Below are 57,324 nucleotides of genomic sequence, written 5' to 3' on the forward strand. Positions count from 1 at the left end.
GTATAAGAGACCGAACCCCCATCGCCCGCAGCCCCCAACACCGCCGCTCGACCTGCAGCACCGCTATCCACCACTCGCTCGCCAATCACCGCGGCCACGCCCGCAGCCGCCGCTGCTGCGGCACGGCGGTTCTCCGGCGCGACCCATCGACAGAACGAGCGAATCGGCTGTTCATTCAGGTTGAACGTCTTGAGAACGGCGCCATACAGCCCGTGCAGCCGCGAGTCCAGGCAGTAGCCTGGCGCGAGCAATGCCCACCCGCAGCCAAAGGGCGCCGGTACATCGTTGAACGGGCGGGAGCGCGGCAACGCCATCGCGCCTTCGACTACGGTTAACGGGGTGGTGGCCATCGCTCTTTTCCAGCGCCTCGGCATGAGACGCCGCCTGGCATTCGTGGGTCGGCGACGAAGGCCTCGGAGTGCAACGCAAAAAACGCTTCTCACATGCGCGCGAGCGCTACGGCGCAGGAGCAACAGAGCCCGCGCGCATGTGCGCGAGCGGACGCGTCAGCGCCCAGGCCGCAAAGCCGTCGTCGGGAAAAGCAGATGATGCGACGGGACCAAAGATGAAAGGCCCTGACACTTCCCAAAGTGCATGACGAAATGTCCGAGATGGGAGCGGCCGAGACCCAGATCAAGCGCCCGACGGGTCCAGCCGATAAACATAGCGCAACGCAGTGATATCCACGCCGCCCATCCGGTCCGGCTCCGCGCCGACGAACCGCCAGCCTTGCCGTTCGTAGAAGCCCATTGCGGGGACGTTGCCTTCGAGCACGTACAGATACATCTGCGTTTCGCCTTGCGCGCGAGCCCAGTCTATGGCGGCGCGCATCAGCAGTTTGCCGGCGCCGATGCCCTGATACCCCGGCAACGCGTGCAGGTTGTCGAGCAGCGCGCCCCACGCGGAGTCGGGCTGGCGCTCCACGCATACGAAGCCGATCGGCTCGTCGCCCAACAACGCGATCTGCACCATGCGGCGCTCGCCGCCGGGCGCTGCCATGCGCGCCTTCCAGTAGGCGTCGCGTTCGCCGGCGGCCTCGCCGTCCAGAAAGGCATCGGGCAACAGGCCGCGGTAAGTGGCGCGCCAGCTCGTGCTGTGAATGGAAGCAATCAGCGCGGCATCGCCGACGGTGGCGGGGCGCAGCGAGAGGGCGGGGATGGTCTGCATCGGGAAAGTAAGGAACTGATATCGCGTCGCCGCCATTCTAGCGGTCGCGCGCGCAGGCGTCGGCTGTAATGAAAATGTAGGGAATGCGCAACACTCCCATCGACGGTAACATGGCTGGGCACGGCTTTCAGGAGTGTCAACGTTTACCCTGATACCGCGTAAATCTGTTCGCTTGCAGAATGCAGCGCCCCCGGCGCGGCCTCGTCTGCAGACTTCCGCTCACCTGTGGCACCCGCCAGTTCGACCAGGCGGACCGTTTCATCGCCAGATCGCCGCGGACCGCGCGGCGTTGGGCTCATCAGGAAATGTCAATGTCAACAGCGTCACACGCCATTTCTTCGTCGGAAGAATCCAAGGTCAAGACAGTGTTCCGCGTGGTCAGCGGCAACTTTCTTGAAATGTACGACTTCATGGTCTACGGCTATTACGCCTCGGCGATCGCCAAGACCTACTTCCCCAGCGGCAGCGAATTTGCGTCGCTAATGCTCTCGCTCTCCGTGTTCGGCGCGGGCTTCCTGATGCGGCCGCTGGGCGCCATCGTGCTGGGCGCCTACATCGACCATTACGGCCGACGCAAGGGCCTCATCCTCACGCTCGGCCTGATGGCACTTGGCACGCTCACAGTGGCGTCCATTCCAGGCTACGCGACCATCGGCCTGCTCGCGCCGGTGCTGGTGCTGTTCGGTCGCCTGCTGCAAGGTTTCTCGGCAGGGGTGGAGTTGGGCGGCGTGTCGGTGTATCTGTCCGAGATTGCCACCAAGGGGCACAAGGGCTTTTATTGCGCGTGGCAGTCGGGCAGCCAGCAGGTCGCCGTGGTGTTCGCGGCACTGCTCGGCGTGATGCTCAACAAGACGCTGCCCGCGGACCAGATGAGCGCATGGGGCTGGCGCGTGCCGTTCCTGATCGGCTGCCTGATCGTGCCGTTCCTGTTCCTGATTCGCCGTTCGTTGAAGGAAACCGAGGAATTCTCCGCGCGCAAGCATCGTCCGGGCATGGGCGAGATCATGAAGAGCATGGCCGCGAACTGGGTCACAGTGCTGGGCGGCATGGGCATGGTCATCATGACGACGGTGTCGTTCTACATGATCACCGCCTACACGCCGACCTTCGGCAAGGAAGTGCTGAAGCTCTCGGCGATCGACACGCTTGTCGTCACCGTCTGCATCGGCTTGTCGAACCTGATCTGGCTGCCGCTCGCGGGCGCGCTGTCGGACCGCGTCGGCCGTCGTCCGGTGCTGCTGGCCTTCACCGCGCTCACCTTGGTCAGCGCCTATCCGGCGCTGCAATGGCTGGTCGCGGAGCCGTCGTTCGCGCGTCTGCTCACCGTCGAGCTGTGGCTGTCGTTCCTGTATGGCAGCTATAACGGCGCGATGGTCGTCGCACTCACCGAAGTGATGCCGGTGGAGGTGCGCACCGCGGGTTTCTCGCTCGCCTACAGCCTCGCGACAACGATCGGCGGCTTCACGCCGGCCATCTCCACGTTGCTGATCCATTCGACCGGCAACAAGGCCGCGCCTGGCCTGTTCCTCGGCGTGGCGGCGCTCTGCGGACTGGTCGCTACGCTCGTGCTGTACCGCACGCGCGAATCGCGCGATCAATACAAGAGCGCGTGAAGCGCGGTATTGGCTGACTGCGCCTATCCAGCGCGCAGCTCTTGCGCCACCGCTTCCACCACCTCGCGCCACGCACCGGGCCGCGGCTGGCGCAGCAGCCTCGCGCTGGCGTACCAGGCGCTGCGCGTGTCGTCGGGACACCAGCGCCAGTCGGGTGCGAACGGCAGCATGAGCCACAGCGGCTTGCCTAGCGCGCCGGCGAGGTGGGCGATCGACGTATCGATCGAAACGACCGCATCGAGCCGCTCGACGATCGCCGCCGTATCCGCGAAATCGTTGATCCGGCCGTCGAAGCGGTGAATCCACCTGGCGCGCGGATGCGCGTCCAGCGCCGCGCGTTCGTCGTCGCGCAGATCGGGCTGCAGCACGATCCAGTCTATGCCCTCAAGCGCGAGAAGCGGTTCGAGCGCCGCAAGCGGCATTGAGCGCGTTTCGTTCTGCTGGATGCGCCCGGACCACGCGAGCCCGATCTTGCGCCTCGCCTGACCACCCAGCGAGCCGCGCCATTTGCGCCGCCATGCGGGCGGCGCGCTCAGGTAGGAAGTGCGTCCCGGAATCGTAGCGGGCGTCGTGCCGAGCGCGAGCGGCAAGCTCAGCAACGGGCATTGCAGGTCGGCAGCAGGGCGAGGCGCGCCGCGGGCCACCAGCGTTACGCGCCACGCCTTTGCAACCGGTTCGAGGAGCGGCAGCAGCGGCGGCTGAACCTCGAGCACCACGCGCGCCGCCCGTTGCGCGGCAAGCGGCACGAAGCGCACGAACTGCAAGGTATCGCCGAAACCCTGTTCGGCGTGGACCAGCAGCGTGCGCTGCGCGATTTGCTCGCCGTGCCAGCGCGGCAACGTTTCGATAGCCGGTTCGGCGACAGTTTGCAGACGCCACTCGTACTCCGGCAGTCCGCGCGCGAAATCTCCCAGCGCGAGCCACGCCAGTGCGCGGTTCATATGCGCGGCCGCGAGATCGGGCTGCAGGCGCAACGCCTGGTCGAAGGCGCGCACGGCGGTAGCGTGTGCGCCTAGCGCCTGGTGCGCGGTGCCGAGGCTCAGCCAGGCGAGCGCGAATTGCGGATCGAGACCGACCGAGCGTTCCAGGTACGGAATTGCCTGCGCATGACGCCCGAGCGCGGCAAGCGCATTGCCTATGCCGAAGATGGCGGGCGGCAGATTCGGCTGCAAGGCAAGCGTGGCCTCGAACGACGCGACCGCTTGCTCGTGACGGCCGGTGGCGTCGAACGTATTGGCAAGATTGAAGTGCGCGGCGACGAAGCGCGGCTCCGCGGCCAGAGCGGCCTTGAAGCAGGGGATGGCTTCGTCCGCACGGCCGAGCGCGTTGAGCGACATGCCCATGTTGTTGAGCGCGCCGGCGTGGCCGGGGCGCAGCTCCAGCGTGCGGCGGAACGACGCGATGGCTTCCTCGTGACGCCCGAGCGCATGCAGCGCGTTGCCGAGGTTGTTGTGCGACGAAGCGTCTTCCGGTTGCAGGCGCAGCGAACGGCGGAACGCGTCGGCGGCGTCCTCGTGACGGCCCGCCGCCGCATACGCATTGCCGAGGTTGTAGTGCGCCATGGGGAACGACGGCGCGAGCGTCAGCGCGTTGCGGAACTGCTCGATGGCCTCGTCGATCTGGCCGAGCGCCTTCAGCGCATTGCCGAGGTTCAACTGCAGCGCGGCGTCTTGCGGACGCAGGTTGACCGCGCGCCGCACCAGTTCGGCGGCTTCCGCGTGCTGGCCCTGCTGGTGGCGCAGCACGCCAAGCAGGTGCAGTGCGTCGACGTGCGTGGGATTGCCGTCGAGCGTCGCGCGGTAGCCGCGTTCGGCGTCGTCGAGGCGGCCGTCACGATGCGCCGCAAAAGCGCGGTCAAAAACAGGTTGCATGACGGGGAAGGTAGGGGGTGAGGCAAAGGCCGCATTTTCCCACACTCGCGACAGGCGCCCCGATTTGACCAGGTTCCGCGTCTCGCCTAACATGTGAACACCTATTCACATGTAGGCCGCCATGATTCCCGTCACCACTTCCGGCCAACCGCCGGCGGGCTTCGACCCGCCTTCGGCGGATACCATCGTGCCGCTGGCCGACCTGTTCCGGCTGCTTGGCGATCCAACGCGCTTGCGCATCGTGCTTGCCTGCGTCGACGCACGTCGTCCGGTGGGGGCGATTGCGGAAGAGCTGGGGCTGTCGCCGTCGCTCGTCAGCCATCATTTGCGGCTGCTGCGCGCGGCGCGAATCGTGCGGGCGCAGCGGCAGGGCAAGCAGGTGTTCTATCTCGCCGCCGACCGCCATATCAGCACGATGCTGGCCGGCATGCTCGAGCACGTCGCCGAGCCTACCCGCGACGACGCATTGGATCTGCCATGAAGGAAATCGAAACCAGAAAAGACGAGCACGCGTCGGCGCGGCTCGCGACATCGGATGCCGGTGGGCAATGCCATGGGCACGATCACGGCGATGGTGCGGGGCACGGGCACGACCATCACGGCGATAGCCATAGTCACGGTCATAGCCACAGCCACGGTCACAGCCACAGCCACGGCCACCACCATGCCCATGCCCCCGTCGCCGGCCACGGTTTGGCGTTTGCGATTGCAGTCGCGCTGAACGTCGCGATCGTCGTCATGCAGGCCGTGTACGGCGTGCTCGCGCATTCCACCGCGCTGCTCGCCGACGCGGGTCACAATCTGTCCGACGTGCTCGGCCTGCTGCTTGCCTGGGGCGCCGCCTGGCTGGCCACGCGCCGTCCCTCCGCGCGCTATACGTTCGGCTACGGCAGCTCGTCGATTCTCGCGTCGCTCGCCAACGCGGCGCTGCTGCTGTTCGCGTGCGGCGTGATCGTCGCCGAGGCAATCGGCCGCCTGATCGACCCGGCGCCTGTCGGCGGGCTGGCGGTGTTCGTCGTCGCGGCCGTGGGGATGGTCGTCAACGGAATCTCCGCGTGTCTCTTCATGCGTGGCCAGAAGGAAGACCTGAACATTCGCGGCGCTTTTCTGCATATGGCCGCCGATGCCGGCGTGTCCGCGGCGGTGGCAGTGAGCGGCCTCGCGATTCTCTACACCGGCTGGACGTGGCTCGACCCGCTGATGAGTCTGCTGGTGGTCGCGGTGGTCGTCTACGGCACGTGGGGGCTGTTGCGCGACTCGGTGCGCCTCGCGCTCAACGCCGTGCCGCCAGGCGTCGACGTGCAACGCATTCGCGACTATCTCGCCAGCCAGCCCGGCGTCGAGGACGTGCACGATCTGCACGTGTGGGCACTTTCGACCACCGGCAATGCGCTCAGCGCGCATCTGGTGATGCCGGCGGGGCATCCCGGCGACGAGCGGCTCGACGGCATTGTGCTCGCATTGCGCGAACGCTTTTCGATGCAGCATGCCACGCTGCAAGTGGACCTCGGCACGACCCATCATCGCTGTGCGATGGACAGGCCGCCCGTTGCGCATTGAAGCCGCGGGCGCCGGGCGTACACTAGAGCGCACTGTGGTCTGCGGAGTTTTGCATGCACGCTGCTGCTGACAATGCGTCACCGGTGCTGATCGTCGGGGCGGGGCCAACCGGGCTCGCCGCCGCCATGAGTCTCGCGCGCGCGCACGTTCCCGTGCGGCTCATCGACCGCGCGATGCAGCCCAATCCCTATTCGCGCGCCATCGGCATTCAGGCGCGTACGCTGGAACTGCTGGAGCAGCATCGGCTTGCCGAACGCTTTCTCGAACTCGGCCATCGCGCGCGCGTGGCCAATCTGTTTTCGAACGGCATGCGGCTCGCGCAACTGGACTTCGACCCGCTGCACACGCGCTATCCGTATCTGCTGTTTCTCGATCAGTCGGTGACCGAGCGTCTTTTCACCGAACATCTGGCGACGCTCGGCGTGACGATCGAGCGGGGCGTCGAACTCACCATGTTCTCGCAAGGCTCGGCCGGCGTTCAGGCGACGCTGCGGCGCGCCGACGGTCACACGGAAACGCTGCGCCCGTCCTGGATAATCGCCGCTGACGGCGCGCACAGCATGATCCGCCATGGCCTCGGTCTCAACTTCGAGGGCAGGACGCTCGAGCAGACATTCCTGCTGGCCGATGTTCATGCCGAAACCGACTGGCCCGACGACGAATTTCACATCTTCGCATCCGGCGAAGGCCTCGTCGCGCTGTTCCCGATGGGGCACGGCCGGCATCGGCTGATTGCCGATCACGCGGTGGAGCCGGCGCCTGCCGCTGCCGCGCCGCCGTCGCCGGTGGTGCTTGGCGAGCCGCCGCTCAATCGTGTCCCGGCGCCGTCGCTCGAGGCGTGCAAGGCGCTGCTGGCGAGGCGCGTGCATGAACGCGTCGACGTGTCGGAGCTCGCATGGTCCTCGTATTTCCATGTGAACAGCCGGATGGTGGAGCGCCTGCGCGTTGGCCGCGTGTTCCTCGCGGGCGACGCGGCTCATGTGCACAGCCCGGCCGGTGCGCAGGGCATGAACACGGGCATTCAGGAAACGTTCAACCTCGGCTGGAAACTCGCGCGCGTGGTGAAAGGCAGCGCGCCCGAGCGCCTGCTCGACACCTACCATCTCGAACGGCATCCCATCGAGCGCGACGTGTTGCGGCAAACCGGCTTTATCACGCAGATGGCGGAAGCCGACCACGGGCCGCTCAAGCTGTTGCGCGAGCGCGTCATGCCTGTTCTCGCCGCGCTCGGTCCGCTGCGCGACGCCGCGCGGCTCACTATCAGCGAGCTGTCGATCCAGTATCGGCGCAGTCCGCTCACGCTCGAGCGGGTGCTCGACGGCGGGCCGCGAGCGGGTGAGCGTGCGCCGGATGCGGTCGTGCATGTCGTCGACGGTCCGCTCGGATGTGCGCCGGGCATCGGCTGCCTGTACGACCTGCACGACCCGGCGTTCTTCTCGCTGTTCGTACTGGTGCCGCCGTTGCCCGTCGACGGCAAGCCGCTCGACCCGGATGCGAAGCACGAGCCGCCCCCCGACCCGGAACTCGAGCGTCTTGCCGTGGAAATGGAGCGTTTGTTGCCGGGCGCCGTGCGGATCTGGCGTGTGACGGATACCACCGGCGACGGCGGGCCGTCGCTAGCCGAGTCTTATGGGCGTACGCGGCCGTCGTTCTATTTAGTCAGGCCAGACGGCTACATCAGCGCGCGCGGGCGCACCGGCTCGGACCTGAACGGGCTGCTGCGGCACTGCGAAACGTGGTTTACCGTGGGGGGAGAGAGCGCGGAGCAGACGGCGCTGTGAGACGGGAGGGGCGCCGCGCGGCGGCGTGACGGTGCTTGCCGTCGAGCGCCGACCGCCGCCGGGGCACCCCCCGCGCCGTCCTCGACTCCCGCGCCCCAACCCTCAGGCGACATGAGCCTCCGCAGGCGTGAGACGCTCGCGGTTTTTCACCAGCGCCTCCCTGACGATGGCGGACATTTCGATGCCGCCCGTCTGCGGCGCATCGAGTGACGCAATCAACGCGCGCCGCATGCGCGGCTCCCAGAAGCGGCGGATATGATCCGCCACACCCGCGACCGCTTCGTCGTGATCCGGCATGGAAGCGAAGAAATCGCCGATACGGTTCGCCATGTCGATCAGATTCCGAATGTCCATGGCTCGCCTCACTTACCGGACGTTGCGTTGGCCAGTTCGCGCTGCCTGAGCAACTCGAGTTGCTCGGCATTGAAGCGCGAATACTGCTGCTGCCACTCGGAGGGCTGTTCGACCGGCGTGACCTGCACCGCGGTCACCTTGTACTCCGGACAGTTGGTTGCCCAGTCCGAACTGTCGGTGGTGATCACGTTCGCGCCCGATTCGGGGAAGTGGAACGTCGTGTAGACCACGCCCGGCTGCATCCGCTCGGTGACCTTCGCGCGCAACACGGTTTGTCCCGCGCGCGACTCGATGCCCACCCAGTCGCCCGTCTTGATGCCGCGTTCTTCCGCATCGTGCGGATGCAGTTCGAGCCGGTCTTCGTCGTGCCAGCGCGAGTTCTCCGTGCGGCGCGTCTGCGCGCCGACGTTGTACTGCGACAGAATGCGCCCGGTCGTGAGCAACAGCGGGAATTTACGCGTCACCTTCTCCGGCGACGCGATGAACTTCGTAATCACGAACTTGCCTTTGCCGCGCACGAACGCATCGACGTGCATGGTCGGCGTACCGTCCGGCGCCGCTTCGTTGCAAGGCCACTGGATGCTGCCAAGCTCGTCGAGCTTGCGGTACGAGACACCGTGGAAGGTCGGCGTGAGACGCGCGATCTCGTCCATGATTTCGGACGGATGCGAGTAGTTCATTTCGTAGCCGAGCGCGTGGGACAGCATCAGCGTGACTTCCCAGTCGGCGTAGCCCGGCACCGGCGGCATGACCTTGCGCACGCGCGAAATGCGGCGCTCAGCGTTCGTGAAGGTGCCGTCCTTTTCGAGGAAGGTCGAGCCCGGCAGCAGCACGTGCGCGTATTTCGCCGTCTCGTTCAGGAAAATGTCCTGCACGACGATGCATTCCATTGCCGACAACGCCGCGGCCACGTGGTGCGTGTTCGGGTCGGACTGCACAATGTCCTCGCCCTGGCAGTAGAGGCCCATGAAGCTGCCGTCGAGCGCTGCCTCGAACATGTTCGGAATGCGCAGGCCAGGTTCGGTCTGCAGCGTGACGTTCCATGCGTCCTCGAACTGCGAGCGCACGATCGTGTCGCTGATATGGCGATAGCCCGGCAGTTCGTGCGGGAACGAGCCCATGTCGCACGAACCCTGCACGTTGTTCTGTCCGCGCAGCGGATTCACGCCGACGCCCTCGCGGCCGATGTTGCCGGTGGCCATTGCGAGATTCGCAATGCCCATCACCATGGTCGAGCCTTGCGCGTGTTCCGTGACCCCGAGGCCGTAGTAGATCGCCGCGTTGCCGCCGGTCGCGTAGATGCGCGCGGCTTCGCGCACGTCTTTTGCCGGCACGCCGGTGATCGCTTCGGTGGCTTCGGGCGCGTTTTCCGGCAACGCGACGAAATCCCGCCATTGCTCGAATGCGCGCCCTTCGCAACGCTCGGCAATGAAGGCCTCGTTCAGCAGACCCTCGGTGACGATCACATGAGCGAGCGCATTTACAATGGCGACATTGGTGCCCGGGCGCAATTGCAGGTGATACGACGCCTTCACGTGCGGCGTGTCGACAATGTCGATGCGGCGCGGGTCGACGACGATCAGCTTCGCGCCTTCACGCACGCGGCGCTTCAGACGGGAGCCGAACACCGGGTGGCCGTCGGTCGGATTCGCGCCGATCACCACGATGACGTCGGCCTTATCGACGGAGGCGAAGGTCTGCGTGCCGGCCGATTCGCCGAGCGTCGTCTTCAGGCCATAGCCGGTCGGCGAATGGCACACGCGCGCGCACGTGTCGACGTTGTTGTTGCCGAAGGCCGCGCGCACGAGCTTCTGCACGAGGTAGGTTTCTTCGTTCGTGCAGCGCGACGACGTAATGCCGCCGATCGAATCTCGCCCATGCTTGGCCTGAATGCGGCGGAATTCGGACGCCGCGTAGTTGATTGCTTCTTCCCAGCTCACTTCGCGCCACGGATCGGTGATCTTTGCGCGGATCATCGGCTTCGTGATGCGGTCCTTGTGCGTGGCATAGCCCCATGCGAAGCGGCCCTTCACGCACGCGTGGCCCTCGTTCGCATGGCCGTTCTTGTACGGCACCATGCGCACGACCTGGTTGCCCTTCATCTCGGCCTTGAACGAGCAGCCGACTCCGCAATACGCGCAGGTGGTGACGACCGAGTGCTCGGCCTGGCCGAGCATCACCACGGTCTTTTCCTGCAACGTCGCGGTCGGGCACGCGGCCACGCACGCGCCGCACGACACGCACTCCGACTCCATGAACGGCTGGTTTTCGCTTGCGGCCACGCGCGATTCGAAACCGCGCCCGGCGATGGTCAGCGCGAACGTGCCCTGGGTTTCCTCGCACGCGCGCACGCAGCGATTGCAGACGATGCATTTCGCCGGATCGTAGGTGAAGTACGGATTCGATTCGTCTTTCTGATCCTTCAGGTGATTCGCGCCATCGAAGCCGTAGCGCACTTCGCGCAAGCCCGTGACGCCTGCCATGTCCTGCAGTTCGCAATCGCCGTTCGCGGGGCAGGTCAGGCAATCGAGCGGGTGATCGGAGATGTACAGCTCCATCACGTTACGGCGCAGCGACTGCAAACGGTCGGTCTGCGTGCGCACTTTCATGCCGGCTTCCACCGGCGTCGTGCACGAGGCCGGATAGCCGCGCTTGCCTTCGATCTCGACGAGACACAGGCGGCACGAACCGAACGGTTCCAGCGAATCGGTCGCGCACAGCTTCGGTACGTTGACGCCGGCTTCGATCGCGGCACGCATGACCGACGTGCCGGCCGGCACCGTGACCGACTGGCCGTCGATTTCCAGCGTGACGTCCACGTCCGCATGACGCGCGGGCGTGCCGTAGTCGGTGTCGTCGAAATAGCGGTTGGTAGACCGCGCTTGCGCCTGCGACTTGCACGCGCAGTTGCCGGAGCCGCAGCCGCCGGTCGGAGTGTTGAGCATGTCTGACATGGTTGGGCTCCTCGTTCAGGCCGCAGCTTTCGGGGCATCGGCGCCGGCGCCGGCGAGGCCGAAGTCTTCAGGGAAATGGTCGAGCGCGGACAGCACCGGGTACGGCGTCATGCCGCCCATCGCGCACAGAGAGCCGGACACCATGGTGTCGCACAGATCGCGCAGCAACTGCACTTGACGCGTGGAGCTATCGCCGTTGCGGATTCGCGCGATCACTTCGACGCCGCGTGTCGAACCGATGCGGCACGGCGTGCACTTGCCGCACGACTCGAGCGCGCAAAAGTGCATCGCGTATTGCGCGAGGTCGGCGAGGTTCGAGGTGTCGTCGTGCACGACGAGACCGCCGTGGCCGACCACCGCGCCGACGGCGGCGTACGCTTCGTAATCCATCGGGATATCCCACTGGCTTTCCGGCAGATAGGTGCCGAGCGGGCCGCCCACCTGGACCGCGCGCGCCGGCCGGCCGCTCGCCGTGCCGCCGCCATAGTCGTAGAGCAGCTCGCGCAGCGTCACGCCGAACGCAAGCTCGACGAGGCCGCCCTGCTTCACGTTGCCCGCGAGCTGAAACGGCAGCGTGCCGCGCGAGCGGCCCATGCCGAAATCCTTGTAGTAGGCGGCGCCGCGCGCAAAGATGATCGGCACCGTTGCCAGCGTGATGACGTTGTTGATCACCGTCGGCTGACCGTACAGGCCGACGAGCGCGGGCACCGGCGGCTTTGCGCGGACAACGCCGCGCTTGCCTTCGAGCGATTCGAGCAGCGCCGTTTCCTCGCCGCATACGTAGGAGCCCGCGCCCTTGGCGACGAACAGCTCGAAGCGATGCGCCGAGCCGAGCACGCTGTCGCCGAGCCAGCCGGCCGCGCGCGCCTTCGCGATCGCGGCTTCGAGCGTCGCGATGGAATGCGGATATTCGCTGCGCACGTAGATATAGCCGGCCGTGGCGCCCGTCACGACGCCTGCGATGATCATCCCTTCGATCAGCACGTATGGATCGCTTTCCATCACGAGGCGATCGGAGAACGTACCGGAGTCGCCTTCGTCGGCATTGCAGACGACATACTTCTGCGGGGCCTTGGCGGCGCGCACCGTGCGCCATTTGATACCGGCCGGGAACGCGGCGCCGCCGCGACCGCGCAGGCCCGATTCGATGAGCGCTTCGCAGGCGGCGTCGCCGTCGGTCTGCAACGCGTTGCGCAGACCTTCGAGACCGCCATGGGCGACGTAGTCGTCGATGGAAAGCGGATCGGTTATGCCGATGCGTGCGAACGTCAGCCGCTGCTGCTTCTTCAGATACGGAATTTCGTCGACCACGCCGACGCGCCGCGCATGCTCGCCGCCGTCGATGAAGCCTGCGTCGAAGAGCGCTGCCACATCGCCTTCTTCGACGTTCGCGTAGCCGATGCGGCCTTCGGCCGTTTGCACTTCGACGAGCGGTTCGAGCCACAGCAAGCCGCGCGAGCCGTTGCGCACCAGCTCGATTGCGATGCCCCGGCGGGCGGCTTCGGCCTTGATCGCGTCGGCGAGCGCGTCCGCACCCAGGGCGAGCGCCGATGAATCGCGGGGAACATAGATGCGCGTCATGCCGTCACCTCCACGCATTTGCTGGCGGCCGCGAAAATCGCGTCGAATTTTTGCGGCGTGACCCGCGCGTGCAGCGTGCCGTTCACCATCATCGCGGGCGAGAGCGCGCACTGACCGAGGCAATACACCGACTCCAGTTCCACCGCGGCGCCGGCCTCGTGCTCCGCGTCGAAGCGGCAACCGGTATGCGACTCGATATGCCGTGCGAGCGCTTCGGTGCCCATGCTGCGGCAGGCTTCCGCGCGGCATAGCTGCACCGTGACCGGCGCGGCCGGCTGTGTACGGAAGTGGTGGTAGTAGGTGATGACGCCGTGCACTTCCGCGCGCGACAGGTTCATCACGCGCGCAAGCGGCGCGACCGTGTCGGGCGGCACGTAACCGAGTTCGTCCTGAATTGCGTGCAGCACGGCCAGCAGCGACCTGCCGGGCTGCGCGTGACGCGCTACCAGTTCTTCCGGCGCGACGGCGATGAGATCGTCCAAGTGGGGGCTCCTCCAAAGTCATATATGCACTTGTTATTCATAAAGCGTGCACTTATGCTTCGTTTATTCGATATGGGATAGCCGAACGATAGGCGGGCGAAACGGCCGGCGCAATAGGAAAAACCAGCACATATATGATCCGAATCGAGTGCCATGCTCAATTGATATTGAAGGGCCCGGATGGCCGCGAGGCAAGCCTGTCGGACGTCGTGCCGCTGCTCGCGCTCGTCAACGAATCCGGCAGCATCGCGCAGGCGGCGACGCTTAAGGGTTTGTCCTACCGTCATGCGTGGGGTTTGCTGCGGTCCATCGAGGAGCGCCTGGGCGGTCCGCTGATCGCGAAGGAGCGCGGCCGTGGCTCGGTGCTCTCCGAACTCGGCCAGGCCGTGCTGCGCGCGCAGCGTCTGTGCGGCGAGCGGCTCGACGGCAACATGCAGGCCCTGGCGAGCGAAGTGGCAAGCGATCTGAACCGCTGGCTCGCGCCGCCAGTCGACCATGTGCGCATTCATGCGTCGCACGGCTATGCGGTGGCCGCGCTCGTCACTGCGCTGGTGGCGCGCGAACTGCCTGTGGACATCAAGTATCGCGACGGCGTGGACGCAGTGAGCGCACTCGCACGCGGCGAATGCGACCTGGCCGGTTTCCACCTGCCGCTCGGCGAATTTCGCGCGGCCTGCGCCGACACCTACCGGCGCTGGCTCGATCCGCAGCGTCACGTGCTGGTGCATCTGACGCGGCGCAAGCAGGGGCTCTTTCTCGGCAAGGGCAATCCGAAGCAGATCGCAGGGCTTGCCGATCTGTCGCGCGACGACATCCGCTTCGTCAATCGTCAGCATGGCTCGGGCACGCGCATGCTGCTGGATCTCGCGCTGCGCAAACTGGGCATCGACCCGGATCGGGTGAACGGTTATGCGTCGGCGGAACTCACGCACTCCGCGATCGCGGCGTTCGTGGCAAGCGGCATGGCGGACGTGGGCTTCGGCGTGGAGCCCGCGGCGCATCATTTCGGGCTCGACTTCCTTCCCGCTGTCGACGAAGACTATTACTTCGCGTGTGACCGCTCGCGTCTGGAGAGGGCGCCGTTGTCGGAGGTGATCGAACTGCTGCGCGGCAGCGCATTCCACGCGAGCGTGGATCGGCTGCAAGGTTATGATCCGCGCCACTGCGGCAAGATAGTGGATCTCGAAGCGGGATTGAGCGGAGCGGTGGGTGAGCCGTGAGGTAAGCGGTCGTAAACAGCGCAGCGCGCAGCCCGTTACGCTCGCCGCTGCGGCTGGCTTTCGTTTCGGATACTCTCTAAGCTTTCCGCCTTTTGTCCAACTGCGCGCGTCGCTGCGCTTCGAACCGATATGAAAGTTCTTCTACACACATGTGCCGCGGCCGCGTCGGCCGGATTGTTCCTCGCGAGCGCCTGCGTCGCTTTCGCGCAGAACTCGCCGGGCGTGCCGGGCGGCATTCTTCAGGAGCAGTTCCGGCTTGCCGAACATCCGCAAATGCCGTTTGCTGCGTCGGCGCCGTCGGACAAATATCAGTCCGACAAGAAATCGGCGATGCGCAAGCGCGGCGACCTCGGCGATCCGAACGGTTGCAACCTGCGCTGTCCCAAGGACGAGTAGGACGTGTAGGACGAGTGGGACGAGTTGCTGGCGCCGCATGAGCAGTCGGCAGCGCCTGAACCGGGCGCGTCGCCCCAGCCAGATTGATGTGAAAACGCCGGCACTGCGCCGGCGTTTTGCATTGGTTTGCAAAGCGCGCGGGTTACGGCTTCGCGGTGTGCCAGACGTCCTTGAAGCCGTCGCCTTTCACGTCTCCCGCCTGCTTGTCCGCCGCAAAGCGATAGAGCGGGCGTCCCTTGTACGCCCATTGCTGCTTGCCGTCCGCCGACGGTATCAGCGTCCAGTCTCCCGACGGCTTGTCCGACGGGCTCGCCAAAGCAGCGGGCCAATTGCTCGCGCAGCCGCCGGTGCAGGCGCTGACACCCGGCGAGGTGTCCTTGTCGAACGTGTAAAGCGTCATGCCGTCCGACGTGACGAAGCGGCCGTCGACCACTTTCGGGGGCTCGGCGAAAGCGCCTAGCTGCAGCGCGAGCAAGGCAACGCACAAGAGAGTCTTACGCATGATGTGGCTCCTGGTTGTTCGAGTGAATTGGCTTTGCGACGTGGGCATGCGAGGCCGTATGCAAGGCCGCATGCGTGCACGCGTCACGCATCAACGGGCTGGCCGGCCGGTTTATTCCATCTGATTGCGGGTTTGAAGGCCGAAGACGGCGCGACGCCCGGATTTTTTCGGCTCGCCTGACTTGCTGCCTTGCGGCACTTTGTCGGAGGCGAAGTGGCCGTTTTGCTGGTTTCGCGTAATTGCGCGATTATTTCTGATAGGAAATGCGTAGTTTTTTGCTTTTTGCGTGTTGGCGCTGTGGAATTAATGGCTGGAAATTTCTGATTTATTTTATGGCGACTTCCGTTCTGGCTTCAGGCGGATTTGGAGCGGCTGTCGTTTAAACCTTACGCCCGCTGGTTTAGCTCTGCGCAGAGCGACTGTCGACGCTCTGGCGATAGCCGGTGTGCCGGGCGGATGGCCGGCGGCGTGTGCGCGAACGGGCGATCTGTGAATACGCTCGGACCCGGAAATTTCTTTGGGTAACTCGGAATTGACTTGCGGATAAGCCGGAGGCAAAAAATTCGTCAGATTCATTTTTGATAAACATCCGGTGATAAACTCAATAGCGCTCCATCGGGTGATTGGTTCAATACTAATCGCTCATGGGTAACCTCATTAATCCGATCACTGGTAGGTAAAATGCAAAAGATCAATCGCAATGAACTGGCCAAATCCGCTGTTGCTGGTGGTTGCTGCAAGAGCAGCTGCAGAACCCGCACGCAAGCCACGCTGAAGACTTCCGCACCTGTGGCGCGCGTCTAATGTTTGAAGCCGGGGCTGTGCTCCAGGCGCCGTCCCGGCAAGCAAGTCCACATGAAGTTCAAGCTTGCGGCCGCGGGGCTACGCTTGCTTGCGTCGCTGCCTGATTGGCTTGCTCATGGCAGAGGCCGTGCTCGCCGGGCGTTGATCGCCCATTTGCCGCGTACCGCAATCGAACCGCTTGCCGTCGTCTCGTGGCGAATCCGCGCGCTTACCGACGCACGTGTCCGCTGGGAAGGCACTTGCCGTTCCGATATTGGCCGCAACGTCCTGAAGCTGACGTTGCCCGACTCGAGTCGCGTGGCATCGGGCCGTTTTCGCGAGCATCTGATCGACCAGCGCATCTATTACGGGCGGCTCGCCAGAGGCAGCGAAGCATGGCCGGATTTGCAGGAGGTCGCCCGCGCGCTGGCCACAGAAATCACGCAGTTGCGTGTAGTAGAACCTGGGCGCCCCGTCATCGTGTCGCCGTTTCACTATGTGTCGCAGTACGCGAACATCTATGTGATCGACGAATTGCGGGAACTGCTCGGGCTGGAATCGCTCGCCGTCGTATCGGGCGTGCCGCGCGACCTGTATGGCGACGACCATGCGCTAATCCCCGGCGTGACCGTGCTGTACACCTATGGCGATGACGACCGCAATGGCCTCGGCCTGCGTCTCGCGCGAGCGTTAAAGCGCAGCGGCGTCGCCGTGCTGTTCGCCGACGTGCCGCCCTTCACGCTGCACCGTTATCCGATGGAAACGGTGAGCGTCTCGCTGTTCGGGCGCAACGCACGCATTCACAACGGTGTGTTCCGTCTTGGTGGCCAGTTCGACGCGATCTTGCTGCCGTTCTATCTGCGTTACGAGCGGGGCCGCTTCAGTGCGCAGATCTTCGATCCGCTGCCGCTCGCCGCGGCCGGCGCGCCTCAACAGTTGGCGCGCTATATCGAAGCAGCAGTGACCGACAACTATGCAGACTGGCTCGTGGCAGGACACCCATCGATGTATTCGTTTGCACCCGCTCGCTAAAACCTTCCGCGTCCGCTGCGAAGGCCGGCGCGCCGCGTTTTCCGCTAGCGCTCACGCTCAAGCGCGGCTCGCTTGTCCGACCGCAACGACTTATGCAACCTACTCATCTCCCGCAATTCAGGGACGTTTCCTGGCGCTGGCTCGCGTACGCGGCGTCCACGCTCGTTGTATGCGCGGTGGCCTTTGCGTTTGTCCACCAGGTCGAACTGAAGCAGGACGTGCGCGCGGAGATCGTCTCACCGTCCGAAATCAAAGTTCAGGGGCTCAGCGGGCTCGTCTCCGACATTTACGTGAATAGCGCGGCGCGGGTCGAGCAGGGCACGCCGCTGTTCCGGCTCGAACGCGATCTGTCGCTCGCGAGCGACGGGCGGCAGCGGCCTGCGTTCGACGAACACGCGCGCGACGAGCAACTCCGCACCACTGAAGCACAGTACCTGCAGCGCAAGTCTGACCTGCTGGCGCAACTCGACGCCGCGCGGCTCGCGGCGCAGAGCCGTCGCGCGGAAATGGCGGCGCTGGACGAGCAGTCGAGCCAGAACCAGCAACTCGCCGCGGAGGCGCAACGCGCGCTCGCTCGCCTCGAGTCGGTATCGGACTACGTCACTGCCGAGCGCATCGAGCAGGCAAGGGCGCTCGTGCATCAGGCGAAGGTGTCGGTCGCGCAGGGCAGCGCACGTCGTCAGCAATTGAATGCCGAACTCGGCGCCGCAATCGGCACGCAAACCAGCCTGGACGCGCAACTTGCCGAACTCGCCGCGCGTTACGCGCGGGACGTGCAAGACATCCACATGCGCTTCGAGCAGATTCGTCAGGACGCCGTCATTTCCGCGCCGAAGGCGGGGGTCGTGACGTTCTCGGGCCTCGTCCCCGGCCGCACGCTGAGTCCGGATGACGTCGCGCTCGTCATCTCCACCGGCGAGCAGGGTCCGCTGCGTGCCGCGTTGCGCATTCCGTCGCGTCGGCGCGGCTTCGTGCGCGAAGGGCAGGTGGTGCGGCTCAAGCTCGACGCTTTTCCTTACGCGAAGTTCGGCAGCTATGCCGCCCGCATCGATTCCATTTCGCGTACCACCGTGCGCTCGGCCATGTCGCCGGCCGGCGCCTCTGAGGCGCGCGGCGCCGAAGGCGATTACATGGCCTGGGCCACGCTCGGCGACGGCCAGTTCAAATTCGAGCGCCAACGTTTCGACATTCTGCCGGGCATGACGGCCACCGCGAGCATCGTGATCGAGCGCCGCACCATTGCCGAATGGGTGCTCGCGCCGCTTTTCCGCATGCTGCGAGGTTGACGATGCGCGTGATCTACCAGAACGAAGTCGCCGAGTGCGGCTATGCATGCCTCGCGATGGTCCTGACGCACCTGGGCCGCGCTATCGAGATTCGCGAATTGCAGGCGTTCAGGCCGATTTCAGCGAACGGCCTCACGTTGATGGATCTGTACGATGTTGCCGCAGAATTCGGTCTGGCAGTAGAGGCTTACCGTTTCGACGCGGGCGACGTGCAGGACATCAAGCGCGGTTCGATCCTGCACTTCGGCGGCGCGCATTTCGTCGTGTTCGAAAAATGCGCGCGCGGCTACGTGCAGGTGATCGACCCGGCGAGCGGCCGGCGGCGCATTTCCATGGACACGTTCGTCGCGAATGTGTCCGGCTATCTGCTCGAGTGCGCGGCCACGCCCGACATGCCGCGCGTGCGCAGCAAGTCACGTGTGCCGCAGGCGCTCGCTCGCGTGCGCGCGCTCAATCCGCAACTCGCCGCGCAGATCGCCAAGGTCATGTTCGTCGCGCTCGGCAGTCAGTTTGCGATTCTCGCCATGCCCTACCTTGGCAACCTGTTGCTCGACGACGTGGTCGCCGCCGACAACCTCAATTTGCTGAACGTTCTCATGCTGACATTCGCCGGTATTTTCGTGACCGGCGCGTTGAGCCAATACGTGCAGAGTTACCTCGTCGAACTTCTGCATGGTCTGGTTCAGATCAGCATGACTCAAGGCATCGTCGCAAAGTTGCTGAGCAACCCGATTCCGTACTTCGAGAAGCGCCACGTCGGCGATCTGTTCGCGCGAGTGAAGGCGCAAGACGAAATCAGCGTCTTCTCGACACGCACGGCGATCTCGGCGGGCATTGACATCGTGGTCGGCACACTCGCGCTGGCACTGATGCTCGTGCAAAGCCGGCAACTCACGCTGATCGCGTTGCTGATTTTCGTGGTCTATGTCGCCGTGGCCTTTGCGCTGTTTGCACGCATGCGCGATACGCATGCGCTGGTGCTCGAAGAATCGGCGCGTTGCGACGACACGCTGATCGAAACGATTCGCGCCGCGTCGCTAATCAAGCTGTCGCAGGGCGAAACGCGGCGCACCGCGATCTTCATGACGAGATATCGCGCTTACATTGCGGCGCTCGTGCGCAGCAGTCGCCTCACCAGCGCGCGTGATGCGATTCTCAAGCTGATCGATTACGCCGACATGATCGCGGTGAGCTGGTTCGCCGCACGCCTGATGCTGGGCGGTCAGATCTCGGTTGGCGTGTTCTATTCGTTTCTGATCTACAAATCGTTGCTGTCCGAGCGTTTCGCTCGCGCCGTCAACGGGGCGTTCGAGTATTTCATGCTGAGCGTGCCGGTCGCGCGGGTGAGCGATATCGTCGATTGCGAAGCGGAGCGCTATACGCCGCTCGCCCATCTACATCAGGCCGTCGAGGTGCGCACGTTCGAGCAGATCGAGATGCGCGGTGTCACCTTCCGCTATGGCGTCTCGGATCAGCCAGTGCTGGCCAACGCGAACCTCGTCATCCGCAGGGGCGACAAGATTGTGATCACCGGCGCGTCCGGCAGCGGCAAGTCGACGCTCTTCAAACTGCTCGCGGCAGCAGAGCCGCTGCAGGAAGGCGAGATTAAGTTAAACGGTGTCGCGTGGCCCAATCTCAGCGTCGACGAAATCCGGCGGCACGCCGTTCATATGCGGCAAGGCGACCTGATACTGCATGGCTCGATCGCTGACAACGTGTCGCTCTTCTCGGGCAATGCCGACGAAGCGCGAATTCACGCATTGCTCGAGGACGTCGGCCTGTTATCCGACGTGATGCGCCTGCCGATGCGCACGCGCACCGTGATTAGCGACACGATTGCCAATATCTCCGCGGGCCAGCGGCAACGTCTGCTGCTCGCGCGCTTGTTGTATCAGCAGCGCGAACTGCTGCTGCTGGACGAGCCGACTTCGAATCTCGATTCCGCTTCGGTGCGGCAGATTGTCGAGTTGCTGTTGCGTCTCGAGCGCACGGTGGTGGTGATTACGCATGACATGTCGCTCGCAGCGAAGTTCGACACGCGCTATCGCCTGGTCGACGGCCAACTGCTATGCGAGGCTCGGGAAGGAGTGGCGGTGGATGAGTAAGCGTGCATGGGCGGGCGCAATCGTCGCGCTCGCGGGCGTGGGTTATGCGGGGGCCGCGGCCGCAGTCGATTTGCTCGCCGTCGTCGAACAGAGCATCGACCATGACGCCGATCTCGCTGCGTTCGGTGCGAGCGCGCGAGCGGTGCGCGAAGCTGTGCCGAAGGCGCGCGCGGCGCTTCTGCCGCAGGTGGTGGGCGGCTGGGGGCGCGCGTACAACAATGTCGTTACCGAGAGCCTTCCGAACACCCATTACTGGCAAAGCGGATGGACCGTTCAGTTGACGCAGCCGGTGTTCGACTGGAGCCGATGGACTGCATACAAGCAGGCCGACTTTGTTCAGGCCCGAGGCGCCGTGGACTTGGCACGCGCGCGGCAAGCGGTCATTCTGCGATCCGTGCAGGCCTATTTCGACGAACTCGCAGCCGAAGACGAGCTGACGCGTGCCAACGACTATGCGGCCACGCTCGATCTGCACCTGGACGCGCTGCGCCGCAAGCGGGAGGCAGGCGAGGCGACGGTAATCGACGTGCGCGAAGCCGATGCGGCACGCCAACAGGCGCAAGCGCAACAACAGGACGCACGCGATGATTTGCAACTGAAACGGTTGGCGCTCGAGCATCTAACGGGGCAGCCTTTTGCGGGGCTCTCGCGGGTGTCGGATATGGCCCGCATGCCGACGCTCGATCCGCAGGACGTGGAAAGCTGGGCTTCACAAGCGCAGGCCCATGACTACGACGTGCAATTGAAGCAGGTGGATAAGCGCATCGCCGAACTGGAGGTCGATAAGGCTCGCGCAGCGCGGCTGCCGGTCGTCAATCTGACGGCAAGCCATACGCCGGCGGGCGCTGCGTCGGGGTATCTGCGGCCGACTACCACGACCACGGCGATGCTGTCGGTCACCATTCCTATCTTCGAAGGCGGCGGGGCTGCCGCGACTATCGACGAAAAGCTCGCATTGCAGGATAAAGCGCAGGACGAACTGATCGCGGCAACGCGCGCCGCGGGCGCAAGCGCGCGCGATTACTGGTCGCGGTTTCGGGCCGCCGTCGCGCGGGTCGAAACGCTGTCGCGCCTCGTACGGGGTTCGCGCGCGGCACTGGATGCGACGAGGATCGGCTACCGCGTGGGCAGTCGCACGAGCACGGACGTGCTGCGGGCATCGGACACATTTTTCGCGAATCGGCGCGATCAGATCCGCGCGCGCTATGCGACCGTGGTCGCACTGCTTCAACTGAAGGCGGTTGTGGCCAGTCTGGACATTGACGAGGTGGCGCGCGTGAACGAGCTATTGCTGAATGCGGATGGCGGCGGGGTGCTGGCTAATGCCAGGGTGGACCGTGGTGCGGTGAGTGGCGCGCAAGTGCGCCCTGCAGCGGCGGATGTTGGGGGAGCGGTAGCCGCGGCGGGCACCATGACGCTGCTGCCCTCAGTGAGTGGCGCAAATCGGGAGCTGCCGGTTGCCGCAGGGAATGCGCAAATGCCGGCGGTGGTTTCCGGCGCGCAGGCGCCAAAGATCGACGCTGATATTTTGCGGGCGCTGATGGCGATTCGGCGGTGAGCGGTGGCCCATGATTCGAGCGAACTTTTCATCAGGCGCTTGGCTTGCAAATCGACGCGCGTGCGCTGCGCCAGTCTGCACCCTGCGCGCTGCGCCGGCAGTCCAAAATGGAAAAACCCCGCTCGGCCTGTACGCCGTCGGGGTTTTGTCTTGGCGCTGCCGGGGCAACGCCGTTTGCTGCAAGCTGTCTGGTGGAGGCGGCGGGAATCGAACCCGCGTCCAGAAGCACTCTACGACCAGTTCTACATGTTTAGTTCTGTCTTTTGATTTAACCGTAGCGACGCGGACGAACACGCTGCACTACGGCGATTCACTAGATTTTCGACCCGGACGTCGTGACTCCGTCAAGGCTTAACTGACGTATATGACCTCTGTCGGTATTGCTACCGGTCTTGCGACACTAGCCCGTCAGTGAACTAGGCAGAGGACGGCGGCCCTTAGGCTGCCAGTGCGAACGTATCGTCGTTTGCAGTTACGTTTTTCCCATTGATTAACGAGGTGACGGGTCCTCGACATGCCCTAGCCGCTTCGCAACCCCTGTCGAAACCAGGTCGCCCCCGCGGTTCGTTGCTTGATAACTTCAAGCCAAAGTACATTTTACAATAATTTGACGGCCCTGTGTCGGCTCCCCGCCGGTCCCTGTGCGCCGGGTCTCGCGGCGAAAGAGTCCAAGTGAGCCCAAGGGAGCCCAAGGCGTCGAAATGGCTTAGCCGATGTCGCGCAACAGCCGCTGCAGTTCGGCGGGCGAGTTCACGACATGCTCCGCGTGCCATTGCGTTGGCGGAATATCATCGCCGCAGTAGCCGTAAGCAGCGGCCACCGTCTTCATGCCGGCGGCGAAGCCGGCCTGCACGTCGCGCAAATCGTCGCCGACGTAGACGATACGCTCGGGCGCCGTGTCGAGTGCGCGCGCCGCGTGCAACAACGGCGCGGGGTGAGGCTTCGAGTGAGGAGTCGTGTCGCCGCTGACCACGCAGCCCGCACGCTCTTCCAGACCGAGTTGCGCGATCAGCGGTTCCGTCAGCCGCGTGACCTTGTTGGTCACGATGCCCCAGCGCACACCGCGAGCGTCGAGTTCGTCGAGCAACTCGGGGATGCCCGGAAAGAGCGTAGTCTCGATGCAAAGGTCGGCTTCGTAATTGGCGAGGAACTCCTCGCGCATCGACGCAAATTCGTGGTCCTCGGGTCCGATGCCGAAGCCGCCGCCGATCAGCCCGCGGGCGCCGGCGGACGCCAGCGGGCGGAGCTTTTCGAGCGGCACCATCTCGAGTCCGCGATCGTGACGCATCTTGTTGACGGCGGCTGCCAGATCGGGCGCGGTGTCGGCAAGCGTGCCGTCCAAATCGAACAGCACGGCTTGGCAAAGACCGAGCGAATCTTCGTTGTCTTCGCGCTGGGGCAGGGGCGTGGGATCGCTCATTGATTCATTCTTGGCGGCGTTGGGCAGATTATGCGTCGCGACGGCACGCGAGCATGTAATTCACGCTCGTGTCGTCGGAAAGCGCGAAGTGCTTGGAGAGCGGGTTATAAACGATACCCTTGATGTCCGCCGTACGCAGGCCCGCGGCGCGCGCGAAGCCGGCCAGTTCGGAGGGGCGGATGAAACGCGCGTAGTCGTGCGTGCCCTTGGGCAGCATCCGCGCAATATATTCGGCGCCGATTACCGCGAACAGATAAGACTTGACGTTGCGGTTGAGCGTGGAAAAGAACACCCAGCCGCCCGGCTTGACGAGCGTCCTGCACGCCTCGACGATCGCCGACGGTTGCGGCACGTGCTCCAGCATTTCCATGCACGTGACGACGTCGTAGGTGCCGGGTTCCCGCGCGGCGAGCGCCTCCGCGGCGATCTCCTCGTAACTAACCGTTACACCACTTTCAAGGCTGTGAAGATCTGCGACGCCCAGCGCTTCGCTCGACAGGTCAATTCCTTTGACGTCCGCCCCGAGACCCGCCATCGATTCCGACAAGATGCCGCCGCCGCAGCCGATATCCAGCACTCGTTTGCCGGCCAGATGGGCGTGCGCGTCGATCCAGTTCAGGCGCACCGGGTTCAGTTCGTGCAGCGGTTTGAATTCGGCGTTGGGGTCCCACCAGCGATGCGCGAGGTCGCTGAATTTCTGCAGTTCGTGGGGATCGGCGTTGGTCATGGCGAAGCTGCCTCGATGAGAGCGGTGAGCGGGCGCTCGAGGATAAACCCGGAGTATATAGGCGAGGGGCCGGGGCGGCAAAATGCCGCCGCCAGAATGGCCACGGCTGGGCGGGACTGGCAGCGCGGCCTGCGGAAAAGCGAAAGTGGCGCGGCAATAAAAAAGCCCCGCCGAAGCGGGGCTTTCATACCACGTGTTTTGTGGCTTACTGCTTCGAAGTACCGACAACTTCGACTTCCACGCGACGATCCGGTGCGAGGCAGGCGATGAGTTGCTTGCGGTTCTTCTGGTTGCAGCCGGTCGTGACCGGGTTGCGCTTGCCCTTGCCTTCCGTGTAGATACGGTTGGATTCGATGCCCTTGCTGACCAGATAAGCCTTCACAGCTTGAGCGCGACGCAGCGACAGACGGTCGTTGTACTTGTCCGAACCGATGCGGTCCGTGTAACCCGTTGCCACGACGACTTCGAGGTTCAGGCCTTGAATCTTCGATGCCAGATCGTCCAGCTTTTCCTTGCCGGCCGGCTTCAGGATAGCCTTGTCGAAGTCGAACAGTGCGTCAGCCTGGTAGGTGATCTTCTGGCTGGTGATGGCCGGTGCCGGTGCGACCGGAGCCGGCGGCGTCGGAGCCTGGGCGACCAGTGCGCCGTCGCACTTGGCGTTAGCCGTTGCCGGCGTCCAGAATGCATCGCGCCAGCAAAGCTCGTTCGTGCCGTTCATCCACACGTATTCGCCAGTACCATTCACCCAGTTGTCATTGGTAGCTTGTCGCGACGCCGGCACCGACTGTGCCATGGCGGATGCAGCCATAACCGCGGTAGCTGCAATGAACGCGAGCTTTGAAAGTTTATTCATATTTCTCCTCTCGAAATTGAGATTACCGCAGGTTTACTGCGAGCCTGTTGACGAAGACAAGTCATACATTGCTCGAAGTATAACATTGGTGCGGAACAAAAAACGCTGTGTCTAGACTTCGAGCAGTGTCTGACTCTTTGTGCGTTGGCATTTTGCCATATCGTTCCCTTCCGACGATAAAAAAATCCGCCCCCGATCAAATCGCCTTCCAATTGTGGTGCATGCGCAACACAACAATCGCCCGGAGTGTCCCGCCAGACATGGCTGAGCGGCGATTTGCCCTACGCACGAATCGAGCCTGACCCGCCCCAAAATCATGCTTCGCGGAACTTTTTCGCGGGGCGCTGCTGATAGGTATACGTCCTGCCGCCGGGGAGGGATTGGCGGCATGTTAGAATCGCGTGATGCGTTGCGCCTGCAATGCTTACGCGAAGGTGCCGGGTTCTCGCCGCCTTCGCACGTAAAAGATACGGATAATGGATCAATTCGCCAAAGAGACTCTGCCAATCTCCCTCGAGGAGGAAATGCGCCGTTCGTATCTCGATTACGCGATGAGCGTGATCGTAGGGCGTGCGCTTCCCGATGTTCGCGATGGCCTGAAGCCGGTGCACCGGCGCGTGCTGTATGCGATGCACGAGCTGAACAACGACTGGAACCGCGCGTACAAGAAGTCGGCGCGTATCGTCGGCGACGTCATCGGTAAGTACCACCCGCACGGCGACACGGCTGTATACGACACCATCGTCCGGATGGCGCAGGACTTTTCGCTGCGCTACATGCTCGTGGACGGCCAGGGCAATTTCGGTTCGGTCGACGGCGATAACGCCGCGGCCATGCGTTACACCGAAATCCGCATGGCGAAGATCGGCCATGAACTGCTCGCCGACATCGACAAGGAAACGGTCGACTTCACGCCGAATTACGACGGCAGCGAGAACGAGCCGGCCATTCTGCCGGCGCGCATTCCGAATCTGCTGATCAATGGCTCGTCCGGCATTGCGGTCGGTATGGCGACGAACATTCCGCCGCATAACCTGAACGAGGTGGTCGACGCCTGTCAGCACCTGCTCAAGAATCCGGATGCGTCGATCGACGAACTGATCGAGATCGTCCCGGCGCCCGATTTCCCGACCGCCGGCATCATCTACGGCGTGGCCGGCGTGCGCGACGGTTACCGCACGGGCCGCGGCCGCGTGGTGATGCGCGCGCTCACGCACTTCGAAGAGATCGACCGCGGTCAGCGCATGGCGATCATCGTCGACGAACTGCCGTACCAGGTGAACAAGCGCTCGCTGCTCGAGCGCATTGCAGAACTGGTCAACGAGAAAAAGCTCGAAGGCATTTCCGACATTCGCGACGAGTCCGACAAGAGCGGCATGCGCGTCGTGATCGAGCTCAAGCGCGGCGAAGTGCCGGAGGTCGTGCTTAATAACCTGTACAAGGCGACGCAGCTCCAGGACACCTTCGGCATGAACATGGTCGCGCTGGTCGACGGCCAGCCGAAGCTGCTGAACCTGAAAGAGATGTTGTCGTGCTTCCTGTCGCACCGGCGGGAAGTGCTGACGCGGCGCACTGTATACGAACTGCGCAAGGCGCGTGAACGTGGCCACGTGCTCGAAGGTCTGGCCGTTGCGCTCGCCAATATCGACGAGTTCATCGCCATCATCAAGGCGGCGCCGACTCCGCCCATTGCCAAGCAGGAATTGATGGCGCGTCCGTGGGATTCTTCGCTGGTGCGCGAAATGTTGTCGCGCGCCGAGACGGAGAATGCGTCGGCCGGCGGTCGTGAGGCTTACCGCCCTGACGGATTGAATCCGTCCTTCGGTATGCAGGCCGACGGCCTTTACCGCTTGTCCGACACTCAGGCTCAAGAAATTCTGCAGATGCGTCTGCAACGCCTGACCGGCCTCGAGCAGGACAAGATCATCGGCGAGTACCGCGACGTGATGGCGCAGATTGCCGACCTGCTGGACATTCTGGCTCGTCCGGAGCGCATTACGGCGATCATCGTCGACGAACTCACGTCGATCAAGGCCGAATTTGGCGACGCGCGCCGCTCGAAGATCGAGTTGAACGCCACCGAGCTGAACACCGAAGACCTGATCACGCCGCAGGAGATGGTCGTGACCATGTCGCATGCGGGTTACGTGAAATCGCAGCCGTTGTCGGAATATCGCGCGCAAAAGCGGGGCGGTCGCGGCAAACAGGCGACTTCCATGAAGGAAGACGACTGGATCGACACGCTCTTCATCGCCAATACGCACGACCACATTCTGTGCTTCTCCAACCGTGGCCGCGTCTATTGGGTGAAGGTCTACGAGGTGCCGCAGGGCTCGCGCAACTCGCGCGGCCGTCCGATCGTCAACATGTTCCCGCTGCAGGAAGGCGAAAAGATCACGGTGGTGCTGCCGGTCAAGGAATTTTCCGCAGACAAGTTCGTGTTCATGGCCACCGCGTTAGGAACGGTAAAGAAGACGCCGCTGGAAGCCTTCAGCCGGCCGTTGCGCAAGGGTATCATTGCGGTCGGTCTGGATGACGGCGATTACCTGATCGGCGCCGCCATTACAGACGGTCAACATGACGTGATGCTGTTCTCCGACTCGGGCAAGGCGGTCCGCTTTGACGAAAACGACGTGCGGCCGATGGGCCGCGAGGCGCGCGGCGTACGCGGCATGCAGCTCGAAGACGGCCAGAACGTGATTGCGCTGCTGGTGGCGGGCGACGAGCAACAGTCGGTGCTCACCGCCACGGAAAACGGCTTCGGCAAGCGCACGCCGATCACCGAGTACACCCGTCACGGCCGCGGCACGAAGGGCATGATCGCAATCCAGACGTCCGAGCGTAACGGCAAGGTCGTCGCCGCGACGCTGGTCGACCCCGAAGCGCAGATCATGCTGATCACGACCACGGGCGTGCTGATCCGTACGCGCGTGTCGGAAATTCGAGAAATGGGCCGTGCAACTCAAGGTGTTACACTCATCAGCCTTGATGAAGGGACCAAGCTTTCAGGTCTGCAACAGGTTGCCGAAGCAGAAGCGGAAGGCGATCTCGAAGGCGACGCCGAGGGTCCCGCCGAAAGTGGTAACGGCGGTGAAGACGGTGGCGCGGCATGACCGGCGGCGGTGCTTCGCATAGGGTGACTGATTGAAAGCTCCGCGGGAAATAATGGCGTGTCGGGCCGACACGCTTCTCGTGCGGCGCGCAGTTCAAGTTAATTTCTATTAGGGAGTAATGATGCAGAAACGATTCAAACAACTGGCATTGCTGGCTGCCCTCGTGCCGACGTTTGCCATGGCTCAAGCGCTTCAGAGCCAGGCTTCGTCCGCTCCGGCGACTGCCGCAGCGCCGGTTGATCCGGCCAAGCAGGCTGCAATCAAGGACCTGCTGGACGCAATCGACGCACAGAAGCTCGTCGGTGCAATCGGCAACAGCGCACAAATGCAAGCGAAGCAACTGGTTCCGGCTATCCTTTCGGACGCGCTGAGTGAGAACAAGACGATGACGGACAAGCAGAAGCAGGCTTCCGTCCCGACGCTGCAAAAAAACGCAGTGCCGAAGCTGGTTGACGGCGCAGGCCAGGTCTTCGCGACGGACGGCTTCCGCCAGGACGCAATGCAAGCTCAGTACGATGCTTATGCAAAGTACTACAGCACGTCGGAAATCAAAGATCTGACCGCGTTCTACAAGAGCCCGACGGGCCGTAAGTTCATCCAGGTTCAAGACCAGGTTGGCCGCGACGTCGTGAACGGCCTGATGCAAAAGTACATGCCGCAATCGATCAAGGCGACGCGCGATCAGGCTGACAAGGAAGTTGCTTCGGTCAAGCCGGCTGCCAAGTAAGTCTTAGGCGAAAGCCGCGCAGAACCGCGCTGGCGCGCCTCGCGGCTGTCCGGTATCAGGGCGGCCGGGTTTGGCGGGTTAGCGGGGACAATGCGATAATGGCCGTTTGCGCGTATGCGCGAACGGCCATTGTTTTTTCGGCGCCAAATGGTCGATGGGTCCATGAGGTCCAGGAAGTCCAAGCGGTCCATGGTTAATGCCGTTGTCGCCGGGTTGGTCAACTGCCGTGGGCGGGCGTTCGTATCCGTTCAGGCGTAGCCACTTTCCGGTAGTCTGTTTCACGGCGGCCCGTCCACGGATTCACCATCCATCGATTCACCTATTCGCCGACTCATGCGCGATCTTTCGGGTTCGCGCCGCTTTCAGGATCTCACGATGCGCGTCTTTAATTTCTCCGCCGGCCCCGCGGCCATGCCCGAAGAAGTGCTGCGTCAGGCAGCCGCCGAGATGCTCGACTGGCAAGGCAGCGGCATGAGCGTGATGGAAATGAGCCATCGCGGAAAAGAATTCATGTCGATCCACGAGGAAGCGCTCGTCGATCTGCGCGAATTGCTGGCGGTGCCGGCGAGCCACCGGATCCTGTTCCTGCAAGGCGGCGGTCTCGGCGAAAACGCGATCGTGCCGATGAATCTGCTCGGCGCAAAACCGCGCGCCGATTTCGTGATTACCGGATCGTGGTCGCAAAAGTCGTTCAAGGAAGCGCAGAAGTACGGCACCGTCCATCTCGCCGCGAGCGGCCAGACGGCTGACGGCTTCACGCGCGCGCCGGCCTTCTCCGAGTGGCAGTTGTCGGACGATCCGGCTTACGTGCACCTGTGCACGAACGAGACCATCCACGGCGTGGAGACGTTCGAAATTCCCGACCTCGGCAATATTCCGCTCGTCGCGGACGCGTCGTCGCATATCCTCTCGCGTCCTATGGACATCGCCAAATACGGCGTGCTGTTCGGCGGCGCGCAGAAAAACATCGGCATGGCGGGCGTGACCGTGGTGATCGTGCGCGAGGACATGCTGGACCGGGCGCTGCCCATCTGCCCGTCGGCCTTCGAATGGAAGACGGTCGCAGAGAACAATTCGATGTACAACACACCGCCCACCTATGCAATCTACATTGCCGGGCTCGTATTCAAGTGGTTGAAAAAGCAGGGCGGCCTCGCCGCGATGGAAGCGCGCAATCTCGAAAAGTCAAAGCTGCTGTACGACGCGATCGACTCGAGCAGCTTCTATCTGAACAAGGTCGAACGTGGCTCGCGCTCGCGGATGAACGTACCGTTTTTCCTCGCGGACGAGTCGCGCAACGAAGATTTCCTCGCCGGCGCGAAAGCGCGGGGAATGGTGCAGCTCAAGGGCCACAAGTCCGTCGGCGGCATGCGGGCGTCGATTTACAACGCCGTCCCGCTCGAAGGCGTCAAAGCGCTTGTCGAATACATGAAGGAATTCGAACGGCACAGCGCCTGAGTGCCCCGCATTCGGCGCGCGCATCCTTTCCAGCAAGCATTTTTGCAGCAGCTACCGGCAGGACTGTTTTCACGCATGGACGACGAACTCAACAATCGGCTTAAACCCCTTCGCGAACGCATCGACGCGCTCGACGCGCAACTGATCGCGCTGCTCAACCAGCGCGCAGCGGTGGCGCTCGAAGTGGGCGAGGTCAAGAAGCATTTCAACGCGCCTGTGTTTCGGCCGGAACGCGAACAGCAGGTCATCGCGCGCCTGCAGGACATGAGCGAAGGGCCGCTGGCGAGCGAGCACATCAGCGCAATCTGGCGTGAGATCATGGCCGCGAGCCGCGCGCTCGAAAAGACCATCAAGGCGGCGTATCTCGGGCCGGTCGGCACGTATAGCGAACAGGCCATGCACGAGTACTTCGGTCAGTCGATCGAAGGTCTGCCGTGCCCGTCAATCGACGAAGTCTTCCGCTCGGTCGAGGCCGGCGCCGCCGAGTTCGGCGTCGTGCCGGTCGAAAATTCGACTGAAGGCGCGGTGTCCCGTACGCTCGACCTGCTGCTCGAAACGCAGCTCACAATCGGCGGCGAACTGGCGTTGCCGATTCATCACAATCTGTTGACGCTAAATGGCGGCCTGACTGGCGTGACGCGCGTGTGCGCGCACGCGCAGGCGCTCGCGCAATGCCAGCGCTGGCTCGCCACGAACGCGCCCCATCTTGAGCGCCAGGCGGTGTCGAGCAATGCGGAAGCGGCGCGCATGGCGGCCGGGGATCCGACCGTCGCAGCCATCGCCGGAGATCGCGCGGCGACTCACTACGGTTTGCAGGTTGCCTACGCGCTGATTCAGGACGATCCGCACAACCGCACACGCTTTGTGATGATCGGCAAGGAGCGCACGGGCCCGAGCGGCCATGACCAGACGTCGCTTATCGTATCGGTGCCCAACGAGCCGGGCGCGGTGTTCAAGCTGCTCGAGCCGCTCGCGCGCCACAGCGTTTCCATGACGCGCTTCGAGTCGCGTCCGGCGCGCGTGGGCACGTGGGAGTACTACTTCTATATCGATGTCGAAGGCCATCGCGATGATCCCGCCGTGGCGGCCGCGCTGACCGAGCTCGGTGAGAAGGCAGCATTCCTGAAGATTCTCGGCTCGTATCCGCGCGCACGCTGATGCTGCGCAGGCGGCGGGCAAGCGCGGGCTGGGCAGTCCGCCGACGCGCCCGCCGCGACTTTCCTAATAATCGTTCGGAGATTTCATGACAACGTCCTTCGGTCCTTCTTACGTGCGCGCCATTGCGCCTTACATTGCCGGCAAGCCGATTTCGGAAGTCGCGCGCGAGTTCGGGTTGGACGAAGCGAAGATCGTGAAACTCGCGTCGAACGAAAATCCGCTCGGCATGCCCGAGTCGGCGCAACGCGCGATGGCGCAGGCCGCGAGCGAACTGGGCCGTTACCCGGACGCGAACGCCTTCGAACTGAAGGCCGCGTTGAGCGAACGCTACGGCGTGCCGTCCGACTGGATCACGCTCGGCAACGGCAGCAACGACATTCTCGAAATCGCCGCGCACGCGTTCGTGGAGAAAGGCCAGTCGATCGTCTACGCGCAGTATTCGTTCGCCGTCTACGCGCTTGCCACGCAGGGCCTGGGCGCCCGTGCGATCGTCGTGCCGGCGGTGAAGTTCGGCCACGACCTCGACGCCATGCTGGCGGCGATCACGGACGACACACGACTCGTTTTCGTCGCCAATCCGAATAATCCGACCGGCACCTTCATCGAAGGCCCGAAGCTCGAAGCGTTTCTCGCGAAAGTGCCGCGCCACGTGGCAGTCGTGCTGGACGAGGCTTACACCGAATATCTGCCGGCAGAAAAGCGCTACGACTCGATCGAGTGGGTGCGCCGTTTCCCGAATCTGCTGGTGTCGCGCACGTTTTCGAAGGCGTTCGGCCTTGCCGGTTTGCGCGTGGGCTTTGCGATTGCCCAGCCTGAGCTGACCGATTTGCTGAACCGTCTGCGTCAGCCGTTCAATGTGAACACGCTCGCCCAGGCAGCGGCTATCGCCGCGCTGAACGATCGGGCGTTTCTCGAAAAGAGCGCGGCGCTTAATGCGCAGGGTTATCGCCGTCTGACAGAAGCATTCGACAAGCTCGGTCTCGAATATGTGCCGTCCGACGGCAACTTCGTGCTGGTACGCGTCGGCGACGACGATGCGGCGGGCAATCGCGTGAATCTGGCGTTGCTCAAGCAGGGGGTGATCGTGCGCCCGGTTGGCAACTACGGTTTGCCGCAGTGGTTGCGCGTGACAATCGGCTTGCCGGAAGAAAACGAGGCGTTCATCAGCGCGCTGGAAAAAACGCTCGCCACCGCCTGAGCGGCGAATCTTGACCCGCGCGCCTCGTCTGAACGGCGCGCTTTTTGTGTGACCCACGTGGCCGCGTTCTCTTTTAACAAACTGGTGATATTTGGTGTCGGCCTGATCGGCGGATCGCTCGCACGCGCGTTGCGCGAGCGCGGCGAAGCGGAGGGGGCGCGCACCGTGGTCGGCGTGGGCCGCTCGGCTCAGTCGAGCGCCCGCGCGCTGGAACTCGGCGTCATCGACAGCGCGGCGGCATTGCATGACGACGCCGCGTTGCGCGAAGCGCTTGCCGGCGCAGACCTCGTGCTGCTCGCGGCGCCGGTCGCCCAGACTCGGCCGCTGCTCGAGCGCATCGTGCCGTTTCTCGACGCGAACACCATCGTCACCGATGCCGGCAGCACCAAGTCCGACGTGGTAGCCGCGGCGCAGGCCGCGCTCGGCGCGCGCATCGGGCAGTTCGTGCCGGGGCATCCGATTGCCGGCCGTGAGGCGAGCGGCGTCGAGGCCGCGTTGCCCGATCTGTACGTCGGTCGAAATGTCGTGTTGTGTCCGTTGCCCGACAATGCGCCGCCTGGCGTGGAGCGCGTCGCCGCGATGTGGCGCGCAACCGGCGCGCTGGTGCGTGACATGACGCCGGAGCAGCACGACCGCGTGTTCGCGTCGGTCAGCCATTTGCCGCACGTGTTGTCGTTCGCGCTGGTCGAGCAGATTCTGAATTCGCCCGATGCCGCGCTGAAGTTTTCCTTTGCCGCGGGCGGCTTTCGGGACTTCACGCGCATTGCCGCGTCGAGTCCGGAAATGTGGCGCGACGTGTGCGTCGCCAACCGCGCCGCGCTGCTCGACGAGCTGGACGCCTACACGGCCGTCCTCGCGCGGCTGCGCGCGGCTATCGAGGCCGGCGACGGCGCCGCGCTCGAAGCGGTATTCGCCCGCTCGCGCGTGGCGCGCACCGAGTGGCAGGAACAGCGCGCGGGCGGCTCTGCACCGGCCGACGGGTCAAAATGAGGGCGTCGCGCTGAGTGCGTCGCCATAATCGGAAACTGGACTCAATCATGGAATTCCTCGATCTCGGACCCTTTTCTCGTGCGTCCGGCACGGTTCGTCTGCCTGGCTCGAAGAGCATTTCGAACCGCGTGCTGCTGCTGGCCGCGCTCGCCGAAGGCGAAACGACGATCACGAACCTGCTGGACTCCGACGACACGCGCGTCATGCTCGACGCACTCGAAAAGCTCGGCGTGCGGCTCAAGCGCGAGGGCGACACTTGCGTCGTGACCGGCACGCGCGGCGCATTTACGGCGCGCACCGCCGACCTCTTTCTCGGCAATGCGGGCACGGCGGTTCGTCCGTTGACGGCGGCGCTTTCGGTAAATGGCGGCGACTACCGCATCCACGGGGTGCCGCGCATGCACGAGCGGCCAATCGGCGATCTGGTCGACGGCCTGCGGCAGATCGGCGCGCGAATCGACTACGAGGAAAACGAGGGCTATCCGCCGTTGCGCATCCGCCCGGCGCAGATTTCCGCCGAAGCGCCGATCCGCGTGCGCGGCGACGTCTCCAGTCAGTTCCTCACCTCGCTGCTGATGACGCTGCCGCTCGTGCGCACCACGAGCGGCGTGAGTACGGTTCAGGTGGACGGCGAACTCATCTCCAAGCCTTATATCGACATCACGATCAAGCTAATGGCGCGCTTTGGCATCAACGTCGAGCGCAATGGCTGGCATCAGTTCATCGTGCCGGCGGGGCAGCGCTATCAGTCGCCGGGCACGATCATGGTGGAGGGCGACGCGTCGTCGGCGTCGTATTTTCTCGCGGCGGGCGTGCTGGGCGGCGGGCCGGTGAAGGTGGAGGGCGTCGGGCGTGCCAGCATTCAGGGCGACGTCGGCTTTGCGGATGCGCTCATCAAGATGGGCGCGAATCTGCAGATGGGCGAGGACTGGATCGAAGTGCGCGGGGTCGGCAACGACCACGGCAAGCTCGATCCGATCGACATGGACTTCAACCTGATTCCAGACGCCGCGATGACCATCGCGGTGGCTGCACTGTTCGCCGACGGCACGACCACGCTGCGCAACATCGCGAGCTGGCGCGTGAAGGAGACCGACCGGATTGCGGCCATGGCGACCGAGCTTCGCAAGGTCGGCGCGAAGGTGCAGGAGGGCGACGACTTCCTCATGGTCACGCCGCCCGAAAAGCTGATTCCGAACGCCTCGATCGACACCTACGACGATCACCGCATGGCGATGTGTTTCTCGCTCGTCAGTCTGGGCGGCGTGCCGGTGCGGATCAACGACCCTAAGTGCGTCGCGAAGACGTTCCCCGATTATTTCGAGCGCTTCGCGGCGCTCGCTCACCCCTGATTCGCGTACGAATCGCCTGACGTGCGACTTTTTAGATGAAACCGATCCGCCCCTTTCACCAGACGCCCGTCATTACGATCGACGGCCCCAGTGCCTCCGGCAAAGGCACCGTGGCCGCGCTGGTCGCCGCGAGCCTCGGCTTTCACCTGCTCGACAGCGGCGCGCTGTATCGGCTCGCCGCGCTCGCCAGCATGCGCTACGCGGTGGCGGCCGAGGACGTCGACGCCCTTGTGAAGCTGATCGATGATCTCCATATCACCTTCCGCGAGGGCCTCGCGCAACTGGACGGCGTCGACGTATCGGCGGAAATTCGCGCCGAAGAAGTCGGCAGCCGGGCGTCGGCGATCGCCGTGCACGCGCCGGTGCGCGCCGCGCTGGTAGCGCGTCAACGGGCTTTTCGCAAGGAGCCCGGGCTGGTCGCGGACGGCCGCGACATGGGCACCGTGATCTTCCAGGACGCCATTCTGAAGGTGTTCATGACCGCCAGCGTGGAGGCCCGCGCGGCCCGGCGGCATAAGCAATTGATACAAAAAGGCTTTTCTGCTAATATGGATGACTTGCTCCGGGATTTGCGTGAGCGCGACGAGCGCGACAGTCAGCGCGCAGCCGCGCCGCTTAAGCCCGCAGCAGATGCAAAGCTGCTCGATACGTCCGCCCTGTCGGTCGATCAGGCGGTCGAGCAGGTAGTGCAATGGTACGAAGCGCTGGTTGCTCAAAGCTGATCGAAGCAATGGTTTCAATCCGGCTCGGCGGCGGCCATAGTACGTTGCTGGTAGGTGCTTCGCGATGGTCGCGAAGTGTTGTATTAACCCCTTAACCCCGCGTGGCATTCGCAGTCTTGCCGTAGTTGCTGACCGTCCGGCCAGCCGGGCAGCGCGAGATCCATGCAAATTTTGATTTTTATGTCCGACCTGCAAACCTCTACCCCGAATACCGAATCTTTTGCGGCTCTGTTCGAAGAGTCGCTGACCAAGCAGGACATGCGCGCCGGCGAAGTGATCTCCGCCGAAGTCGTGCGTGTCGACCACAACTTCGTGGTCGTCAACGCTGGTCTCAAGTCCGAAGCCTACATCCCGCTCGAAGAGTTCCTGAACGACGCGGGCGAGGTAGAAGTGCAGGCGGGCGACTTCGTTTCCGTCGCGATCGACGCGCTGGAAAACGGCTATGGCGACACGATCCTGTCGCGCGACAAGGCGAAGCGTCTGGCTTCGTGGCTGTCGCTGGAAAAGGCTCTCGACAACAACGAACTCGTGACCGGCACGATCACGGGCAAGGTCAAGGGCGGCATGACCGTCATGGTCAACGGCATCCGCGCGTTCCTGCCGGGTTCGCTGGTTGACACGCGTCCGGTCAAGGACACGACCCCGTACGAAGGCAAGACGCTGGAATTCCGCGTCATCAAGCTCGACCGCAAGCGTAACAACGTCGTGCTGTCGCGTCGCGCAGTGATCGAGGCGACCCAGGGCGAAGAGCGCGCAAAGCTGCTCGAAACGCTGAAGGAAGGCGCGATCGTCGAAGGCGTGGTGAAGAACATCACCGACTACGGCGCATTCGTGGACCTGGGCGGTATCGACGGCCTGCTGCACATTACGGATATCGCATGGCGTCGCGTGCGTCACCCGTCGGAAGTGCTGTCGGTTGGCCAGGAAGTCACCGCCAAGATCCTCAAGTTCGACCAGGAAAAGAACCGCGTTTCGCTCGGTATCAAGCAACTGGGCGACGATCCGTGGGAAGGCATCTCGCGCCGTTACCCGTCGGGCACGCGTCTGTTCGGTAAGGTCACCAACATCACCGACTACGGCGCATTCGTCGAAGTGGAATCGGGCATTGAAGGCCTCGTCCACGTGTCGGAAATGGACTGGACGAACAAGAACGTTGCACCGTCGAAGGTTGTGCAACTGGGCGACGAAGTCGAAGTCATGGTTCTCGAAATCGACGAAGACCGCCGCCGTATCAGCCTCGGCATGAAGCAGTGCAAGCCGAATCCGTGGGACGACTTCAGCCGCAACTTCAAGAAGGGCGACAAGCTGCAAGGCGCAATCAAGTCGATCACCGACTTCGGCGTCTTCATCGGTCTGCCGGGCGGCATCGACGGTCTGGTTCACCTGTCGGACCTGTCGTGGTCGGAAACGGGCGAAGAAGCAGTTCGCAAGTACAAGAAGGGCGACGAAGTGGAAGCCATCGTTCTCGGCATCGACGTCGAGAAGGAACGCATTTCGCTCGGCATCAAGCAGCTCGAAGGCGACCCGTTCAGCAACTTCGTTGCAATGAACGACAAGGGTTCGATCGTCGACGGCGTGGTCAAGTCGGTGGACGCGAAGGGTGCAGTGGTTCAGCTGTCGGGTGAAGTCGAAGGCTACCTGCGCGCTTCGGAAATCGCACAAGACCGTGTGGAAGACGCTCGCAACGTGCTGAAGGAAGGCGACAAGGTCAACGCGATGATCATCAACATCGATCGCAAGTCGCGTGGCATCAACCTGTCGATCAAGGCGAAGGACTCGGCTGAGCAACAGGAAGCGATTCGCGGCCTGGCTTCGTCCGATTCCAGCGCGGCTGCCACCGGCACGACGAACCTCGGCGCGCTGCTGAAGGCCAAGCTCGACGGCCAGAACCAGTAATTGAGGTACGCCCCCGCCTGCCGCGCGGCTCGTGCGCTCGCGGCAGGTGCCCCTCGCGGGGACAACGGGGGCGGCTCGGCGTTTTCTTGAGAGGTCTGCTGCAGTATGACCAAATCGGAATTGGTCGCCCAACTGGCTACGCGCTTTCCGCAACTCGTATTGAAAGATGCGGATTTCGCGGTGAAGACGATGCTTGATGCGATGTCAGAGGCGCTGGCCAAAGGTCATCGCATCGAAATTCGAGGTTTTGGCAGCTTCGGCCTGAACCGCCGTCCTTCCCGCGTTGGGCGCAATCCCAAGTCGGGCGAAAAAGTGCTGGTGCCCGAGAAGTACGTGCCGCACTTCAAGCCGGGCAAGGAGTTGCGTGAGCGGGTCGACCGTCGCGCGGGCGAGCCGTTGAAGGCCGAAGAGCCGGACGACGATCTGTAATTGCTCCGCTGTGCGCGCTGTGCAGTCTCGCAGCGTGGCGTCGGCGGCGTGAGCGGCCAGTGCCAGTCGGCAAAAGACCAGAAAAAGCGCCTTTCGGCGCTTTTTTTTCGCCCACGCATTTTCCGACATTGGCCGCCGCCTGGCGTTGCGTCCTGTTCCCTTGCGTTCTTGTCCGTGGTCAGTCTCGCGCGTCTGCCAGCAGCTTCATTCGCGCTCTCTGTGCGATTCTCTGTGCCAGGCGCTCCTCGTAATACCGGCCGCTTCCGCGACGCATTCAGACCCACCCACAGTTTTCTGTAAGCCCGCGCCTTGCCAGTTCCTGCCCAGCCGCGAGGGCTTCAATTACAATACGGGTCACTTCGGCGCGGGCAAACACCGTGGCGCGACGCGTCATCAGGCCGGCGTCACCCCGCAACTGCCGTGAAGAGATCTATTCATGAAATTTATCGTCTGGCTGATCCGTGTACTGGTGTTCGTGCTGCTGCTGGTGCTCGCACTCTCCAATACACAACCCGCTACGCTGAATTTCCTCGCGGGCTACGCCTGGTCGGCGCCGCTCATCCTCATCGGCCTGGCGTTCTTCGTGGTCGGCCTGCTCGCGGGCCTTGTTTCGTCCATGCCCGCCGTGGTGCGCCTGCGCATGGAAAACGGCCGGCTCAAGCGTGAGCTGCGGGTAGCGCGTGAAACGCCGGTGGCTGTCGAACAGCCGCCCATGCCACCGCTGATCTGATTGTGTCGTTCGCCGCGCGCCTTCGCGGCATCCCGTTCCCGCCTTTCGGCTCATTTGCATTCATCGCATGGATCTAGACTTCTGGTGGCTGCTCGTCATTCCCGTCGCGTTCGCGTTCGGCTGGATGGCTGCGCGCTACGACCTCAAGACGCTGCTGTCGGAAAGCGCCAATTTGCCGCGTTCCTATTTTCGCGGCCTTAACTTTCTGCTCAACGAGCAGCCGGACCAGGCGATCGACGCGTTCATCGAAGTGGTCAAGCTCGATCCGGAAACGGTCGAGCTGCATTTCGCGCTCGGCAATCTGTTCCGGCGCCGCGGCGAGACCGACCGCGCGATACGCGTGCATCAGAATCTTCTCAGCCGCGCCGATCTGCCGGTTAGCGAACGCGATCACGCACTGTTCGAGCTGGGCCAAGACTTTCTGAAGGCCGGCCTGCTCGATCGCGCCGAAGAAACTTTCCGCTCGCTCGAGACCGGCGACTACGCGTTGGGCGCACAGCGCGCGCTGCTCACCATCTACGAAATCGAGAAGGACTGGCTCAAGTCGATCGACACTGCGCGCCACCTGGAAACAATGGGCGCGGAGTCGCTCGACAAGGAAATCGCGCAGTTCCATTGCGAACTCGCACAGGAAGCGCTGCAGCAGAAAAAGCCCGACGAAGCGCGCCGCCAGCTCGGCTTCGCGCTGAAGGCAAATCCCACCAACGTGCGAGCCACGATCCTGTTCGGCGACGTCGACGCGGCCGCGGGTGCGCAGGAGGCGGCGATCGCGCAATGGCGGCGCGTCGAGGAACAGAACCCCGCTTATTTGCCGCTCGTCGCCGAAAAGCTGATGAAGGCGTACGAAGCGCTCGGCCGCGCGCAGGAAGGTGCCGACCTGCTCACGAGCTGGGTGGACCGCTACCCGAGCAACGATCTGCTCGACGTCGCGTATCAGCACGTTGCGTCGTTGCGCGGGCCGGACGCCGCGCATGCGCTTGCGCGCTCGCAGATGCAGAAGTCGCCGAACCTGGCCGGCATGACGCGCCTGCTCGAGGCGCAGCAGGCCGTCGCGGAGGAACCGCGGCGCAGCGAACTCGAATTGATGCGCACGCTGATCCGCCAGCGCACCAAAAATCTGCCGCGCTACACGTGCCAGAATTGCGGTTTCAGGGCGCGGCTTTTCTACTGGCAGTGCCCAGGTTGCAGCGGTTGGGAAACCTATGCGCCGCGCCGGGTCGAGCCGATCACCGCGTCGAACTGAGTTAGCGCACGGCTTGGGCCGCGTGTCCATGACCGGCTTTATCGCCGGAGATCATTACCGGAACCTTCAACCGGAAAGCGTATGAAAATCACCATTATCGGCACTGGCTACGTGGGCCTCGTCACAGGCGCGTGTCTCGCTGAAATCGGCAACGACGTGTTCTGCCTGGACGTCGATCCGCGCAAGATCGAAATTCTCAACAACGGTGGCGTGCCCATTCACGAGCCGGGCCTGCAGGAGATCATTGCGCGCACCCGGGCAGCGGGGCGCATCACCTTTTCGACGGACATCGAGGCGAGCGTCGCTCACGGCGACGTGCAGTTCATCGCCGTCGGCACGCCGCCCGACGAAGACGGCTCCGCAGACCTGCAGTACGTCCTCGAAGCGGCGCGCAACATCGGCCGTACGATGAACGGCTTCAAGGTGATCGTCGATAAGTCGACGGTGCCGGTCGGCACGGCGCAGCGCGTGCGCGCGGTCGTCGAAGAAGAGCTCGCAAAACGCGGGCTCGCCGGCAGCGACAAGCACCGCTTTTCGGTCGTGTCGAATCCCGAGTTTCTGAAAGAAGGCGCGGCGGTGGACGACTTCATGCGGCCGGACCGCATCGTGCTCGGCAGCGACGAGGACGAAGCCGGCTTGCGCGCGCGTGAACTGATGAAGCGCCTCTATGCGCCGTTTAACCGCAATCACGAACGCACGCTGTACATGGACGTGCGCTCGGCCGAATTTACCAAGTACGCGGCCAATGCAATGCTGGCCACGCGCATCTCGTTCATGAACGAAATGTCGAATCTCGCCGACCGGGTGGGCGCCGACATCGAGGCGGTGCGCCGCGGCATCGGCTCGGACCCGCGTATCGGCTATCACTTCCTGTATGCCGGCTGCGGCTATGGCGGTTCATGCTTTCCGAAGGACGTTCAGGCGCTGATCCGCACGGCCAGCGAAAGCGGTCACAACCTCCGCATTCTCGAAGCCGTCGAGGAAGTGAACTACCGGCAAAAAGACGTGCTCGTGCAAAAGATCACGCACAAATGGGGCAATGATCTGGCAGGCCGCACCTTCGCCGTGTGGGGCCTCGCGTTCAAGCCGAATACCGACGACATGCGCGAAGCGCCGAGCCGCCGCGTGATTGCGGAACTGCTCGCGCGCAGCGCACAGGTGCGTGCATACGACCCGGTCGCCGTGACCGAGGCGCGCCGCGTCTTCGCCATGGACCTGCATGACTCGCCGGACCAGCTCGCGCGTTTGCAATTCGCGAACACGCAGGACGAAACGCTTACGGGCGCGGACGCGCTTGTCATCGTCACCGAATGGAAGGAGTTCAAGAGCCCGGACTTCGCGCATCTAAAATCCGTATTGAAGTCGCCGGTCATTTTCGACGGCCGCAATCTGTACGAACCGGATGCGATGAACGAACTCGGCATCGACTATCACTCGATTGGACGCCCTTATGCACAACCCTCTGAACTTGCAGCCGATGCCTGAGTCCCGGCCCGACTCTATCGCAGCCTCGCCGTCGTCAGCGTTGACGGCGGTGCCGCGCGCACAGATCGCGGCGGCGCGTGTGCTCGTCGTCGGTGACGTGATGCTCGACCGTTACTGGTTCGGCGACGTCAATCGCATCTCGCCGGAAGCGCCGGTGCCTGTCGTGCACGTGCAGCGCCAGGAAGATCGCCTTGGCGGCGCGGCGAACGTCGCGCGCAACGCGGCGGCGCTCGGCGCGCAGGCGGGGCTGCTGTGCGTGGTCGGTCACGACGAACCGGGCGAGCGCATCGTGCAGTTGCTCGGTGAGAGCGGCGTGAACCCGCATCTCGAACGCGATCCCGCGCTGCTGACCACCATCAAGCTGCGCGTGCTGTCGCGCCAGCAACAGTTGCTGCGCGTGGACTTTGAGAACTCGCCGGCGCACGAGGTGTTGCTCGCCGGTCTCGCGCGCTTCGACGAATTGCTGCCGTCGCACGACGTGATCCTGATGTCCGATTACGCGAAGGGCGGGCTGACGCACGTCACGCAGATGATCGCGAGAGCGCATGCAGCCGGCAAGCCGGTGCTGGTCGACCCGAAGGGCGACGACTGGGAGCGCTATCGTGGCGCCACGCTGATCACGCCAAACCGCGCCGAGTTGCGCGAGGTGGTCGGTCAGTGGAAATCGGAAGAAGACCTGACCGAGCGCGTCAGCAGATTGCGCGCGGATCTGCAGTTCAAGGCGCTGCTGCTTACCCGTTCGGAAGAAGGCATGACGCTCTTCTCCGACGACGGCATCCTGCACACGTCGGCCGTCGCGCGCGAAGTGTATGATGTCTCGGGCGCGGGCGACACCGTGATTGCCACGCTCGCCACCATGCTGGGCGCGGGCGTGCCGCTTGTCGAAGCGGTCGGGCTTGCGAATCGCGCGGCCGGTATCGTGGTCGGCAAACTGGGCACGGCCACCGTCGACTACGACGAACTCTTTCATTGACGCGCCTGACGGGTCCTGACGCGAGAGCCTACGGGCAGCACGCAACAGGGACCGGTTGGGCGCCAGCCAATGCCGTTCGAAGCCGGCGCCGTGTTGCCCGCTTCGCTCCATGCAAGGCTCATTACCGCGGGACCATCATGACCCTCATCGTCACCGGCGCGGCCGGCTTTATCGGCAGCAACCTCGTGAAGGCGCTCAACGAGCGCGGCGAACAACGCATCATCGCCGTGGACAATCTGACGCGTGCGGACAAGTTCAAAAATCTCGTCGACTGCGAGATCGACGATTACGTGGACAAGACCGAATTCCTGGAGCGATTTGCGCGCGGCGACTTCGGCCGCGTGCGCGCGATCTTTCACGAAGGCGCCTGTTCGGACACGATGGAAACCGACGGCCGCTACATGATGGACAACAACTTTCGCTATAGCCGCGACGTGCTGGACATCTGTCTTAAGCAGAACATCCAGTTCCTGTACGCGTCCTCGGCGGCCACGTACGGCGGCTCCAGCAGTTTCGTCGAAGAGCGCGAAGTGGAGCAGCCGCTCAATGTGTACGGCTATTCGAAGTTTCTGTTCGATCAGGTGATTCGCCGCGTGCTGCCGCAAGCGAAAAGTCAGATCGCGGGCTTCCGCTATTTCAACGTGTACGGCCCGCGCGAAACGCACAAGGCACGCATGGCGTCGGTCGCGTTTCATAACTTCAACCAGTTCCGCGCCGAGGGCAAGGTCAAGCTGTTCGGCGAATACAACGGCTATGCGGCGGGCGAGCAGACGCGCGATTTCGTTTCCGTCGAAGACGTGGTGAAAGTCAACCTGTTCTTCTTCGACAATCCGGACAAATCGGGCATTTTCAATCTGGGCAGCGGCCGCGCGCAGCCGTTCAACGACATTGCGAGCACGGTCGTCAACACGCTGCGCGCGCTCGACAACGAGCCGCCGCTTTCGCTTGCCGACCAGGTGCAGCGCGGGCTGATCGAATACGTTCCGTTTCCCGACGCGCTGCGCGGCAAGTATCAGTGCTTCACGCAGGCGGACCTCACGAAGCTGCGCGCGGCCGGCTACGACGCGCCGTTTCTGAGCGTGCAGGAAGGTGTGGACCGGTACGTGCGTTGGCTATCCGGCCAGGTGTAAATAGTTCGGATACCTGTTTAAAGTGGAATCTCCCGGTTGGTCATGACGCCAACCGGTTGTATGAGGGAGATTCCAATATGTTTCGAAAAGTTCTGGTTACCGCGGCCATGCTCGCCGCTTTCGGCCACGCGTATGCGTCGGTTGACGTCAACACGGCTAACGAAGACGCGCTGCGCGGCATCAAAGGCATCGGTCCTGCCAAAGCGAAAGCCATTCTCGAAGAGCGTGCAGCGCATGGTCCGTTCAAGGACCCGGCCGATCTCAGCAAACGCGTCAAAGGCATGGGCGGGCATACCGTCGAGCGCCTGCAGGCGGAGGGTCTCGCTGTCGGTCCGGCTGGCGCGGCTGCTAGCCCGCAGGTTGCGGCGTCTTCACAAACCAAAGGCGCGGCCGCTGCGGCCAATACGCCAAAAGGCGGCGCCACTGTGGCGGTGAAGAAATAGTCTGACACGCGCGTGCGCGGCGTGTGGCGCCGCGCACGCGTGCCATCGTTGTCCTTCATGGTCGGAGCCGGCAACAACGCTCCTTGAGCTGTCATTCGTATGACGGGCTCCCCGCGGTACTCGGCCGCGGGCTTTTTGCGTTGGCGCGGCCTGCATCCATGCGGGCAGAAGGGCCGCGCGGCAGCCGGTGGCACGGTGGTTTAGAATCGGTAGATTGAAGACTTCACGCATCGACAGCATCCACACCGATATGGCTTACAAAACGATTGAAGACACGATCGGCAATACGCCGCTCGTGCAACTCGTGCGTCTCGCCGACGACGAGATCCGCAGCCGCAACAACGTGGTTCTCGCCAAGCTCGAGGGCAACAATCCCGCCGGCTCGGTCAAGGATCGCCCCGCGTTGTCGATGATCAAGAAAGCGGAAGCGCGCGGCCGTATCAAACCGGGCGACACGCTGATCGAATCCACCAGCGGCAACACCGGCATCGCGCTAGCGATGGCGGCCGCAATTCGCGGCTACAAGATGGTGCTGATCATGCCGGAAGACCTGTCGGTGGAGCGCCGCCAAAGCATGGCCGCATACGGCGCGCAGATCATTCTGACGCCGGTCACGGGCGGCATGGAGTACGCGCGGGATCTCGCCGATCAGATGCAACGCGACGGCAAGGGCATCATCCTCGATCAGTTCGCGAACCCGGACAATCCGGCCGCGCATGTCGAGGGCACAGGCCCGGAAATCTGGCGCGACACGGAAGGGCGCATTACGCACTTCGTGTCGTCCATGGGCACCACCGGCACGATCATGGGTGTGTCCACCTATCTGAAGCAACAGAACGAGGCAATCGAGATCATCGGCGCTCAGCCGGAGGAAGGTTCGCGCATCCCGGGCATCCGCAAGTGGCCCGAAGCGTATATGCCGAAGATTTTCGACCGCAGTCGCGTGGACCGTGTCGAGAACGTGAGCCAGGCCGCGGCGGAAGCAATGGCCCGGCGCCTTGCGTCCGTCGAAGGCATCTTTGCAGGCATTTCGTCGGGCGGCGCGTGCGAGGTGGCGCTGCGGGTCGCGCGTCAGGTCGAGAATGCGACCATCGTGTTTATCGTCTGCGACCGCGGCGACCGTTATTTGTCGACGGGCGTGTTTCCCGCGTGAGTGCGCGAGCGGGTGCTTCTCGCGCCCGCTGACCACACAATAAAAAAAGCGCCGGCCGGCGCTTTTTTATATCTTCGGGACAGCACGCGTGCGGCCGGCTTGCCCTTGCAGTTATTGCGAAGCCGCGCCCGACGGCGCCGCGTTGTTCGCGGCATTGGCGGCGTCGCTCGCTTCCATTTGCGACTTGATGCGCTGCCCCAACTGATAGACCGCCAGCGCGTAGAAGAAGCTGCGGTTATAGCGCGTCAGCACATAAAAATTCTTCAAGCCCAGCATGTATTCGGTGCCGCGTCCCGGCGAAGGCAAGTCGACCACCGTGACCGGCGTTCCCGCCTCGGCCGCAACGTTCACGTCCGGCTCGTTGAGCACGAGCCCCGCGCGCAGCAACTGGTCGAGCGGCCAATGCGGTTCCGGCGCGCCGTCCGCGGCGGCTTGCGCGACGCCGAGGCTCCCCGCGTCCGAGCCGATTTTCCACACGACCGGCCGGCCGTTTTCCCAGCCGTTCTGCCGCAGATAATTCGCAACGCTGCCGATCGCATCGGCCTGGCTTGCGCGCAGGTCGATGTCCTTCTTGCCGTCGTAGCTCACTGCATACTGCACGATGCTGCTCGGCAGGAACTGCGGAATGCCGATCGCGCCGGTGTACGAGCCGAGCACTGTAGTCGGATCAATCTGCGAATCGCGCGTCCAGACCAGGTAATCTTCGAGATTCTTGCGGAAGGTCGCCTGGCGGTCCGCGCGATTAGGCGTATTCGGGTAGTCGAAGGTGAGCGTGGTCAGCGCATCCAGCACCCGGAAGTTGCCCATGAAACGCCCGTAAATCGTCTCCACGCCGAGAATGCCGACAATCACCTCCGGCGGCACGCCGAACTCTTCGTAGGCGCGCTGCAACGTGGCCTGGTTCGCGCGCCAGAAACGCACGCCCGCATTGATGCGAATCTGATCGAGAAAGCGCGACTGATATGCGCGCCAGTTCTTGACCGTGGGCGAGGGCGACGGCGTGACCAGTTTCACGGCGGTCGCCGAATAGCTGACGCCCGCAAAAAGCGAATGCAACGCGGACTCGTCGAAGTCGTAGCGCGCCACCATGTCGTTGATGAACGCATCCACATTCGCATTGTTCGCGTAGCGCTGCGGGATGATCTCCTCCTCAAACGTTTGCCCCTGCGCAACACCGGTTTGCGGCTGTGCCTGAGCGACGAGCACCGGCGGTTTCTTGCCGACGCTCTGCGCGAGAGCCGGAGCGTTTGCCATGAACATGCACGATGCGACGGAGAGTGTGGCGGCGATGCTTCGGGTACTGGGCCGGTTTCGTGCAGACAGGGCAAGCTTGACGGTCATAGTGAGCTGGAGGCGCGGTGCGAAAAAGACAAAGACGGAGGAAAACGGAACGGGCAGTATACCCGAGGCATTCCGCGAAACTGTGCCAGTCGGGTTACAACGGCCAGGTGTGATGCCGCGCGGCAGCAGCGCCGGGCATCGGCGCGCGGCCAGGCCGCCTCGTGTGGTAACTTGATGAGTGTTGGCGCGCCGCGGGCGCGCGCCCCTGGACGGAGACACGCCGCGCACGCCATCACGGGCGCCGCGCCGCAGAAGAGAATCATGGCAACAGGCTTCTATTCCCACGCCGACTGTCTGCTGCACGACATGGGGCAATGGCATCCCGAATGCCCCGCCCGGCTGCAGGCCATCGAAGATCAATTGATCGCGAGCCGCATCGACGCGCTGATCGAACGCGAGTCGCCGCCGCTTGCCGACGAAGCAGCGCTGCTGCGCGTGCACACGCAGGCGCACGTCGACTACATTCGCGGCCGTGCGCCCGTCGAGGGGCTTGCGGAAATCGACCCCGACACGTCGATGAACCCGCATACGCTGCAGGCCGCCTTGCGCGCGGCGGGCGCGGCCGTGGCAGCTACCGACGCGGTCATCGAGGGCCGCTTCGACAACGCGTTCTGCAGCGTGCGTCCGCCCGGCCATCACGCGGAACCGGCTCGCGCGATGGGCTTCTGCTTCTTCAACAACGTGGCGATCGCCGCGCGTCATGCACTCGAGGTGCATGGCTTGCAGCGCGTGGCCGTCATCGACTTCGACGTGCATCACGGCAACGGCACCGAGGCGGCCTTTTCCGGCGACCCGCGCGTGCTGATGTGCAGCTTCTTCCAACACCCGTTCTATCCATTTACCGGTGCCGACAACCAGGCGCCGAACATGTGCAACGTGCCCATGCCCGCGCGCTCCAAAGGCATGGCCGTGCGCGAGGCGGTGGACATGCTGTGGCTGCCGCGCCTGAACGATTTCAAGCCGGAAATGCTGTTCGTGTCCGCGGGCTTCGACGCGCATCGCGAAGACGATCTCGGCAATATGGGCCTCGTCGAGGACGACTACGTATGGATCACCGAGCAGATTCGCGACATCGCAAAACGCCATGCAGGCGGGCGCATCGTGAGCTGTCTCGAAGGTGGCTACAACCTCTCGGCGCTTGGGCGCAGCGTGGTCGCCCACGTGCGCGCGCTGGCCGAAATCTGACGGGCGATTGCAGGCGCGCGGCCCCACCGCCGCCACCGACGCCGCGCAGACTGCAACCGTGTGGCCAACCGCCACCGCGCGGATGGCCAACCCGCAACGAAAGCAACGAGCGTAACAACAGCAAACAGCGCAACCAGCGCAACCAGCGCAACGTCCAGCGCACACCCGAGTGACCGATCGCGTGAACGGAGCGAGCCATGACTGCCGAAGCACAAAACGCATCGCTGGTGGAAACGGAATACGACGCGTACGGCGTGCCGGGCGTCGTCCGTCTGACGATGAACCGGCCCGACGCTTTCAACGCGCTCTCCGAGGGCCTGCTCGACGCGTTGCAGAGCGCATTGAGCGGACTCGCCCAGTCGCAGGCGCGCGTGGTGGTGATCGCCGGTGCCGGACGCGCGTTCTGCGCGGGCCATGATCTGAAGGAAATGCGCGCGGCTCCGTCGCTCGCGTATTACCAGGCACTGTTCGCGCGCTGCACGAAACTCATGATGACGATCCAGCGTTTGCCGCAGCCGGTGATCGCGCGCGTCCACGGCATTGCGACGGCCGCCGGTTGCCAGCTCGTCGCGATGTGCGATCTGGCGGTGGCGGCGCAGACCGCGCGCTTCGCCGTGTCGGGTGTGAACCTCGGGCTCTTTTGCGCGACGCCCTCCGTGCCGCTGTCGCGCAATCTGTCGCGCAAGGCAGCGCTCGAAATGCTGCTGACCGGAGAGTTCATCGACGCCGCGGAGGCTAAGCAGCAAGGCCTCATCAATCGCGTGGCGCCGATGGACTCGCTCGACGCCGAGATCGCGCGCCTTGCCACCAGCATCTGCGCGAAGCCAGTCGAAGCCGTGAGCGCGGGCAAGGGTCTGTTTTACCGGCAGCTTGAAATGGGCATCGAGGCCGCATACCAGCTCGCGGGCCAGACCATGGCCTGCAACATGATGGACGAGTCCGCGCTCGAAGGCGTGCAGGCGTTCATCGACAAACGCGCGCCCGACTGGAAGCGCTGATCCACGCAAAGTGCAAGCGCTAAGGCGCCGGGCTCAGGTGCTGCTCGATCCACTCGATCAGCTCGCCGATCACGCGGTCACGGTCCAGATCGTTCATCGTCTCGTGAAAGCTGCCTTCGTAGAGCCTGAGCGTTTTGTCCGGCGAGCCGGCGTGCTGGGCGAAGGCCTCGCTGCCTTCAGGCTCGGTGAGTTTGTCGGCGGTGCCGTGATAGACGAGGAGCGGCACCCGCAGTTGCGTGCGGCCGCGTTCGATGCGCGCCATTGCCAGCAACAGCTCCGCGCCGGTACGCGCGGGAATCGGGCCGTGGTGCACGAGCGGGTCGCTGAGATTGGCGTCGACCACGGACTGCACGCGCGAAAGCAGGGCGGCGTCGATTTTCATCGCTGGGAAGTTGGGCCACAGGCGGCTGATCACCTGGCTTAGCCTGAGCATCCAGCCGGGCACGTCTCGCCCGGGCGCTAGCGCGGGACTCGACAGAATCAGGCCGCTCAGCTTCGTACGGCTGCCCGGTTCTGCAAGCCCGTCGCCCGCGCCGGCCGCCTGCTCGATGGTATGGAGCGCGGCAACCGCGCCGCCCATGCTATGGCCCATCAGAAAGAGCGGCACGTGTGTATGCGGATGGCTTTGCGCGGCGGCGTCGAGCAGGGCCTGCGCGTCCAGCAGGTAGTCGTCGAAACGCTCGACGTAGGCCCGTTTGCCCGGCGCCTCGCCGTGACCGCGCAGATCGACTGCCAGCAGTTCGATGCCGGCTTCATTCAGGCGCGCGGCGAGCGGCGCGTAGCGGCCCGCGTGTTCGGCGAGTCCGTGAATCAGCGCAACCGTCGCGCGCGGCGTTTCTCGGGTGGGCCAACGGTACAGCGGCAACTGCAGGTGATCCGCCGTGACGACACTCGAGCGCACAAGCTGGGAGGTGCCCGGTACGTTGAGGTCTGCACTGACGTATCCGTGTTGCGAGGTCTCCATTGGCGGTGTCCGTCCGTTCTGTTGGCCAGATCATAGTGGGTCGTGGCGCGCTCCGGGCGCAGGAACGGTAGGCTTCGCCTCTAATTTCTATCAGTTATGAAAAGATCGTAATTGATTATTAAAGCGAATGACGGGGCTGCGGTAGAATCGCGGGCTCAAATCCCAATAAAAGTGACGGCGGACGCTTGGCCGGGGAGCGCTCAACGCTCGTCGGCAATCCCGCCGTTTCGTTTTTCCATGATCGAAATACGCAATATCTCCCAGCGCTTTGCCGGACCCCGGGGCTGGGTCGAGGCGCTCCACAACGTCAATCTGTCGATTCCGGCAGGCGAGGTGTTCGGCATCATCGGCCGCAGCGGCGCGGGCAAGAGCACGCTTGTACGCACCATCAATCTGCTCACGCGGCCCACCGAGGGCAACATCGTAGTCGACGGCCGCGATCTGACCACGCTGCCGGCCCCGCAGTTGCGCGAGGCGCGCCGCGAGATCGGCATGATCTTTCAGCACTTCAACCTGCTGTCGTCGCGCACTGTGTTCGAAAACGTCGCATTGCCGCTCGAACTCGCCGGCATGAAGCGCGACGAAATCGAGGCGAACGTGGTGCCGCTGCTGGAGCTGGTGGGCCTGTCCGCGCAGAAGGACCGCTATCCGGCGCAGATCAGCGGCGGGCAGAAGCAGCGCGTGGGCATTGCACGCGCGCTCGCGAGCAAGCCGAAGGTGCTGCTCTCGGACGAAGCGACGTCCGCGCTCGATCCTGAAACGACCCGCGCAATCCTCGAACTGCTCAAGCGCATCAACCGCGAACTGAACCTGACCATCGTGCTGATCACCCATCAGATGGATGTGATCAAGCAGGTGTGCGATCGCGTCGCGGTGCTCGACGCGGGCCGCGTCGTCGAACAGGGCAAGGTGATCGACGTGTTCCTGCAGCCGCATCACGAAGTCACGCGCGCGCTGATCGGCGACGTGATCGCCCAGGAACTGCCGCCTGCGATGAAGGCGCGTGTCGCCGAGCGTCTGAAGACGGGCAGCGGCCACCTGCTGCGTCTGGCGTTCACCGGTTCCGGCGTGGACCAGCCGATTCTCTCCGAGACGATTCGCCGCTATGAGCTGGACTTCAACATCCTGCACGGCCAGATCGACGAGATTCAGGGGCAGGCGTTCGGCTCGCTCGCGGTGCTGGCGGGCGGCGAGCCGGCAAAGGTAGCGCAGGCGCTCGCGTATCTGCGCGAGCAGGGTGTGGTGGTGGAGGAGCTCTCGTATGTTGAGTGAAATGTTCGATATGTTCGTCCAGTCGTTCTGGGAAACACTCGTCATGGTGGGCATTTCCGGACTGGTCGGGGCGTTGGTGGGCTTGCCGCTTGGCGTGCTGCTGTATCTGACGGACCGTCAGGGCGTGTTGCAGAACCTGGCGGTGAATCGCGTGATGGGCGTGATCGTGAATGCAGTGCGCTCCACGCCGTTCATCATTCTGCTGGTGGCGGTGATTCCGTTTACGCGTCTCGTGGTCGGATCGTCGATCGGCACCGCTGCGGCCGTGGTGCCGCTGACTATCGCCGCGGCGCCGTTCATCGCGCGCCTCGTGGAAACAGCGCTGCGCGAAGTCGACCGCGGCCTGATCGAGGCGGCGCAGGCAATGGGCGCGACCACCAGTCAGATCGTCTTCAAGGTGCTGCTGCCCGAATCGCTGCCGGGCGTGGTGGCGGGCCTGACGATCACGTTCGTCTCGCTGGTCGGCTACTCGGCAATGGCGGGCGCGATCGGCGGCGGCGGTCTGGGTGACCTCGGCATTCGCTACGGTTACCAGCGTTTCCTGCCGGAAGTAATGTTGACGGTCGTGGTGATTCTGATCGTCTTCGTGCAGTTGGTGCAGTCGTTCGGGGATTGGCTCGTGCGTCGTCTGAGCCATAAATAAATCAAAAGGTCCATCATGCAACGTCGTTTCATTCTCAAGCTCGTCGCGGCGCTCGGCGCCGCGTCGCTGTTCGCCGCCCATGCCGCTCGCGCGGAAGAAACCATCAAGGTCGGCGTGACCGGCGGTCCGCATGCCCAGATCATGGAAGTCGTGAAGACGGTTGCGGCGAAGAACGGTTTGAACATCAAGATCGTCGAGTTCTCCGACTACGTGCAGCCGAACGCGGCGCTCGCGGGCGGCGATCTGGACGCGAACAGCTATCAGCACGACCCGTACTTGCAGGCGCAGGTCAAGGATCGCGGCTACAAGCTGATCCGCGTGGCGGACACCGTCACTTACCCGATGGGCATCTATTCGAAGAAGCTGAAGAAGCTGGCTGATCTGCAGCCCGGCGCGAAGATCGCCGTGCCGAACGATCCGACCAATGGCGGCCGCGCGCTGTTGCTGCTGCAAAAGCAGGGGCTGCTGAAGCTGCGCGCCGAAGCGGGCCTGAAGGCCACGCCGCTCGACATCGTCGACAATCCGAAGAAGCTGAAGATCGTCGAACTCGACGCGGCGCAGATTCCGCGCTCGCTTAACGACGTGGACGCCGCCGCGATCAACACCAATTTCGCGATGGAAGCGGGTCTGAAGCCCAAGCAGGACGCGATCGCGATTGAAGACCCGCAGGGGCCGTATGTGAACATCATCGCAATCCGCGAGGCCGACAGGAACAAGCCGTGGGTCGCGAAGCTGGTCGCCGCTTACCATTCGCCGGAAGTAAAGCAGTTTGTCGAAGGGAAGTTCGGCGGCGCGGTGATTACGGCGTGGTGAACTGAAGGCTTCGCGCCCGCGTCAGCAACCGGCGATATGCAAATTAGAGTCGTAAGTCGGAACCCGGGGTTGGCGCCCGGGTTTTTTCGCGGTTAAAATAGAACGACCGTTCGTTATTGCCGTCACGCCGCTGGGGAGCGATATTCTCCTGCTAGAGCGCCCGCGACAAGGCCGCCACGAGGGCAGTCGTTATAATGTTCGTTGGGTTGACGTATTCGTAACTTTGGAGCGTGTGCATGAAAATCCTGGTGCCAGTGAAGAGAGTGGTCGACTACAACGTGAAGGTCCGGGTCAAGTCGGATGGCACGGGCGTCGACATCGCGAACGTGAAGATGTCGATGAATCCGTTCGACGAAATCGCGGTTGAAGAAGCGGTCCGCCTGAAGGAAGCGGGCGTGGCCACTGAGGTGATCGCCGTATCGTGCGGCGTCACGCAATCGCAGGAAACGCTGCGCACGGCGCTCGCAATCGGCGCGGACCGCGCGATCCTGATCGAGTCGAACGAAGAGTTGCAGCCGCTGGCCGTTGCCAAGCTGCTGAAGGCACTGGTCGACAAGGAACAGCCGCAGCTGGTGATTCTCGGCAAGCAGGCCATTGACGACGACTCGAACCAGACCGGCCAGATGCTCGCCGCATTGGCGGGTCTGCCGCAGGCGACGTTTGCGTCGAAGGTCGTCGTTGCTGACGGCAAGGCTACTGTTTCGCGCGAAGTGGACGGCGGCGCTGAAACGCTGTCGCTGAAACTGCCCGCAGTCGTCACGACGGATCTGCGCCTGAACGAGCCGCGCTACGTGACGCTGCCCAACATCATGAAGGCGAAGAAAAAGCCGCTGGAAACGATCAAGCCCGAAGACCTGGGTGTCGATGTCACGCCGCGTCTGAAGACGCTGAAAGTTGCCGAGCCGCCCGGGCGTTCCGCCGGCGTGAAGGTGCCGGACGTGAAGACGCTGGTCGAGAAGCTGAAGACCGAAGCCAAGGTGCTGTGACAGGGAGACAGGGCAAATGACGAATCTGGTAATTGCAGAACACGATAATCAGTCGATCAAGGCCGCGACGCTGCATACGGTTGCAGCCGCGCAGAAGATCGGCGGCGACATTCACGTGCTGGTGGCCGGCCACAACGCGCAGGCCGCGGCGGACGCTGCTGCGAAGATCGCGGGCGTTTCGAAGGTCCTGCTCGCGGACGCGCCGCAACTGGCCGAAGGGCTCGCGGAAAACGTCGAGGCTACGGTCCTGAACGTCGCGAAAGATTACTCGCACATCCTCACTGCCGCGACCGCCTACGGCAAGAACATCGCGCCGCGTATCGCCGCGAAGCTCGACGTCGCGCAGATCAGCGACATCACCGCAGTGGATTCCGCCGACACGTTCGAGCGTTCCATTTACGCGGGCAACGCGATTGCCACCGTGCAATCGGCCGATCCGATCAAGGTCATCACCGTGCGCACGACCGGCTTCGACGCTGTCGCAGCTGAAGGCGGCAGCGCAGCGGTCGAGAAGATCGAAGCAGCAGCAGACGCGGGCATCTCGCAGTTCGTGAGCCGCGAAGTGACGAAGCTCGACCGTCCTGAACTCACGTCGGCGAAGATCATCGTCTCGGGCGGCCGCGGTTTGGGCAACGGCGAGAACTATACGCAGGTTCTCGAGCCGCTCGCCGACAAGCTGAACGCGGCGCTCGGCGCCTCGCGCGCGGCGGTCGACGCAGGCTTCGTACCGAACGACTACCAGGTCGGCCAGACCGGCAAGATCGTTGCGCCGCAACTGTATGTGGCGGTCGGCATTTCGGGTGCGATCCAGCATCTGGCGGGCATGAAGGACTCGAAGGTGATCGTGGCCATCAACAAGGATCCCGAAGCACCGATTTTCAGCGTCGCGGACTATGGTCTTGTCGGCGACCTGTTCACGCTCGTGCCGGAACTCGTGAAGGAACTCGGCTAAGCGTCCTCGTGTCACCCCGGCAAGCCATCCAATAAGCCATTAATAAGAACTAGCAAGCGACCCAAGGGCGTTTGGCGACACACGAAGGGCGCAGGACCGAACAAGTCCCGCGCCCTTTTTCCATCAGGAAGGAGGAGAGCAGAAATGAGCTATACGGCGCCCATCAAGGACATGCTGTTCGTGATGAAGGAACTGGCGGACCTCGAACAGATTGCAACCCTGCCGGGCTTCGAGGACGCGAGCCTCGACACCGCTCAGGCGGTGCTCGAAGAGTCGGCAAAGCTGTGCGGCGAGGTGCTGGCCCCGTTGAACGTCGAGGGCGACCGCAATCCGAGTAGTTGGAACGACGGCGTCGTGACGGCCACGCCGGGCTTCAAGGAAGCGTTCCGCCAGTTTGCCGAAGGCGGCTGGCAAGGTGTGCAGCATCCGCTCGACTATGACGGCCAGGGCCTGCCCAAGCTCATTGCCACGCCTTGTGTGGAGATGCTGAACGCGTCGAACCTGTCGTTCGCGCTCTGTCCGTTGCTGACCGACGGCGCAATCGAGGCGCTTCTCACCGCCGGCAGCGACGCGCAGAAACAGACCTATGTGCCCAGGCTCATTTCCGGCGAATGGACCGGCACGATGAACCTCACGGAGCCGCAGGCTGGCTCCGACCTCGCGCTCGTGCGCACTCGCGCCGAGCCGCAAGACGACGGCTCGTTCAAGCTATTCGGCACGAAGATTTTCATCACGTGGGGCGAGCACGACATGGCGGCGAACATCGCGCATCTCGTGCTGGCGCGCACGCCGAGCGCGCCCGAGGGCGTGAAGGGCATCTCGCTTTTCATCGTGCCGAAGTTTCTCGTCAATCCTGACGGGTCGCTCGGCGAGCGCAACGACGTGCATTGCGTTTCCATCGAGCACAAGCTCGGCATCAAGGCGAGCCCGACTGCGGTACTGCAATTCGGCGATCACGGCGGCGCAATCGGACATCTGATCGGCGAGGAAAATCGCGGCCTCGAGTACATGTTCATCATGATGAACGCGGCGCGCTTCGCGGTGGGCATGCAGGGCGTGGGCGTCTCGGACCGCGCCTATCAGAAGGCGGTCGCCTACGCGAAGGAGCGCGTGCAAAGCCGGCCGGTCGACGGCTCCTCAAAACAGCCGGTCCCCATCATCGAGCATCCCGACGTGCGCCGCATGCTCTCGACAATGCGCGCGCTCACCGAAGCGTCGCGCGCGCTCGCCTACGTGGCAGCTGCACACAGTGACATTGCGCACCGCCACCCGGACGCGCGCAAGCGCGCCGAACATCAGGCCATCAACGAATTCCTCGTGCCGATCGTGAAGGGCTGGAGCACGGAGTTGTCGATCGACGTGACGAGCCTCGGCGTGCAGGTGCACGGCGGCATGGGTTTCATCGAAGAAACGGGCGCCGCGCAGTATTACCGCGACGCCCGCATTTTGCCGATCTACGAAGGCACGACTGCGATTCAGGCCAATGACCTGATCGGCCGCAAGACGGTGCGCGACGGCGGCAAGGTCGCGAAGTCACTGCTTGCGGGCGTCGCTGAAACGGTTGAGTCGCTCGGCGCGCAGCAGGGTGCTGCGTTCGAATCGATGCGCAAACACCTCGCGCAGGGCCAGCGCTCGCTGAGCGCGGTGGTCGATTTTGTCCTCGCGAATACGAAGGGCGATCCCAACGCGGTGTTTGCCGGCAGCGTGCCGTACCTGAAGCTCGCAGGCATCGTGCTGGGCGGCTGGCAAATGGCGCGCGCGTTGCGGGTCGCAACAGAAAAGCGCGACGAAGACCCGCAGTTTTACGGCGCCAAGATCGCGACCGCGCAGTTTTACGCCGAGCACGTGCTGCCGCTCGCGAGTGCGCTGGAGGCTGCGATTGTCAGTGCGAAAGGCAGTGAGGGCGTGCTCGCTTTGTCGGCGGATCAGTTTTGATGTTCGGCGGGGTTTGAGACCCGACCAAAAAGCGCTGGCAGAAATGGAAACGGCGCCTTGCAAGGGCGCCGTTTTTTTGTCGGCTCAAGGCCGGCTTGTGCAACTACACACCGCGTGTGGACGCGCCAAGCCGGACGCTCGACGCGGCAAAGCGCTTACGCATAGGCCGGGCGAGTCGTGCCGCCTGTCTCGCCGAGATAACGATGCACCGACAGGTCGTCGGCCCTGATCGCGGGCTGCTTGCCGGACATTACGTCGGCCAGCAGTTGGCCAGAGCCGCAGGACATCGTCCAGCCGAGCGTGCCGTGGCCGGTATTCAAAAACAGGTTCGGCACCGGTGTGCGGCCGACGATCGGCGTGCCGTCCGGCGTCATGGGGCGCAGGCCTGTCCAGAAGCTCGCCTTCGACGTGTCGCCGCCGCCGGGGAACAGATCGTTCACGCACAGTTCCAGCGTTTCGCGCCGTGCTTGCCGCAGCGACTTGTCGAAGCCCACGATCTCAGCCATGCCGCCGACGCGGATCCGGTTGTCGAAGCGGGTGATCGCGATCTTGTAGGTTTCGTCGAGCACGGTGGAGACCGGTGCTGCGGCTTCGTTGATGATAGGCGCCGTGATCGAATAACCCTTGAGCGGGTACACCGGGATCTTGACGAGGCTCGACACGAATTTCGTCGAATAAGAACCGAGCGCGACAACGAACGAATCGGCACGCACCAGTTCATTGCCGCATTGCACGCCGGCAATGCGGTCGCCGGCCATGGCGAGCGCGTCGATGGGCGTGTTGTAGCGGA

At 63.7% G+C, this 57,324-nt stretch carries 48 protein-coding genes, 1 other RNA gene and 1 pseudogene (1 of these 50 only partly in view); 35 read left to right on the forward strand and 15 right to left on the reverse strand.

Annotated features, from left to right (window positions below):
- Together JNB89_RS26515 and JNB89_RS26520 are read right to left on the reverse strand one after the other, a co-directional pair.
- Window positions 1-350: pseudogene (locus tag JNB89_RS26515) on the reverse strand (hypothetical protein); the annotation flags it as partial.
- Window positions 351-633: 283 nt separating this feature from the next.
- The gene (locus JNB89_RS26520; RefSeq protein WP_220364220.1) at window positions 634-1,167 is read right to left on the reverse strand and encodes a GNAT family N-acetyltransferase; all 534 of its coding nucleotides are present in this window, start codon (window positions 1,165-1,167) and stop codon (window positions 634-636) included.
- Between the two features lie 311 nt (window positions 1,168-1,478).
- Between JNB89_RS26520 and JNB89_RS26525 the strand changes: the two genes are divergently transcribed.
- Window positions 1,479-2,780: an MFS transporter gene (locus tag JNB89_RS26525; protein ID WP_013340166.1), complete on the forward strand. Its 1,302-nt coding sequence runs from the start codon at window positions 1,479-1,481 to the stop codon at window positions 2,778-2,780.
- A 23-nt stretch (window positions 2,781-2,803) separates the two neighbouring features.
- On the opposite strand, the gene JNB89_RS26530 is transcribed toward JNB89_RS26525, so the two are convergent.
- A complete protein-coding gene (locus tag JNB89_RS26530; RefSeq protein WP_220364175.1) occupies window positions 2,804-4,651 on the reverse strand; it encodes a tetratricopeptide repeat protein in 1,848 nt (615 codons plus the stop codon).
- 121 nt (window positions 4,652-4,772) lie between these two features.
- Between JNB89_RS26530 and JNB89_RS26535 the strand changes: the two genes are divergently transcribed.
- The 3 genes from JNB89_RS26535 to JNB89_RS26545 are packed head-to-tail and all read left to right on the forward strand — an operon-like array spanning window position 4,773 to window position 7,992.
- A complete protein-coding gene (locus JNB89_RS26535) occupies window positions 4,773-5,132 on the forward strand; it encodes an ArsR/SmtB family transcription factor (RefSeq protein ID WP_220364176.1) in 360 nt (119 codons plus the stop codon).
- Complete coding sequence (locus JNB89_RS26540) at window positions 5,129-6,211, forward strand: cation diffusion facilitator family transporter (RefSeq protein ID WP_220364177.1); 1,083 nt, start codon at window positions 5,129-5,131, stop codon at window positions 6,209-6,211. The genes JNB89_RS26535 and JNB89_RS26540 overlap by 4 nt, the downstream gene beginning before the upstream one ends.
- A gap of 53 nt (window positions 6,212-6,264) precedes the next feature.
- The gene (locus JNB89_RS26545) at window positions 6,265-7,992 is read left to right on the forward strand and encodes an FAD-dependent monooxygenase (RefSeq protein ID WP_220364178.1); all 1,728 of its coding nucleotides are present in this window, start codon (window positions 6,265-6,267) and stop codon (window positions 7,990-7,992) included.
- Between the two features lie 102 nt (window positions 7,993-8,094).
- Here JNB89_RS26545 and JNB89_RS26550 read toward each other — a convergent pair whose 3' ends face one another.
- From JNB89_RS26550 to JNB89_RS26565, 4 genes are read right to left on the reverse strand one after another with little or no spacing between them, the layout of a single operon-like run.
- Window positions 8,095-8,346 (reverse strand): formate dehydrogenase subunit delta, encoded by a 252-nt coding sequence (locus JNB89_RS26550; protein WP_220364179.1) that lies wholly within the window; start codon window positions 8,344-8,346, stop codon window positions 8,095-8,097.
- 8 nt (window positions 8,347-8,354) lie between these two features.
- Window positions 8,355-11,300, reverse strand: coding sequence for a formate dehydrogenase subunit alpha (fdhF, locus tag JNB89_RS26555; protein WP_013340160.1), 2,946 nt, complete (start codon window positions 11,298-11,300; stop codon window positions 8,355-8,357).
- A gap of 15 nt (window positions 11,301-11,315) precedes the next feature.
- The gene (locus JNB89_RS26560; RefSeq protein ID WP_220364180.1) at window positions 11,316-12,881 is read right to left on the reverse strand and encodes a formate dehydrogenase beta subunit; all 1,566 of its coding nucleotides are present in this window, start codon (window positions 12,879-12,881) and stop codon (window positions 11,316-11,318) included.
- Window positions 12,878-13,363, reverse strand: coding sequence for an NAD(P)H-dependent oxidoreductase subunit E (locus JNB89_RS26565; protein WP_013340158.1), 486 nt, complete (start codon window positions 13,361-13,363; stop codon window positions 12,878-12,880). Before JNB89_RS26565 ends, JNB89_RS26560 begins: the two co-directional genes overlap by 4 nt.
- Window positions 13,364-13,497: 134 nt before the next feature.
- Here JNB89_RS26565 and JNB89_RS26570 point away from each other — a divergent pair, with 134 nt between their 5' ends.
- Window positions 13,498-14,583, forward strand: a complete 1,086-nt coding sequence (locus tag JNB89_RS26570; RefSeq protein WP_220364181.1) for a substrate-binding domain-containing protein — start codon at window positions 13,498-13,500, stop codon at window positions 14,581-14,583.
- Window positions 14,584-14,712: 129 nt separating this feature from the next.
- Window positions 14,713-14,979: a hypothetical protein gene (locus JNB89_RS26575; RefSeq protein WP_013340156.1), complete on the forward strand. Its 267-nt coding sequence runs from the start codon at window positions 14,713-14,715 to the stop codon at window positions 14,977-14,979.
- Between the two features lie 142 nt (window positions 14,980-15,121).
- Here JNB89_RS26575 and JNB89_RS26580 read toward each other — a convergent pair whose 3' ends face one another.
- Window positions 15,122-15,481, reverse strand: coding sequence for a COG4315 family predicted lipoprotein (locus JNB89_RS26580; protein ID WP_220364182.1), 360 nt, complete (start codon window positions 15,479-15,481; stop codon window positions 15,122-15,124).
- An 855-nt stretch (window positions 15,482-16,336) separates the two neighbouring features.
- Between JNB89_RS26580 and JNB89_RS26585 the strand changes: the two genes are divergently transcribed.
- From JNB89_RS26585 to JNB89_RS26600, 4 genes are all read left to right on the forward strand, one after another.
- On the forward strand, window positions 16,337-17,296 hold the full coding sequence (locus JNB89_RS26585) for a hypothetical protein (RefSeq protein ID WP_220364183.1): 960 nt from the start codon (window positions 16,337-16,339) through the stop codon (window positions 17,294-17,296).
- A gap of 92 nt (window positions 17,297-17,388) precedes the next feature.
- A complete protein-coding gene (locus JNB89_RS26590) occupies window positions 17,389-18,582 on the forward strand; it encodes an HlyD family secretion protein (RefSeq protein ID WP_220364184.1) in 1,194 nt (397 codons plus the stop codon).
- Window positions 18,583-18,584: 2 nt separating this feature from the next.
- Complete coding sequence (locus JNB89_RS26595) at window positions 18,585-20,687, forward strand: peptidase domain-containing ABC transporter (protein WP_220364185.1); 2,103 nt, start codon at window positions 18,585-18,587, stop codon at window positions 20,685-20,687.
- Entirely contained in the window at window positions 20,680-22,245 is a 1,566-nt protein-coding gene (locus tag JNB89_RS26600) for a TolC family outer membrane protein (RefSeq protein WP_220364186.1), read from the forward strand. Before JNB89_RS26595 ends, JNB89_RS26600 begins: the two co-directional genes overlap by 8 nt.
- 189 nt (window positions 22,246-22,434) lie before the next feature.
- Here JNB89_RS26600 and ssrA read toward each other — a convergent pair.
- From ssrA to ompA, 4 genes are all read right to left on the reverse strand, one after another.
- Window positions 22,435-22,804: a transfer-messenger RNA gene (gene ssrA / locus JNB89_RS26605) on the reverse strand.
- Between the two features lie 147 nt (window positions 22,805-22,951).
- Entirely contained in the window at window positions 22,952-23,665 is a 714-nt protein-coding gene (locus tag JNB89_RS26610) for an HAD family hydrolase (RefSeq protein ID WP_135892822.1), read from the reverse strand.
- A 28-nt stretch (window positions 23,666-23,693) separates the two neighbouring features.
- A complete protein-coding gene (gene ubiG, locus JNB89_RS26615; RefSeq protein WP_013340149.1) occupies window positions 23,694-24,392 on the reverse strand; it encodes a bifunctional 2-polyprenyl-6-hydroxyphenol methylase/3-demethylubiquinol 3-O-methyltransferase UbiG in 699 nt (232 codons plus the stop codon).
- 205 nt (window positions 24,393-24,597) lie between these two features.
- On the reverse strand, window positions 24,598-25,245 hold the full coding sequence (gene ompA, locus JNB89_RS26620) for an outer membrane protein OmpA (RefSeq protein ID WP_013340148.1): 648 nt from the start codon (window positions 25,243-25,245) through the stop codon (window positions 24,598-24,600).
- A 476-nt stretch (window positions 25,246-25,721) separates the two neighbouring features.
- Between ompA and gyrA the strand changes: the two genes are divergently transcribed.
- The 17 genes from gyrA to cysM all read left to right on the forward strand — a co-directional run bounded on the left by gyrA (window position 25,722) and on the right by cysM (window position 45,445).
- Window positions 25,722-28,358, forward strand: a complete 2,637-nt coding sequence (gene gyrA, locus JNB89_RS26625; RefSeq protein ID WP_083788055.1) for a DNA gyrase subunit A — start codon at window positions 25,722-25,724, stop codon at window positions 28,356-28,358.
- A gap of 121 nt (window positions 28,359-28,479) precedes the next feature.
- Complete coding sequence (locus JNB89_RS26630; RefSeq protein ID WP_013340146.1) at window positions 28,480-29,085, forward strand: DUF2059 domain-containing protein; 606 nt, start codon at window positions 28,480-28,482, stop codon at window positions 29,083-29,085.
- Window positions 29,086-29,460: 375 nt separating this feature from the next.
- Window positions 29,461-30,543: a 3-phosphoserine/phosphohydroxythreonine transaminase gene (gene serC, locus JNB89_RS26635; RefSeq protein WP_220364187.1), complete on the forward strand. Its 1,083-nt coding sequence runs from the start codon at window positions 29,461-29,463 to the stop codon at window positions 30,541-30,543.
- Between the two features lie 75 nt (window positions 30,544-30,618).
- The gene (gene pheA, locus JNB89_RS26640) at window positions 30,619-31,701 is read left to right on the forward strand and encodes a prephenate dehydratase (RefSeq protein WP_013340144.1); all 1,083 of its coding nucleotides are present in this window, start codon (window positions 30,619-30,621) and stop codon (window positions 31,699-31,701) included.
- Between the two features lie 85 nt (window positions 31,702-31,786).
- Window positions 31,787-32,899 (forward strand): histidinol-phosphate transaminase, encoded by a 1,113-nt coding sequence (gene hisC / locus JNB89_RS26645; RefSeq protein ID WP_220364188.1) that lies wholly within the window; start codon window positions 31,787-31,789, stop codon window positions 32,897-32,899.
- Window positions 32,900-32,947: 48 nt separating this feature from the next.
- Complete coding sequence (locus JNB89_RS26650) at window positions 32,948-33,889, forward strand: prephenate dehydrogenase/arogenate dehydrogenase family protein (RefSeq protein ID WP_220364189.1); 942 nt, start codon at window positions 32,948-32,950, stop codon at window positions 33,887-33,889.
- 47 nt (window positions 33,890-33,936) lie between these two features.
- Window positions 33,937-35,241, forward strand: a complete 1,305-nt coding sequence (gene aroA / locus JNB89_RS26655) for a 3-phosphoshikimate 1-carboxyvinyltransferase (RefSeq protein ID WP_220364190.1) — start codon at window positions 33,937-33,939, stop codon at window positions 35,239-35,241.
- A 35-nt stretch (window positions 35,242-35,276) separates the two neighbouring features.
- A complete protein-coding gene (cmk, locus tag JNB89_RS26660; protein WP_013340140.1) occupies window positions 35,277-35,963 on the forward strand; it encodes a (d)CMP kinase in 687 nt (228 codons plus the stop codon).
- A 162-nt stretch (window positions 35,964-36,125) separates the two neighbouring features.
- Window positions 36,126-37,859 carry a 30S ribosomal protein S1 gene (gene rpsA, locus JNB89_RS26665; protein WP_013340139.1) on the forward strand — a complete coding sequence of 578 codons (1,734 nt, stop codon included), beginning with the start codon at window positions 36,126-36,128 and terminating at the stop codon, window positions 37,857-37,859.
- Window positions 37,860-37,964: 105 nt separating this feature from the next.
- Window positions 37,965-38,288 carry an integration host factor subunit beta gene (locus tag JNB89_RS26670; protein ID WP_006050255.1) on the forward strand — a complete coding sequence of 108 codons (324 nt, stop codon included), beginning with the start codon at window positions 37,965-37,967 and terminating at the stop codon, window positions 38,286-38,288.
- 436 nt (window positions 38,289-38,724) lie between these two features.
- On the forward strand, window positions 38,725-39,018 hold the full coding sequence (locus JNB89_RS26675) for a LapA family protein (protein WP_013340138.1): 294 nt from the start codon (window positions 38,725-38,727) through the stop codon (window positions 39,016-39,018).
- Window positions 39,019-39,085: 67 nt separating this feature from the next.
- A complete protein-coding gene (gene lapB / locus JNB89_RS26680) occupies window positions 39,086-40,261 on the forward strand; it encodes a lipopolysaccharide assembly protein LapB (RefSeq protein WP_013340137.1) in 1,176 nt (391 codons plus the stop codon).
- Between the two features lie 81 nt (window positions 40,262-40,342).
- Window positions 40,343-41,746, forward strand: a complete 1,404-nt coding sequence (locus JNB89_RS26685; RefSeq protein WP_220364191.1) for a UDP-glucose dehydrogenase family protein — start codon at window positions 40,343-40,345, stop codon at window positions 41,744-41,746.
- Window positions 41,712-42,719 carry a D-glycero-beta-D-manno-heptose-7-phosphate kinase gene (rfaE1, locus tag JNB89_RS26690; RefSeq protein WP_013340135.1) on the forward strand — a complete coding sequence of 336 codons (1,008 nt, stop codon included), beginning with the start codon at window positions 41,712-41,714 and terminating at the stop codon, window positions 42,717-42,719. The genes JNB89_RS26685 and rfaE1 overlap by 35 nt, the downstream gene beginning before the upstream one ends.
- 137 nt (window positions 42,720-42,856) lie before the next feature.
- Window positions 42,857-43,849: an ADP-glyceromanno-heptose 6-epimerase gene (gene rfaD / locus JNB89_RS26695; RefSeq protein WP_220364192.1), complete on the forward strand. Its 993-nt coding sequence runs from the start codon at window positions 42,857-42,859 to the stop codon at window positions 43,847-43,849.
- A gap of 77 nt (window positions 43,850-43,926) precedes the next feature.
- On the forward strand, window positions 43,927-44,292 hold the full coding sequence (locus JNB89_RS26700) for a ComEA family DNA-binding protein (protein ID WP_220364193.1): 366 nt from the start codon (window positions 43,927-43,929) through the stop codon (window positions 44,290-44,292).
- Window positions 44,293-44,542: 250 nt separating this feature from the next.
- Entirely contained in the window at window positions 44,543-45,445 is a 903-nt protein-coding gene (gene cysM, locus JNB89_RS26705; RefSeq protein WP_013340132.1) for a cysteine synthase CysM, read from the forward strand.
- 111 nt (window positions 45,446-45,556) lie between these two features.
- Here the strand turns inward: cysM and mltB are convergent, their stop codons facing one another.
- Window positions 45,557-46,705, reverse strand: coding sequence for a lytic murein transglycosylase B (gene mltB / locus JNB89_RS26710; protein WP_013340131.1), 1,149 nt, complete (start codon window positions 46,703-46,705; stop codon window positions 45,557-45,559).
- Window positions 46,706-47,047: 342 nt separating this feature from the next.
- On the opposite strand from mltB, the gene JNB89_RS26715 reads away from it, so the two are divergent.
- Together JNB89_RS26715 and JNB89_RS26720 are read left to right on the forward strand one after the other, a co-directional pair.
- Window positions 47,048-47,971 carry a histone deacetylase family protein gene (locus tag JNB89_RS26715; protein WP_013340130.1) on the forward strand — a complete coding sequence of 308 codons (924 nt, stop codon included), beginning with the start codon at window positions 47,048-47,050 and terminating at the stop codon, window positions 47,969-47,971.
- 197 nt (window positions 47,972-48,168) lie between these two features.
- Window positions 48,169-48,969 carry an enoyl-CoA hydratase gene (locus JNB89_RS26720; protein WP_220364194.1) on the forward strand — a complete coding sequence of 267 codons (801 nt, stop codon included), beginning with the start codon at window positions 48,169-48,171 and terminating at the stop codon, window positions 48,967-48,969.
- Window positions 48,970-48,988: 19 nt separating this feature from the next.
- Here the strand turns inward: JNB89_RS26720 and JNB89_RS26725 are convergent, their stop codons facing one another.
- Entirely contained in the window at window positions 48,989-49,933 is a 945-nt protein-coding gene (locus tag JNB89_RS26725; protein ID WP_220364195.1) for an alpha/beta hydrolase, read from the reverse strand.
- Window positions 49,934-50,170: 237 nt separating this feature from the next.
- On the opposite strand from JNB89_RS26725, the gene JNB89_RS26730 reads away from it, so the two are divergent.
- From JNB89_RS26730 to JNB89_RS26755, 6 genes are all read left to right on the forward strand, one after another.
- Window positions 50,171-51,205: a methionine ABC transporter ATP-binding protein gene (locus JNB89_RS26730; protein ID WP_013340127.1), complete on the forward strand. Its 1,035-nt coding sequence runs from the start codon at window positions 50,171-50,173 to the stop codon at window positions 51,203-51,205.
- Window positions 51,195-51,848, forward strand: coding sequence for a methionine ABC transporter permease (locus tag JNB89_RS26735; protein ID WP_013340126.1), 654 nt, complete (start codon window positions 51,195-51,197; stop codon window positions 51,846-51,848). The genes JNB89_RS26730 and JNB89_RS26735 overlap by 11 nt, the downstream gene beginning before the upstream one ends.
- 15 nt (window positions 51,849-51,863) lie before the next feature.
- The gene (locus JNB89_RS26740; RefSeq protein WP_013340125.1) at window positions 51,864-52,661 is read left to right on the forward strand and encodes a MetQ/NlpA family ABC transporter substrate-binding protein; all 798 of its coding nucleotides are present in this window, start codon (window positions 51,864-51,866) and stop codon (window positions 52,659-52,661) included.
- A gap of 236 nt (window positions 52,662-52,897) precedes the next feature.
- Window positions 52,898-53,647, forward strand: a complete 750-nt coding sequence (locus JNB89_RS26745) for an electron transfer flavoprotein subunit beta/FixA family protein (protein WP_013340124.1) — start codon at window positions 52,898-52,900, stop codon at window positions 53,645-53,647.
- 16 nt (window positions 53,648-53,663) lie between these two features.
- Window positions 53,664-54,599 (forward strand): electron transfer flavoprotein subunit alpha/FixB family protein, encoded by a 936-nt coding sequence (locus tag JNB89_RS26750; RefSeq protein ID WP_220364196.1) that lies wholly within the window; start codon window positions 53,664-53,666, stop codon window positions 54,597-54,599.
- Between the two features lie 144 nt (window positions 54,600-54,743).
- Entirely contained in the window at window positions 54,744-56,534 is a 1,791-nt protein-coding gene (locus JNB89_RS26755; RefSeq protein ID WP_220364197.1) for an acyl-CoA dehydrogenase, read from the forward strand.
- Window positions 56,535-56,689: 155 nt separating this feature from the next.
- Here JNB89_RS26755 and JNB89_RS26760 read toward each other — a convergent pair whose 3' ends face one another.
- Window positions 56,690-57,324: the 3' portion of a D-amino acid dehydrogenase gene (locus tag JNB89_RS26760; protein ID WP_220364198.1), read on the reverse strand. It continues 652 nt past the right edge of the window; 635 of the gene's 1,287 nt are visible here — the last part of the coding sequence; its start codon lies off the right edge, out of view; it ends in the stop codon at window positions 56,690-56,692.

The sequence above is a fragment of the Paraburkholderia phenoliruptrix genome (assembly GCF_019511605.1).
Taxonomy (GTDB): Bacteria; Pseudomonadota; Gammaproteobacteria; order Burkholderiales; family Burkholderiaceae; genus Paraburkholderia; species Paraburkholderia phenoliruptrix_A.

Excerpts from the sequence above, each read along its gene's own strand:
- pheA (WP_013340144.1), top strand. The coding sequence starts at position 30,619 with ATGGACGACGAACTCAACAATCGGCTTAAACCCCTTCGCGAACGCATC.
- JNB89_RS26580 (WP_220364182.1), bottom strand. The coding sequence starts at position 15,481 with ATGCGTAAGACTCTCTTGTGCGTTGCCTTGCTCGCGCTGCAGCTAGGC.
- JNB89_RS26545 (WP_220364178.1), top strand. The coding sequence starts at position 6,265 with ATGCACGCTGCTGCTGACAATGCGTCACCGGTGCTGATCGTCGGGGCG.
- JNB89_RS26685 (WP_220364191.1), top strand. The coding sequence starts at position 40,343 with ATGAAAATCACCATTATCGGCACTGGCTACGTGGGCCTCGTCACAGGC.
- JNB89_RS26560 (WP_220364180.1), bottom strand. The coding sequence starts at position 12,881 with ATGACGCGCATCTATGTTCCCCGCGATTCATCGGCGCTCGCCCTGGGT.
- fdhF (WP_013340160.1), bottom strand. The coding sequence starts at position 11,300 with ATGTCAGACATGCTCAACACTCCGACCGGCGGCTGCGGCTCCGGCAAC.
- JNB89_RS26700 (WP_220364193.1), top strand. The coding sequence starts at position 43,927 with ATGTTTCGAAAAGTTCTGGTTACCGCGGCCATGCTCGCCGCTTTCGGC.
- JNB89_RS26520 (WP_220364220.1), bottom strand. The coding sequence starts at position 1,167 with ATGCAGACCATCCCCGCCCTCTCGCTGCGCCCCGCCACCGTCGGCGAT.
- rpsA (WP_013340139.1), top strand. The coding sequence starts at position 36,126 with ATGCAAATTTTGATTTTTATGTCCGACCTGCAAACCTCTACCCCGAAT.
- JNB89_RS26755 (WP_220364197.1), top strand. The coding sequence starts at position 54,744 with ATGAGCTATACGGCGCCCATCAAGGACATGCTGTTCGTGATGAAGGAA.
- JNB89_RS26675 (WP_013340138.1), top strand. The coding sequence starts at position 38,725 with ATGAAATTTATCGTCTGGCTGATCCGTGTACTGGTGTTCGTGCTGCTG.
- JNB89_RS26730 (WP_013340127.1), top strand. The coding sequence starts at position 50,171 with ATGATCGAAATACGCAATATCTCCCAGCGCTTTGCCGGACCCCGGGGC.
- JNB89_RS26525 (WP_013340166.1), top strand. The coding sequence starts at position 1,479 with ATGTCAACAGCGTCACACGCCATTTCTTCGTCGGAAGAATCCAAGGTC.
- JNB89_RS26725 (WP_220364195.1), bottom strand. The coding sequence starts at position 49,933 with ATGGAGACCTCGCAACACGGATACGTCAGTGCAGACCTCAACGTACCG.
- JNB89_RS26745 (WP_013340124.1), top strand. The coding sequence starts at position 52,898 with ATGAAAATCCTGGTGCCAGTGAAGAGAGTGGTCGACTACAACGTGAAG.
- JNB89_RS26590 (WP_220364184.1), top strand. The coding sequence starts at position 17,389 with ATGCAACCTACTCATCTCCCGCAATTCAGGGACGTTTCCTGGCGCTGG.
- gyrA (WP_083788055.1), top strand. The coding sequence starts at position 25,722 with ATGGATCAATTCGCCAAAGAGACTCTGCCAATCTCCCTCGAGGAGGAA.
- JNB89_RS26750 (WP_220364196.1), top strand. The coding sequence starts at position 53,664 with ATGACGAATCTGGTAATTGCAGAACACGATAATCAGTCGATCAAGGCC.
- JNB89_RS26570 (WP_220364181.1), top strand. The coding sequence starts at position 13,498 with ATGATCCGAATCGAGTGCCATGCTCAATTGATATTGAAGGGCCCGGAT.
- JNB89_RS26530 (WP_220364175.1), bottom strand. The coding sequence starts at position 4,651 with ATGCAACCTGTTTTTGACCGCGCTTTTGCGGCGCATCGTGACGGCCGC.
- rfaE1 (WP_013340135.1), top strand. The coding sequence starts at position 41,712 with ATGCACAACCCTCTGAACTTGCAGCCGATGCCTGAGTCCCGGCCCGAC.
- JNB89_RS26720 (WP_220364194.1), top strand. The coding sequence starts at position 48,169 with ATGACTGCCGAAGCACAAAACGCATCGCTGGTGGAAACGGAATACGAC.
- JNB89_RS26600 (WP_220364186.1), top strand. The coding sequence starts at position 20,680 with ATGAGTAAGCGTGCATGGGCGGGCGCAATCGTCGCGCTCGCGGGCGTG.
- JNB89_RS26535 (WP_220364176.1), top strand. The coding sequence starts at position 4,773 with ATGATTCCCGTCACCACTTCCGGCCAACCGCCGGCGGGCTTCGACCCG.
- JNB89_RS26630 (WP_013340146.1), top strand. The coding sequence starts at position 28,480 with ATGCAGAAACGATTCAAACAACTGGCATTGCTGGCTGCCCTCGTGCCG.
- JNB89_RS26595 (WP_220364185.1), top strand. The coding sequence starts at position 18,585 with ATGCGCGTGATCTACCAGAACGAAGTCGCCGAGTGCGGCTATGCATGC.
- cysM (WP_013340132.1), top strand. The coding sequence starts at position 44,543 with ATGGCTTACAAAACGATTGAAGACACGATCGGCAATACGCCGCTCGTG.
- mltB (WP_013340131.1), bottom strand. The coding sequence starts at position 46,705 with ATGTTCATGGCAAACGCTCCGGCTCTCGCGCAGAGCGTCGGCAAGAAA.
- JNB89_RS26610 (WP_135892822.1), bottom strand. The coding sequence starts at position 23,665 with ATGAGCGATCCCACGCCCCTGCCCCAGCGCGAAGACAACGAAGATTCG.
- ompA (WP_013340148.1), bottom strand. The coding sequence starts at position 25,245 with ATGAATAAACTTTCAAAGCTCGCGTTCATTGCAGCTACCGCGGTTATG.
- rfaD (WP_220364192.1), top strand. The coding sequence starts at position 42,857 with ATGACCCTCATCGTCACCGGCGCGGCCGGCTTTATCGGCAGCAACCTC.
- lapB (WP_013340137.1), top strand. The coding sequence starts at position 39,086 with ATGGATCTAGACTTCTGGTGGCTGCTCGTCATTCCCGTCGCGTTCGCG.
- JNB89_RS26585 (WP_220364183.1), top strand. The coding sequence starts at position 16,337 with ATGAAGTTCAAGCTTGCGGCCGCGGGGCTACGCTTGCTTGCGTCGCTG.
- ubiG (WP_013340149.1), bottom strand. The coding sequence starts at position 24,392 with ATGACCAACGCCGATCCCCACGAACTGCAGAAATTCAGCGACCTCGCG.
- JNB89_RS26740 (WP_013340125.1), top strand. The coding sequence starts at position 51,864 with ATGCAACGTCGTTTCATTCTCAAGCTCGTCGCGGCGCTCGGCGCCGCG.
- JNB89_RS26735 (WP_013340126.1), top strand. The coding sequence starts at position 51,195 with ATGTTGAGTGAAATGTTCGATATGTTCGTCCAGTCGTTCTGGGAAACA.
- JNB89_RS26550 (WP_220364179.1), bottom strand. The coding sequence starts at position 8,346 with ATGGACATTCGGAATCTGATCGACATGGCGAACCGTATCGGCGATTTC.
- cmk (WP_013340140.1), top strand. The coding sequence starts at position 35,277 with ATGAAACCGATCCGCCCCTTTCACCAGACGCCCGTCATTACGATCGAC.
- JNB89_RS26715 (WP_013340130.1), top strand. The coding sequence starts at position 47,048 with ATGGCAACAGGCTTCTATTCCCACGCCGACTGTCTGCTGCACGACATG.
- aroA (WP_220364190.1), top strand. The coding sequence starts at position 33,937 with ATGGAATTCCTCGATCTCGGACCCTTTTCTCGTGCGTCCGGCACGGTT.
- serC (WP_220364187.1), top strand. The coding sequence starts at position 29,461 with ATGCGCGTCTTTAATTTCTCCGCCGGCCCCGCGGCCATGCCCGAAGAA.
- JNB89_RS26540 (WP_220364177.1), top strand. The coding sequence starts at position 5,129 with ATGAAGGAAATCGAAACCAGAAAAGACGAGCACGCGTCGGCGCGGCTC.
- hisC (WP_220364188.1), top strand. The coding sequence starts at position 31,787 with ATGACAACGTCCTTCGGTCCTTCTTACGTGCGCGCCATTGCGCCTTAC.
- JNB89_RS26575 (WP_013340156.1), top strand. The coding sequence starts at position 14,713 with ATGAAAGTTCTTCTACACACATGTGCCGCGGCCGCGTCGGCCGGATTG.
- JNB89_RS26670 (WP_006050255.1), top strand. The coding sequence starts at position 37,965 with ATGACCAAATCGGAATTGGTCGCCCAACTGGCTACGCGCTTTCCGCAA.